The sequence below is a fragment of the Mesorhizobium onobrychidis genome, assembly GCF_024707545.1.
Lineage (GTDB): Bacteria > Pseudomonadota > Alphaproteobacteria > Rhizobiales > Rhizobiaceae > Mesorhizobium > Mesorhizobium onobrychidis.
Map to the genome: position 1 here is coordinate 1,947,436 of NZ_CP062229.1, position 53,828 is coordinate 2,001,263.

Genomic DNA, 53,828 nt, shown 5'->3' on the forward strand with positions numbered 1-53,828 from the left:
GCGCCATGTCGCACACGCTCCGCCCCATCGGTCCTTCGACGCCCATCTGTGTGTGAAAGACGTCAAGTTCGGGACCGGCCGGGACAAGTCCCTGCGACGGACGGAAGCCATAGACATTGTTGTAGGCGGCCGGGTTGCGCAGCGAACCACCAAAGTCGCTGCCGTCGGCGACAGGCACCATGTCGAGCGCCAGTGCGACCGCCGCGCCGCCGCTCGAACCGCCGGCGGTCAAGGCCGCGTCGAAAGCATTGAGCGTCGGGCCGAACACCGTGTTGTAGGTGTTGGAGCCAAGGCCGAATTCGGGAACGTTGGTTTTGCCGATGATGATGGCGCCAGCCTTGCGGATGCGCTCGACGAAGAAATCATCCTCTTGCGGCACGAAATCGGCGAAGATCGGCGAGCCGAAGCTGGTCCTGAGGCCCTTGGTCTGCGCGAGATCCTTGATGGCGATCGGCAGGCCGAACAGGGGGCCGGCATGCCCTGCATGCGCCAGATGCGCGTCGGCCTTGTCGGCCTCGTGCAGGATGTCGGCACGGTCGCGCAGTGAGACGATGGCGTTGACCAGCGGGTTCACCGCTTCGATCCGGTCGAGGAATGCCGTCACCACCTCGCGCACGGACAGCTGCCGGCGCCTGATCGCGTCGGCAAGATCCACGGCGGACAGGCGGCAGATATCGCCGGCGGGCGGCACGGCGTGTTTCGTGGCCGGACGCATGGCTCTCACCTAGCCGGCGGATTTTTGTAGCGCCGCGTCGACTTCCTTCGCCAGCGGGATCGCCGGCTGGGCGCCGGGCTTCAGGCAAGCGAGCGAACCAGCGGCTGCAGCAAGGGCGAGCGCCTGATCGAGCGGCAGGCCGGATGACAGCCCGGCGGCGAAATAGCCGCAAAACGTGTCGCCGGCGCCGACCGTGTCGACAGGGGTGATCTTCAGCGCCGGAACCATCAGAAGATCGGCTGGCGTGGCAGCCAGAACGCCGTCACCGCCGAGCGTGACGACAATTGTGCGGCCGGTCTTCCCGGCGTAATCGCGCATCCGCGCTGGGCGATCGCGGCCGCTCAGCGACAGCGCCTCGCCATAGAGGTCGAATTCGGTTTCGTTGGCGACGACATAATCGGCCTTACCGAGGAAGGCGGCCGCCTCGCCGCGGAATGGTGCCGTGTTGAGCACGGTGACCGCGCCTGCCGCCCGTGCCGCGTCCAGTGCTGCATCGACAGTCTGCAGCGGGATCTCCTGCTGCAAGAGCACGACATCGCCCTTTTTCATGAAAGCCTTGGAGAGGTCGCCTGTCACGACCGAATCATTGGCGCCCGGCACCACGGCAATGACGTTCTCGCCGTTGTCGGCGACCATGATCAATGCCGTGCCGGTCGAGGCGAAGGTTTCGCCGACACCGGACAGGTCGATCTTGCCGTCCCGCAGCAGCGCCAGCGCGTCAGTGGCGAAATTGTCCTTGCCGACCGCGCCGACCATGCGCACCTTGGCGCCGGCGCGCGCGGCGGCCAGCGCTTGGTTGGCGCCCTTGCCGCCAGGAGCGGTGGCGAAACCGGAGCCACGCACGGTCTCGCCCGGTGCGGGCAAGCGGTCGACATTGGCGATAAGATCGAGGTTGATCGAGCCGATAACGATTATCAAGTGGTGCCTCCCTGCTAACGCATCGTGCTTTCCGAAAATCGGAATCGATTTTCGGAAAGCACGATGCGTAGAATTAAAGTGTTAGAGCGTACTTTGTGCGTCCGAATGGACGCACGTCGCTCTAATTGCGCGGGAAGCTACTCCGTAAGGCCGCCGCTTGCCAGACCGCGCGAGATGAACCCGCGCGCTGCTGGCCCGAATCTATGGGTGTGTCATCAAGATCCTACCTGGCCCGCTTCCCAGCCGAGGATGGCGCGTTTGCGGGTCAGGCCCCAGTGGTAGCCGGTGAGCGCGCCGGACTTGCCGAGAGCCCGGTGACACGGCACCACGAAGGACATCGGATTGGCGCCGACCGCGGCGCCCACCGCCCGGCTGGCGCTCGGTGCGCCGATGCGGGCGGCGATCGAGGAATAGGTGCAGGCCTTGCCCATCGGGATGCGCAGCAGGGCTTCCCAGACGCGAACCTGGAAGTCGGTGCCGATCATGACGACGCGCAGCGGTTGATCGGCGCGCCACAGCGCCGGATCGAAGATGCGCGCCGCATACGGCGCCGTCGCGGCCATGTCCTCGACATAGGTTGCGTTCGGCCAGCGGCCGGACATGTCGGCGAAGGCCGCACGCTCGCCGCCGGCATCGCTGAAGGCGAGGCCGGCAAGCCCGCGGTCGGTGACCATGATCAGGGCGATGCCGAAGGGCGAAATATGATAGCCGTAGCGGATCGTCAGCCCGGCACCGCGCGTCTTGTAGTCACCCGGCGACATCGCCTCGTGGGTGACGAAAAGGTCGTGCAACCGGCCGGGGCCTGACATGCCGACTTCGAAAGAAGCCTCGAGCAGCGGCATGCCGGAATCGAGCAGTTTGCGCGCGTGATCGAGCGTGACCGCCTGGAGGAAGGCCTTGGGCGACAGACCAGCCCAGCGGGTGAAGAGCTTCTGCAGGCCGGTCGGCGTCTCGCCGACTTCCTCGGCCAGTATTTCGAGCGACGGCTGGTCACGGTAGTCAAGGCTGATCTTCTCGATCGCGCGCCGAACAACTTCGTAGTCACCGCCTTCGGGTGTGATGTCTTTCTTCAGAATAGCTGTCTGTGCGTTCATCGGACTATCTCCTTGAGCGTGAATATCGTCCTTCGCGGCTCCGATCACCACCCGAAACTTGCCTTCTCGTCATGTGCACCCAGATGGATCTGGCTTCGAGGAAGGAGCCGACGGTGGCTGGCGAGAAGGTGCATCTCACCAAGGAGAAGGAGACGCTGCTGATTACCATTTATGGCAAGGCACTGGAGAGCCGGTTGCCTCACTCGCTGCTGAAAGATCATTTTGCGGACGAGGCTGTTCGCTCACATCTAGCGCATCTTGGCGGTCGCCAGGGCGCGCGAAAAGGCTGACGCAAAGCTCTCGCGGTCGTCGGGATTGAGGAAGCCGCCGATCGGCACATTCTGGCCTTGTGCTTCTACCGCCATCCTGGTGATGCCGATCTCGGCGTGGCGAGCGACCGAAAAACGCGCCCAGAACGGATTGAAGCGATGCGCTTCCGATTTGCCTGAGGGCGCGGTCTTGCGGATGTCGAGGCTGGTGCGCGAGACCGACACTTCCTCGCGGGCGCGGGCGGCACGATAATTGGCGCGAAAGGCGATGTAGACGGCAATCAGGTCGAGACCGAGGAAGCCGAACACCGGCCAGGCGCCGCGCGACAGGAAAAACGCTCCGGTCACCAACGAGCTGAACAGCAGAACGCCCATCAGGATGGCAAAGCCGATTTTGCCCAGCGACCGATGCGGTATCAGCAACGCCTGGAAGAATGGCTCGTCGGCCTGAAATGAGGCGTTTGTGTCGCTCATGCCTGGATATTATAGGAAGGGGATGACGAGCCCCAAGCCCAAAAATTCCTCTACACCCAGAAATGACCTGCCCCCCGGCCGACGCGAGGGCTCGAACACCAAACCGCGTGCCCAGCCGGTGCGGTCCCATTCGCTCTACAGCCCGGCCGAGGTGCACGAGATTTTCCGGCGCTTTTCCGTTCAGCGGCCCGAGCCGAAGGGCGAACTCGAACATGTCAACGCCTTCACGCTGCTGGTGGCAGTGGTGCTTTCGGCACAGGCGACCGATGTCGGCGTCAACAAGGCAACGCGGGCGCTGTTCAAGGTCGCCGATACCCCGCAAAAGATGCTGGCTCTCGGCGAGGCCAAGGTCGGCGACTATATCCGCACCGTCGGGCTCTGGCGCAACAAGGCCAAGAACGTCATCGCGCTAGCGGAAGCGCTGATCCGCGACCATGGCGGCGAGGTGCCCGACGACCGCGACCAACTGGTCAAGCTGCCGGGCGTTGGGCGCAAGACCGCCAATGTCGTGCTCAACATGGCCTTCGGCCAGCACACGATGGCGGTCGACACGCATATCTTCCGCATCGGCAACCGGCTGGGATTGGCGCCCGGCAAGACGCCGGAACAGGTCGAGCAGGGGCTGTTGAGGATCATTCCGGACGAATATATGCGCCACGCGCATCATTGGCTGATCCTGCATGGCCGCTACGTCTGCAAGGCGCGCAAACCGGATTGTCCGGTCTGTGTCATCGCCGACATCTGCAAGGCCGAGGAGAAGACGAATGATGTTCCGGCGCCGCTGGTCGAAATTGCGCCGCTCGAACCCGTAGGCGAAATTCAGTAGCCGTAGCCGCGCGCCATCGCCGCGGCGAAGACCGGGATCAGCAGGAAGATGAAGGCTTCGGCGCGGACATAAGTTCGAACGGATGCAAGTTGCGCCGCCGGCACTTGAAAACCGGGGCTGGCCGAGGCCTGCCTGTTCCAGGAAACAAAGCGGACCGTCGGAATGATCGACAGCAGGCCGACGATGACGAATGCCGCCATCTTTGCCCAGAACACCCAGTTGTAGACGTAGAATTCCCAACCCTTCAGGCCGTAGATGACGCGGCCGATGCCGACGATGATGATCAGCATGGCGAGGATGCCGTAATGGCGATCGATGCCGACAAGCCGCCGGAGCGTCGCGGCGGGCAGATCGCCGCGGATCAGGACAAATTCGGCGCCGATGATGCCCGCCAATGAAAACACCAGCAGATGATGAAAGATGGCAAGCAGAAGATCGGTGGTATCCATGCCCTTTTCCCTCCGTCGGACGGCACAGCGGACGCTGAATCAGCTGCTGGTGAAAAGTAGCACCGCTGGGCAGGATTCACATTGGGCTGGAAGATGATCTGCACAGGCTTTGGCTCTTGTCTGGTGCAGGCGATTTGGATCTCTGTCGCATATCGCTATCTCCCAAAACCGCCGAGCACCCCCGGGTCAAATCCAAGGGCAGGCTACTAAGCACAGGCAAACTAACGCAACCGAGGCACGACACATGATCAATCCACAGGCGCTCGTCGCTCCCCTCATCGAAACGCCGCGCACCGTGCTGCGGCCACACCAACTCGATGATTTCGATGCCTATGTCGCCATGTGGGCCGATCCGGCCGTCACACGCTTCATCGGCGGCAAGCCGCGCACACGGGAGGAAAGCTGGATGCGCTTCCTGCGCCATGCCGGCCTGTGGTCGCTGCTGGGTTACGGCTTCTGGGCGATCGAGGACAAGGCATCCGGCCGCTTCATCGGCGAGGCAGGCTTTCACGATCTGAAGCGCGACATGGTGCCTTCGATCGAAGGCGTTCCGGAAGCCGGCTGGGCGCTCATCCCGGCAGTCCACGGAATGGGCTTCGCCAGCGAAGTCGTCGGACGGGTTCTCGCCTGGGGCGACGAGGCATTCGGGCGCGCAAGGACTGTCTGCATCATCGATCCGGAAAACACCGCCTCGCTAAACGTCGCGGCAAAATGCGGCTACAGGGAAGTGTTGCGGACCACCTATCACGACGATGCGACGATCCTGCTGGAACGGCAGCCTTGAGGGTGCTGCCTGTCACCCCTGTGGTTCTGGTCAGGCCGAACCGGGGCTTTCTATGCCTTTCGCTTCAGCACCGGGCCCTCCGCTTCGGCACCGGCTTTGCGGGCCGCCTGTTCGAGCATCGAGGCGTCTTCGCCGAAAGCGCGGGTGGCGCGCGCGGCTGCATCGATCAGCGGATTTTTCATGCGCTGAAGAAAAGCCGCGTCGACGCGCGTGCTCGGGCCGGACAGCGTCAACGCACCGAGCAAGGTGGGGCCCGGCCCGAACACCGGTGCCGAGACGCCCGCCGTCTCGGGGTCGCGGTCGCCGACCGACAAACAATGATAGGTCTTGCGGATCGTTTCGTAAGGCTCGCCGTGCTGACCGGAAAACGCCGCAAGCACGCGGCCGCCCGAGCCGGCCAGCAAGGGCAGCACGTCGCCTTCCCTTATGGTGTAGCGGATGGGATGCTTGGACTCGACACGGTAGAGGCAGGTCCGCACGTCGCCCGAGCGGACATAGAAAGCGACGCTTTCCCAGCTTCGCTCGGCCAGATCGCGCATGATCGGCAGCAGGATGTCGATCGCCACTACCGAACGCTGGTATAGGGCACCCAGCCGGAAGGTGGCAGGGCCGACACGGTAGCGGCCGTCGTCGAGACGCTCCAGCAGCTGCCCGCGCAATAATGAGTTCGCAAGCCTCAGGATCGTGCTCTTGTAGAGGCCGGTCCGCGCCGCGATTTCGGCCAGGCTGAGCGACCGGTCGGCGGTAGCGAAAGCATCGAGGATGGCGATCGCACGGTCGAGCGCGGCAACACCGTTGGTCGACGCAGGCTTGGATTGTGTTACGGTCATCTGCTTGACCACGTCGTTCCGTTCCCAGTTGGACAGAAGGGCCGATCGGAACAACTATGCCGCGTGCAGACAGTTCTGTCCAGTAGAATGCCGTTCCTGTTGACAGAACAAGACAAAGGCTGCATGAATTTTTGTCGAGCGGGTCTGAATTCAGGCTACGTTGCTGGCAGGCACCAGAGGAGGTGTCGTGATTGGAGGAATCCCATGCTGAACAGACGCAGATTTTTAATGAGCACCGCCGCTGCCGGCGCCGCCGGTTTCGCAGCGTTGCATCTCTCGCCCGCTTTTGCGCAGGATGCGCCGCAGATCCAGATCTTCGTGCCGGCAGCGCCCGGCGGCGGCTGGGATCAGACGGCGCGCACGATGGACCAGGTGCTGCGCAGTGAGAAGCTGATCTCCGGTTCGCAGATCACCAATGTCGGCGGCGCCGGCGGCACAGTCGGCCTGCCGCAATTCATCAGCCAGTGGAACGGCAAGGGCAATTCGCTGATGGTTGCCGGCATGGTCATGGTTGGCGCCATTATCGCCAACAAATCGGCCAACAATCTCACCGAAGTCACGCCGATCGCCCGCCTCACCGGCGAATTCGAGGCGCTTGTGGTGCCGGCGGCCTCGCCGTTCAAGACCGCAGCGGATTTCGTCGCCGCCCTCAAGGCCGATCCGACCAAGGTTCCGGTGGCTGGCGGTTCTGCCGGCGGCTCGGACCACATATTGTTCGGCCTTATCGCGAAGACGGCCGGTGTTCCGGCAGCCAACCTCTCCTACGTGCCGTTCGCCGGCGGCGGCGAGGCACTGTCGGCGCTTCTCGGCAACCAGGTCGCGGCCGGCATCTCCGGCTATGGCGAGTTCTCCGAACAGGTCAAGGCAGGCGCGCTTCGGCTGCTTGCCATTTCTGCGGACAAGCGCCAGGAAGGCATCGACGCACCGACGCTGAAGGAAGCCGGCATCGATGTCGAATTGTTCAACTGGCGCGGCGTCTTCGCACCGCCGGGCGTTTCCGACGCCGACAAGGCGGCGATGATCACGCTGGTCGAGACCATGGCCAAAAGCGATGCCTGGGCCACCGAATGCAAAAACCGCAACTGGACGCAAATCCTGCTCACCGGCGACGACTATGCCAAATTTCTCGCCGAAGACACGACCCGGATCGCAGCCATCCTCAAGGACCTCGGCCTTGCCTGATGTCCTCGGAGAGGGGCGGTCTGCACTGCCCCTTTCCGGTGTTCGCCAGCCGCATGGACATTCGATCCAGCGCGAGTGAAACTGCTGTGAGGTCGGCTGTGGGAGGCCGGCCTATCCAGGGAGGACGATCATGAGCACCAGCGACCAGCAGGCGGCGCGGCCGCGCCTTGCCGTGCCCGAATTGCTGATCGGCATCGGGCTTCTCGCCTGCGCCGGCGCAGTAGCCTGGCAGACGCTGTCGATTCCGGTGTCGCCGCTCTACTCCAAGGTCGGCCCGACCGTCTTCCCCTACATCACCATGGTCGGCATGACGATCCTTTCCCTCCTGCTGATCGTCGCCGCCCTGCGGGGCGGCTGGCAGCCGGAAGAAGAAAAGGAAACGCCGACCGACTGGAAGGCGATGGGCATCGTCGCCGTCGGACTGGTCGCGAACCTTGTTCTGATCCAGCCGCTTGGCTTCACCGCAGCCTCGGTGATCATGTTCGTTCTCATCTGCCACGGGTTCGGCAGCAGACATCCGCTGCGTGACGTGCTGCTCGGCCTGATCCTGGCGCTTGCCGCCTATTTCGGCTTCGCCAGGGCGCTCGGCGTCAATATCGGCGCCGGCTTCATCGAGAACCAGCTGAACACGGGTCTCGATTCGATTATCCGTATGTTGAGAGGCTGAAGCCATGGAAACGCTCAGCCATCTCGCGCACGGATTTTCGGTCGCTTTTACGCCGGTCAATCTCATGTGGTGCCTGCTCGGCACGACACTGGGGACAGCGATCGGCGTGCTGCCCGGCCTCGGACCGGCGCTGACCATCGCGCTGCTTTTGCCGATCACCTATCAGGTGGCGCCGGAAGCATCCTTCATCCTGTTTGCCGGTATCTATTACGGCGCCATGTATGGCGGTTCGACGACATCGATCCTGCTCAACACGCCGGGCGAAAGTGCAACCATCGTCACTGCGCTGGAAGGCAACAGGATGGCCCGTTCCGGCCGTGGCGGCGCGGCACTTGCCACCTCGGCGATCGGCTCCTTCGTCGCCGGCACACTCGGCACGCTAGGCGTCGCTTTCCTGGCCCCGGTCGTGGTCAAATTCGCGCTGTCTTTCGGCCCGGCCGAATATTTTTCGCTGATGGTGCTGGCCTTCATCACGGTTTCGGCGGTGCTCGGCTCGTCGTCGGTGCGTGGCCTGACCAGCCTGTTCATCGGCTTCGTCATCGGCATGATCGGCGTCGACCTGCAGACCGGACAGCCGCGCTTCACCTTCGGCATGAGCCAATTGCTCGACGGCGTCGACGTGATCGTCGTCGCCGTCGGCCTCTTTGCGGTCGGCGAGACGTTCTACATGGCCTCGCGCCGCTATGCCGGCAAGGACGAGATCGTGCCGCTGAAGGGCTCACTCTACATGACGGCGGCCGAATGGGCACGCTCGTGGAAGGCTTGGCTGCGCGGCGCCCTGCTCGGCTTCCCGATCGGCGCCCTGCCGGCCGGCGGCGCCGAGATCCCGACCTTCCTGTCCTATGCGATCGAGAAGAAGCTCTCCAAACACAAGGAGGAGTTCGGCACGGTCGGCGCCATTGAAGGCGTTGCCGGACCGGAAGCCGCCAACAACGCATCGGCTGCCGGCGTGCTGGTGCCGATGCTGACGCTCGGGCTGCCGACCTCGGCGACGGCCGCGATCATGCTGTCGGCCTTCCAGAGCTATGGCATCAATCCCGGGCCGATGCTGTTCATGACGCAGGCCAATCTGGTCTGGGGGCTGATCGCCAGCCTGTTCATCGCCAATATCATCCTCGTCATTCTCAACCTGCCGCTAATCGGGTTGTGGGTGCGGCTGCTGAAAATCCCGGCGCCGCAGCTCTATGCCGGCATCCTGGTGTTCGCTACGGTCGGCACCTACGGTATTTCGCAGTCACCGACCGACCTCGTCATCCTCTATCTGCTCGGCGGGGCCGGATTCCTGATGCGGCGCTTCGATTTCCCGACGGCGCCGGTCATCATCGGTATGATCCTCTGGCCGCTCGCCGAAACGCAGTTCCGCCGCGCGATGACCATCTCGAACGGCGACTGGTCGGTGTTCTACAAGCATCCGCTGTCGCTGACGCTGCTGACGCTGGCGTTCATCGGGCTGATTGGGCCACATATCTACGCTTACATCGAACGCAGGCGCCTGCGCGGACCGGAGCATGTGCCGGGCGATGCCTGATCTGTCTGTAACATGATGACCGATCTGCTGAGCGGTATCCGCGTCCTCGACCTGACCAATGTTCTGGCTGGCCCCTACTGCGCCTATCAGCTGGCGCTGCTCGGGGCCGATGTGATCAAGGTCGAGGCGCCGCAAGGCGGCGACCTGGCGCGCCAGCTCGGCGGTTCGCCGGAACTCAACAGCACTGGCATGGGCGCTTCGTTCCTGGCGCAGAACGCCGGCAAACGATCGGTGGTGCTCGATCTCAAGAAAGAGGCCGATCGCGAACGCTTCCTCGATCTGGTCGCCTCCGCCGACGCGCTGGTCGAGAATTTTCGCCCCGGCGTAATGGACCGGCTGGGGCTCGGCTATGCGAGGCTCAAAGAGGTCCGCCCCAGCCTTGTCTATTGCGCGATTTCGGGCTTCGGCCAGACCGGGCCGATGCGCGACAATCCTGCCTACGACCAGATCATCCAAGGACTTTCAGGCATCATGAGCATCACCGGCACGCCGGAAACCGCGCCGCTGCGTGTCGGCTATCCGGTCGCCGACACGCTGGGCGGGCTGGTCGGGGCGTTCGCCATCGCCGCGGCACTCGTGAAGCAGAAGACGACAGGCGAGGGCGCCTTCCTCGACGTGTCGATGCTCGAATGCACGCTTTCCGCGCTGGGCTGGCCGGTCTCCAACTATCTGACGGCTGACGTCGAGCCGCAGCCCATGGGCAATGAGAACATGACGGCTGCACCTTCCGGTACGTTTCGCACCGGCGACGGTCTGCTCAACATCGCCGCCAACAAGCAGGAGCAGTTCGTGTCGCTCTGCCGGCTGATCGGGCTGCCCGATCTGGCGTCGGACCCGCGCTTTGCCGAGCGTGAGACGCGCAAGCGCAATCGCATCGCCTTGAAGGCGCTGATCGAGGACGCTTTGGAGAGCGGCTCGGCCGCAGCCTGGGAGGAGACGCTCAATCGCGCAGGCGTGCCGGCAGGCAGGGTGCTGACGATCCCGCAGGTGCTGGCGGAGCAGCAAGTGATCGAGCGCGACATGACCACCCGTTTCGATGGCATGCCGAAGATGGACCGGCCGCTGACCGTCGTGCGCGGCGGGTTCATGGTCGATGGTGCGGCACCCTTGCCGACCAAGCCGCCGCCGGCGCTGGGCGAGCATATGGACGAGGTGTTTGCCGGTCTGCCGCCGCGCGTCAAGAAAAGAGCGCAGGCATGAGCGACGCGAGAACATGAGCAACGTTGGGAAAAAAACCGGCCGCGAGCGCGGCGAGGAATGGTGGCAGACCGATATCATCGAAATGCGCCCCGGCATGATCCGGTTGCGCGGCTATGAGATTCAGGACCTGATCGGCCGCGTCAGCTTTCCGGCGATGATCTGGTTGATGCTGCGCGGCGAACTGCCTGGTGAGGAGCAGGCGGCGCTGCTCGGCATCGCGCTCGGGGCGGCCGTCGACCATGGGCCGCAGGCACCGTCGATCGCCATTGCCCGAATGGCGGCTACCTGCGGCGTCGGCATCAACAGCGCCATGGCCTCAGCCATCAATGTGCTTGGCGACGTGCATGGCGGCGCCGGCGAGCAGGCGCTTGCCTTCTACGGCGACATCGCCGCGGCACTGGACGGAGGAGAGACGCTTGCCGATGCCGTCTCGGTGCGGCTCGATCGTTTCTTCGCCGAGGAAAAATCCTATGTGCCGGGGCTCGGGCACCGCTTCCATCCGGTCGATCCGCGGGCGCCGCGCCTCATCGAGCTGACTCGCGATTTTGCCGCGCGCGGCATCGTCGGCGGACGTTTCGCCGACATCGCCGAGGCTGTTGAGGCCGAGGTCGCGCGGCGCAAGGGCAAGAAGATCCCGCTCAACATCGACGGCGCCACCGCCGTCATCTATGGCGAGCTCGGCTTTCCGCCGCCGCTGACACGCGGCCTTTTCGTGCTCTCGCGCTCGGTCGGCATATTGGCGCATGCGTGGGAACAGTCGCAACAGAGCGACCGCAACAAGGGACCACTGCCGCGCGAGTGGTTGTGGGCCTATACCGGCACGCCGGTGCGGCCTTTCCCTCAGAGAGAGGACGACTCCAAATGAGGCCCTGGTTCAAGTTCGCCAGCGGGCGCTGGTTGGGGAACTTTCAAGTTCTTCAGCAGCGTTGAAAGATCGGGCTCGTCGATAAGCGCTGCAGCGTCTTCCGGCGTCAGCCATGCCCGCTGCCGCCTTTTGGCTTCCTGCCAGTTGGCCAGTTCCTCGGTCACCGCCAGCAGATAGACGGTGACGTCGACGCGGACGAAGCGGTTCGTCAGCCGCTTCCAGTAGGAATAGGTGCCGGCCGGCTGCTTCAGAGTTTTGCCGAGGACGCCGGCTTCCTCCTGCGCTTCGATAGTGGCTGCCTTGCGCCCACTCTTGCCCTTCATCGGCCAGCCCTTGGGCACGATAAAGCGCCTTGTCGATGTCGAGGTGACCAGCATCATCTCGACGTCGCCACGCTCGCTCAGCCGAAAAGGAATAGCCGCGACCTGACGGATTCGCTCGCCCTTCCTTGCCTTGCGTACGACCTTCTTCTTGGTGACTGCCATTCCCGATGATCCAATCAGGGCAGTGCCCAAGCATAAAGGCACGTTGCGAAATCAAAACCGTTTTGATGCTGCTTCAAGCACAGCGGCGTTCAAGTATATAAGTCGGCTAAATAAATGAAAAGTACCGGCTCATCAGCGGCAGGTGCTGATAAAGCGGCTGCCCGACCGCCGCAACTGGCACGTAGGCTTCATCTGCTGCACATCAGGCCGTTGCGGCGCGACCTCGCGATCCTGGGCACGGAACTGCTGTTGCTGCTGTTGATATTGCTGCCGCCGCAGCCTGTTCTCGAGCATCTGCAATTCGTTTTGCCGGACCAGAGCGTTGCGGTTGGCGGGACTGACGATCTGCGCGGAGACAGCCGCACCCGACAGCATTGCTGTTGCCAGCATTGCCGACATCAAGATCGTCGATAGGCGAAACGGCGACATCCATTCATTCCCGCGCGAAACTGAGCCTCCAATCATATAGGGCGTTTGTCTGGTGATGCCATGGTTAAAGCCTCGCCGAAGCGGAATTGGCGGGTTGAGCTGCCGAACTCAATGCCCATCGACCCCATGCGCGCCGGGCAAGGGGATAAATCTCGAGATCGACGACAACAAATTGGAGGGCATCCTGCAGTTCAGCACTTGTTAGGTCGTCGGTCGCCTGGTGCCTGTGGCATTCAACGCGAAAATCACGCCGCTGCTCAAGGCCGCCACCATTTTGAAAATCAATGCGGTTGCGGTCGACAAAGGCCAGCCGATCAGCTTCCCAATCTCATTGACCGGCTTCAGCGGCTCGCCGCGGAGCTCTCGGCCGATTGAACGTCGCCCCGCCCGTCGCTTCAGTCCACTTCGCGCAGACGATATCCGACGCCGGTTTCGGTGGTGATGTAACGCGGTTGGTCGGGCGTTTTCTCGATCTTTTGCCTGAGCTGCCGCACATAGACCCTGAGATACTGCACGTCGGTCGAATCGCCCCAGACCTGCTTCAAAAGAAACTGGTGGGTGAGAACCTTGCCCGCGTACTGCACGAGGATGCGCAGGATGTCGTACTCCTTCGGCGAGAGCTTTATCTCCCTGCCCTCGATCGTGACGATGCGCTTTACCAGATCGACCGTGAGATCGCCGGTGTGGAAAACCGGCTTCTCGCCTTGCTGCTGGAACTTGTGGCGGAGCGCCACGCGGATGCGCGCGACAAGCTCGTTCATGCCGAACGGCTTGGTGACATAGTCGTCGGCGCCGAGTTCTAGCGCCGAGACGATGCCGGTCTCGTCGGTGCGGCTGGAAAGGATGACCACGGGAACGTCCAGGCCGTCGTCCCGCCATTTGCGCAGCAATTCGTGGCCGCCCATGCCGGGCAGGCCGAGATCGAGCAGGATCAGGTCCGGCTTCTCCGTCTCCATCAGTTCGATCGCCGTCTTGGCGTTTGGCGCCTCACTGATCGCATAGCCCTGGCTGCCAAGGCCGACGCGAAGCAGCTTGCGGATCGGCGGTTCGTCATCGACGACCAATATCCTGACGTCCAGGATCGTCATGGCAAGTCATCCATGTCGGGATAGTCCACACGTTGGCCCGTCGGCACCGGCATCCTGATGGTGAAAACCGCACCCGAGCGGTCGGTCCTGTTGGCCGCCGAAATCGTCCCGCCCATCGCCTCGATGAAGCCGCGGCAGATCGAGAGCCCGAGCCCGGTGCCGGCACGGACCTGGTCGCCCTTGCGCACCCGGTGGAACGTGTCGAAAATGCGCTCCAGATCCGCTGGCGGAATGCCCGGTCCCTCATCCATGATCTGCAGGATGACGGAACCATTGTCGGCCCAGCCCTGCAGGCGGATCGTCGAACCTGGCGGCGCATATTTAGCGGCGTTGTCGAGGAGGTTGAACAGCGCTTGCTCGAACAGGACGGGGTCGAGCCTCAACATCGGCAGATCCGCGGGAATGTCCATTTCGGTCTTGTGTTCGCCGATGATTTTCCTGGCCCGATGCAAGGCGGTGCCGACAATGTCGCCGACATAGTGGAATGCGTAGTTCGGCTCCATCGCACCGGATTCGATCTTTGTCATGTCGAGCAGATTGGCGATGAAGCGGTTCAGTCGCTCCGATTCGTCAAGCACGGTCGACAGCAGCTCCGCCCGATCCGCTTCGGGAAGCGCCGGCGCAAATTCCCGCAAGGTGCCGGCGGCGCCCATGATGGCGGCAAGCGGTGTTTTCAGGTCATGGGAAATCGAGGTCAGCAGCGCCGAGCGCAGGCGGTCCGCCTCGGCCTCGAGCTTGGCCCGGTCGACGTCGGCAACAAGCTGGATGCGCTCGATGGCGACTGCCGCTTGATCGGCGAGCGCGTCGAGAAGGCGCTTCTGTTCTGGAGTCAGCAACGGGCCTTGCTTGTCGTTGTCGAGGCCGACGACGCCGACGGCGGTGCGCCCCGTCCGCAACGGCAGATAGAGGCGTCTTGCTCCGGGAAGCGTGTCGGCGCCGCGGCCCGCGGGGCGATCGTGCTCCCAGGCCCAACGGGCGGCCGCGATGTCGGCCTCAGCCAGCGTGTCGTCGGGAGGATAGCCGGCCTTGACGGTGATCGAGCCGTTTTCCGGCAGCAGCAGCACCACGCGCAGCTTCAGCATCGAGGCAATCTGGAAGGCAGTTGCCCAGAGCACGTCGTCAAGCGTGCCAGCGCCGGCGAGCTTCTTCGAGAAGAGATAGATATCTTCCGTGGCGCGTGCCCGCGAGCGGGCAGCGACCGCCTGTCGCTGCACGCGCACTGTCAGATTGCTGGCAATGACCGCAACAACCAGGAAGACAGCCAGCGCAACGATGCTCTCCGGATCCTGGATCGTCAGCGTGTAACGTGGTTCCAGGAAGAAATAGTTGAAGGCAATGGCGCTGATGAGGCAGGCATACAAAGCTGGCCAGAGACCGCCGGTCACCGCCGAAGTCAGAACCCCGATGAGAAAGATGATCGCCAGGTTGCGGACGTCGAGAAACTGGTGGAGAAGGACGGCGAAGGCGAGCGAGCCAACAACATAGGCCGTGGCCTTGAGATAGGGCCAGATCTCGAATTGCCACTGCTCGTCCGCAGCCTTGACGGTCCTCGACGTCGCCTCGGCGTTGCGTTCGTTTCCCGAAATGACATGGACGCTGATGTCGCCGGCATTGCGGATGAGATCATAAGTGAGCGAGCCTTCGATCAATTCCCGCCAGCGCGATCGGGTCGGCCTGCCGATCACGATATGGGTGAAGTTGTTCGCGGTCGCATGGCGAACGATGTCCTGCGCGACGTTCTGACCTGGAATGGTCGTTACCTCCGCGCCGAGCTGCTCGGCAAGGCGCAGCAGAGTCGCTAGCCGATCCTTGTCCTCCTCTGACATCCCGGCTGAACGAGGGGTATCGACATGAAGCGCCGTCCAGGGGGCGCGGAGCCGGTCGGCCAATCTCCGCGCATAGCGGACACGGGCCGCCCCGCCCGGACGCGCGTCGACGCAGACGAGAACCCTTTCCCCCGCCGCCCAGGGCCCGGGTATGGCGTGGGCCTGCATGTGGATCAGCAACTGCTCGTCGACGCGCTGGGCGGTGCGGCGGAGCGCCAGTTCCCTGAGCGCCGTCAGATTGCCCGGCGAGAAATAGTTCTCGATCGCGCGCTGGGCGGTGCTGGGGATATAGACCTTGCCTTCCTCGAGCCGCTTGATCAGGTCGTCGGGCGTGAGATCGATGATCTCGATGTCGTCGGCCTGGTCGATGATGGAGTCTGGAACCGTCTCGCGCACCCTGACGCGCGTGATCTGCGCCACGACATCGTTCAGGCTCTCGACATGCTGGATGTTGAGCGTCGTGTAGACGTCGATACCGTGCGTCAGGATTTCCTGAACGTCGAGATAGCGCTTGGGATGGCGGCTGCCCGGCGCGTTGGTATGGGCAAGCTCGTCGACGAGGACCAGCGCCGGACGCCGGGCAAGGATGGCATCGAGGTCCATTTCCTCGAGGATGCGCCCCTTGTAGTCGACCTGGTGACGGGGAATCACCTCATAGCCATCGACCAGCACCTGGGTTTCCTTGCGGCCGTGCGTTTCGACGACGCCGATCACCACGTCCACCCCGTCGGCCAGTCTTGCACGGCCCGACATCAGCATTTCATAGGTCTTGCCGACACCGGGTGCTGCGCCCAGGAATATCCGCAGACGACCGCGCGCCTCCCGCTCCGCATGATCAAGCAGCGCGTCGGGTGAGGGTCTGGTTTCGTTGCGGCTGTCGTCCGGCATCAGAATCGATCATGAATGGCGCCGGGGATGGTGTCGATCCCCGCCCCACCATTCATTGCTTGGTGGCCTCGTCCAGCGCCAGATTGAGCGCCAGCACATTGACTACCGGCTCTCCCATGAAGCCGAGTTCGCGATCCTCGACATGGCTGTCGACAAGGGCTTTAACCCTGGCTTCGTCAACGCCCCTGGCCTTGGCCACCCTGGTAACCTGGAAATAGGCGGCCTCGGGGCTGATATGCGGATCGAGGCCGCTGCCTGAAGTCGTGACCAGATCCATCGGCACCGGCTGGTCCGGATTTTCCGCCTTCAGTCTGTCGGCATCGCCCTTGATGCGGTCGATCAGCTTGGGGTTGGTCGGCCCGAGATTCGAACCGCTCGAAGCTGCGGCGTTGTAGCCGTCGCCGGCAGCCGACGGCCGGCCATGGAAATAGCGCTCGCTGGCAAAAGCCTGGCCGATCAGTTCGGAGCCGACGATCTTGCCGTCCTTCTCGATCAGGCTGCCATTGGCCTGGTTGGGGAACAGGGCCTGGGCGATGCCGGTCATGCCGATCGGATAGATCAGGCCGGTAAGGATGGTGAAGAAAACGATCATGGTGATCGCGGGTCTGATTTGCTTGAGCATGGACTTAATTCCTTATGCGAGGCCAATCGCGGTGATGGCCATATCGATCGCCTTGATGCCGACGAAGGGGACAATGATGCCGCCGAGGCCGTAGACAAGAAGGTTGCGGCTGAGCAGCGCGCCCGCGCCGATCGCGCGATATCTGACGCCTCTCAGCGACAGCGGGATCAGCGCGATGATGATCAGTGCGTTGAAGATGATGGCCGAGAGAATGGCGCTCTGCGGCGTTGCCAGATGCATGATGTTGAGCGCCTGCAGCGGACCTGATGTCTGCCCCGGCGCGATGTAGAAGACGGCGAATATTGCCGGGATGATGGCAAAATACTTGGCCACGTCGTTGGCGATGGAGAAGGTCGTCAGCGAGCCGCGCGTCATCAGCAGCGCCTTGCCGATTTCCACGATCTCGATCAGCTTGGTCGGATCGCTGTCGAGGTCGACCATATTGCCGGCTTCGCGTGCGGCGACCGTGCCGGTGTTCATCGCAACGCCGACATCGGCCTGCGCAAGGGCGGGCGCATCATTGGTGCCGTCGCCGCACATGGCGACGAGCTTGCCCTTGGCCTGTTCGTCGCGGATGAGCTTCAGCTTGTCCTCGGGCGTCGCCTGGGCAAGAAAATCATCGACGCCGGCCTCCGCCGCGATCGCCGCCGCCGTCATCGGATTGTCGCCGGTGATCATCACCGTGCGGATCCCCATCTTGCGCAGTTCGGCGAAGCGTTCCCTGATGCCGCCTTTGACGATGTCCTTGAGATGGACGACGCCGAGCAGGCGTCCGTCGCGCTCGACCGCCAGCGGCGTGCCGCCGGATTTGGCGATGTCGTCGGCGATCGCCTGCAGGTCGCGGACGATGTCGCTGCTGGGGCGCGTACCATGCGTGGCGACGGTCGACTGATTGACGTGGGCGAGCACCGAATCGACCGCGCCCTTGCGAACCGACGAGCCGTCGATGTCGACGCCGCTCATGCGGGTTTGCGCGGTGAAGGGCACGAAAGCGGCATGCAGTGTTGCCATGTCGCGGGCACGGATGGCGTATTTCTCCTTCGCCAGCACGACGATCGAGCGGCCTTCCGGCGTTTCATCGGCAAGCGAGGCCAACTGTGCAGCGTCGGCCAGCTCCTGCTCGGTGACGCCCTTGACCGGGCGGAATGCCGTCGCCTGGCGATTGCCGAGCGTGATCGTGCCGGTCTTGTCGAGCAGCAGCGTGTCGACGTCGCCAGCCGCCTCTACGGCGCGGCCCGACATCGCCAGCACGTTGAACCGTACCAGGCGATCCATGCCGGCGATGCCGATGGCCGAAAGCAGCGCCCCGATCGTCGTCGGGATCAAGGTGACGAACAGGGCGACCAGGACGGTCACCGAGATGTAGCCGCCCGAATAGGAGGCGAAACTCGGGATCGTCGCCGTCGCCAGCACGAAGATCAGCGTCATGCCGACGAGCAGGATGTTGAGCGCGATCTCGTTGGGCGTCTTCTGGCGCTCGGCGCCTTCGACCAGCGAGATCATGCGGTCGAGGAACGTATGGCCGGAGGCCGCGGTGATGCGCACGCGGATCCAGTCGGACAATACCTGCGTGCCGCCGGTCACCGCCGAACGGTCGCCGCCGGATTCACGGATCACCGGAGCAGATTCGCCGGTGATCGCCGCCTCGTTGACCGAAGCGACGCCTTCGATCACCTCGCCGTCCGATGGAATGATGTCGCCAGCCTCGACGAGCACCACGTCGCCGACCTTCAGGCTGGTGCCGGGTACCCGCTTGAACTTGGTGCGGTCGTCGCCGCTCAACAGCTTGGCCTCGGCCTCGGTGCGCGCCTTGCGCAGCGAATCGGCCTGCGCCTTGCCTCGGCCTTCGGCGACCGCTTCGGCGAAGTTGGCGAAAAGCACGGTGAACCACAGCCAGATGATGATCTGCAGCGAGAAGCCGAGATCGCCGCCACCAGTGACAAGATCCTTGACGAACAGGACTGACGTGAGCGCCGAGACGACAGCGACGACGAACATCACCGGATTGCGCATCAAGGTGCGCGGGTTCAGTTTCCTGAAGGCCCCGTCGATGGCGGGCAGCAGGATGCGGGCATCCATGATAACAGCGGATTTGGACTGGCTCATTTAGTGGCTCCAGTATCGATGTTGTTGGATGGCACCGATCGATCGTATGCCGAAAGAAGATGCGGAAGCCCGGAGGCCAGCAGCCAGATCACGATCATGACGGCCGCAATGCCGAAGAACGTGGACATGGTCGGGAAAGGAGGCGGGGTTGCTCCCTTTTGATCGGCTCGATGTCGAATCTTGCGGCGTATGGTTTCGAACCAGGACATGACATTGATCCAAGGTGGGGCGGTTTCAGAACGTCTGCCCGTGGATGCCAGCCAGGTGCTCGACGATCGGTCCGACCGCCAGCGCCGGGAAGAAGGTGAGGCCACCGACGATCAGAATGACGCCGACCAGAAGCCCGACGAACAGCGGCCCGTCGGTCGGGAAGGTGCCGGCGGAGGCGGGCAACGTCTTCTTGGCGACAAGCGAACCGGCGATCGCCAGAGCCGGGATGATGACCAGGAAGCGGCCCATCAACATGCCGATGCCGAGCGTGATGTTGTACCAGGGCGTGTTGCCGGTCAGGCCGCCAAAGGCCGAGCCGTTGTTGGCGGCAGCCGAGGTGTAGGCATAGAGAACCTCGGAGAAGCCGTGCGGGCCGGCATTGGCTATGGAAGCGACGCCTGTCGGCAGCACCACCGCGATGGCGGTGAAGATCAGCATCGCCAGCGGCAGGCAGAGAATGGCGAGCATCGCCATCTTGATCTCCTTGGCTTCGATCTTCTTGCCGAGATATTCGGGCGTGCGTCCGACCATCAGTCCGGCGACGAAGACGGCGATCACGATGTACATCAGGATGCCGTAGAGACCGGCGCCGACACCGCCGACAATGACCTCGCCGAGCTGCATGTTGATGATCGGGATCATGCCGCCAAGCGCAGTGAAGCTGTCATGCATGGCGTTGACGGCGCCGCAGGACGCGGCCGTGGTGATGACCGCAAACAGCGCCGACAAAGCGATGCCGAAGCGCGTTTCCTTGCCTTCCATGTTGCCGCCGTCGATGCCCAGCGCATGAACCAGCGGATTGCCTGATGCTTCCGCCCAGTAGCAGACGGCGACGCCGGCGATGAAGAGGACGCCCATCGCGGTCAAGATCGCCCAACCCTGGCGCTGGTTGCCGTTCGTACGGCCGAAGACGTTGGTCAGCGCCGCACCGATAGCGAAGATCGAAACCATCTGGATCAGGTTCGAGATCGCATCGGGATTTTCGAAAGGGTGCGCGGCATTGGCGTTGAAGAAGCCGCCGCCATTGGTGCCGAGCATCTTGATGGCGATCTGCGAGGCTGCTGGCCCGACCGCGATCGTCTGCCGCGCGCCCTCCAATGTTGTGGCGTCGATATAGGCGCTGAGCGTCTGCGGTATGCCGAGATAGACATAGACCAGCGTCAGCACGATGCAGAGCGGCAGCAGCAGGTAAAGGGTGCACCGGGTCATATCGACCCAGAAATTGCCGATCGATTTGCCGGAGGCCTTGGTGAAGCCGCGGATCAGCGCGATTGCGATGGCGATACCGGTCGCCGCGGACAGGAAGTTCTGCACGGTGAGGCCGGCCACCTGCACGAGATAGGACATTGTGCTTTCGCCGCCGTAGTTCTGCCAGTTGGTGTTGGTCATGAAGCTGGCGGCGGTGTTGAAGGCGAGACCGGGTTCGACGGCGCTCATACCGGCCGGATTGTAAGGCAGGCTGCCTTGCAGCCGCTGTAGGAAGTAAAGCACCAGGAAACCGGCCAGGTTGAAGAACAGCAGGGCCGCCGCATAGGTGGTCCAGTGCTGCTCCTCACGCTCGCTGGTTCCCGAGATGCGATAAAGACTCCGCTCGACAGGGCCCAAAATTGGCGAGAGGAATGTGCGGTCGCCGCTGAAAACGCGATACATGTAGCCGCCGAGCGGCTTCACGAGCAAAACGACGATCCCGCAATAGACGAGGATCTGTATCCATCCGTTGAAAGTCATTGAAATAGCTTTCCGTGCCTTCGCCAGTTGCCGTTAGAAACGTTCTGGGCGAACGAGGGCGTATGTCAGGTAGGCGAGAAGGAACAAGGTCACAGCGCCACCAAGGATGTAATCGACAAGCATGTTGTGATCCTTCCGCCTAAAGACTGTCGCAGGCTTTGATGAAGGCGAAGAACAGGGCGAAAAATAAAAACCCTATTCCGAGAACGATGATGTCCATCGGACTTGCTCCTTATTTTCGTTTTGCACTGCCTTGCCTGCAGCCGGCAGGTTTGAAGTCATGTGAAGACACTCGGTCGCGACGGTAATGGCGACCAAGATAAGTCCTTCCCAACGGAATATGGATCAAAACCCCATAAAGGTTCGAGCCGGGGCAAAGAGGAAAGAAATAAAAATCCTATAGGGATTTTGCGGTCACGATCTCAGCGCACGGCGTTTAAGACAATCGGCGCGAAGCTGCCGAAAATCAAGGTTCGCGCGTGTAGATCACGGCGTAGTCGTCCGCATACGCCCGCTTCCAGCCCAGTTCGCCGAAGAATGGAATGCGGCTGTCGTCCGGCGTCAGCAAGGCCCAGTCTATCGCATGCTTCTCGAGCTGCGCTTCGAGGACAGGCTTTCCGCCGCTGCGTCCTGTCTCGGCATCTGTCTTCATAAAGCCGTTGAGAAAGAGCTGATCTGTCCGGCCGTCGATGAATGTCTTGATTCCATGGAAAATCAAGCTGCCGCCGAAGTTGTAGGAATTCAGGACATTGCCTGACAGATGATGGCTTTCGACGAATGCGAGCGCATCCTTGGCCGAAGTCTTCTGGCTCGGCGCGACCGGATAGGCGCTCGTCAGCATTGCGGTTGCCGCCAGCAGCAAAACGCCTGCCACGCCGCAGATCCGGTAAAATCGCTCTGCGAAAAACCGTTCCAGCCCGTCGCGCCTGTCGGACATCCATTTCGCCAGGGAAAGTGCGGGATATTGCTCCGCAATCTCGGCCGCAAGCACGATCGGGACCAGCAGAAAGAACAGGTACATGAAGCGCAGATGGGTGAGATAGATATGCAAGGCAAAGACGATGAACAGCGCCTTCGCCCAGCCGATGCGAAGTTTCGACACAAGCAGCGCGAAAACGAACAGTAGGATCCCCACTTCCTGGAACCGTTGATCCGAGGCGTCGAACGGTTTCCATTCGATAATCAAGGGAACCGCTTCATTGCCATAGGCTACGGTGAAAGTGGCAAGGATGGCCTTGATGCCATAGGGATTGATCAAGCTGACCACCGGGCAGAGCAGTCCGAAGGCAACCCATTTGCCAAGGAGTACGGGGTTGGACAGGCGGGTTCGCACTAGAACATCGAGGCCGGCGAAAGCCGCGATGACGAAGCCGATGGTAAAGGTCGCGTGGAGATTGGCCCATAGGACCAGCAAGGCAAGCAGCCACAGAGGCGGTCCCTGCTCATCGCGCGTTGCGCGAAAAAGCATTGCGGTCCAGATCACGATGATGGGCAAGGTGAAGATGTGCGGACGCGCGGTGTAGATCGGGGAGATCAAGGCCGCCGCGAACAAGGCCAGTCCCACTGCCGCCGTCGGTCTCAACCAGGTGCTGAGATACCATGACAGCAGCGCGCCCGTCAGGGCGATGGTTGAGATGATCAGTACCGCCACGCCGTTCCAGCCACTTGCCGTGTAGGCGAGCGCAAGGAGAACCTGTCCAAGCCATTCCTTGGCGATCCACGGGTGTCCGGCGAAGGTATGAGAATAGCTGTCGACAACCGGGAACGTACGATTTGCCAGCAGATCGAGCCCCACCTTGACCTGCCACCAACAGTCGGGGTCCTGCAGGATGGCTTGGGCGTGGGCGGAAAGCGCGAATGCCACGAGAGGTGCGACGAGCAGGCAGAACATCGCCCTGGCCCGCTGCGCGTCGTTGACCGACGACGCGGTCGCAACGGTCGCTACGGTCGCCTGAATCCCGTTCATATCATAGCTCCAGGCCGCTCTGCGGCAGATCGATTGGCGGTTTCAGCTTGTCGCTCATCCGAGGGCAGGGCGTCCGCTCAAACGGCAGGCTTGACCGCATGCACGAAATATTGGGCTCCCATAGGCATCCAGGTCAGGAAGCGCTCCAAGGGTCGCAATCTTGCGAGCATGCGTGGGAAAAAGATCCGGTAAACGACGTCGGATTTGGAGAAGCCGGCCGCAGCCATTCGCTTGCGCACGTCGCGGCTGTTGATCAGGATTGCGTTCTCGTCGAAAGCACAGTTTCGCACCACGTGCGTCGTCAGCGGATTCCAGGGATTGTGCTCGAACAAAAAGAAGCTGCCACCACCGGTCAGCACTCTCTCGATCTCCTTGATCAGGCCGACATGGAGATTTTCGGGGATGTGATGGAACACGCAGGCGGCAAAGGCGAGGTCGAAACTTGCGTCGTCGTAAGGGATCGTTTCGCCGTCGAAGTGCCTGAAATCGGCCTGGCCGGGAAAGCGCTGGCGGGCGATGTCGAGCGACTGCGACGAGGGGTCGAGCAAGGTGATTTCGCTGTCGGGAAATGCGGCGCGCATAGGTCCAAGCGAATTGCCGACACCCGCGCCGAAGTCGAGTATCCGCCGCGGCTTCACGCCTGAGCGGGCGAGCCTTGCCGCGACATCGTCGATCTTGTACTGCGCGAAGAAATCCGGGGTTTCGCCGCTCAGCCGGATACTTGCGGCATGCTGCTGCTGATACTCCAGCGCGAACTGGTCAAACTCGGCCTGAAGCACGCGCGGCTCCCTTCGTCAGTTCATGGGCCATTTCCTGAAGGCGATGGACGGGCAGCTTCCCGGCGGCAGGATCATGGGCAGCGATCTCGTTTATGAGGTAGAGCGGCCGCCGCTTGGTCTCCATATACATGCGCCCGAGATATTCCCCGAAAATCCCCAGGACCAGAAGCTGGACGCTGCCGAGGATCAGGACGATTGCCGCCAGGCTGGTCCAGCCGGGCAACACGCTGCCGGCAAACCATGAGAAGAGCGTGTAGCCGAGCGCAGCAAGCCCGAGAAAGCCGAAGATCAAGCCGAGATGCGAGGCGAACCGCAGGGGTACGATGGAGAAGCTCGTCATCGCATCCATTGCCAGAAGCACCATCTTCTTCAACGGGTAATGCGTTGTGCCTGCGAAGCGCTGGTGCCGCTCATAGGCAAAAGCCACCTGTTTCAGGCCGATCCAGCTCACCATGCCGCGAATGAAGCGGTAACGCTCGGGCATCGCATTGAGATGATCAAGCGCGCGGCGGCTCATCAGGCGAAAATCCCCGGAATCGAGTGCCATGTCGACGTCGACCATCTTGCGCAGCAGACGGTAGAACAATGCGGCGGTTGCGCGCTTGAACCAGCCTTCGCCCTGGCGCTTCAGCCTCTGGCCATAGACGACGTCGAATCCCTCATCCATCTTTGCCATCATGGCTTTGAGCAATTCCGGCGGGTCCTGGAGGTCGGCATCGAGAATGAGAATGCGCTGGCCGCGGCAAAACTCCAGGCCGGCGCTGAGCGCAATCTGGTGGCCGTAATTTCGGGCGAGGTCTATGCCGACGACGTGGCTGTCCTGTTTGGCGAGTTCGAAAATGGCCTCGCGGGTGCCGTCGGTGGCTCCGTCGATGACCAGCACGATCTCGTAGGAATGCCCCGCTTGTTCACGGCAAACGGCTGTGACGCGCCGGTAAAGTTCGGCGACCCCGCCGATTTCATTGTAGCACGGCACGACAACCGACAGTGCGACGGCGCGTCGCGCAGCGATTTTCTCTGTTTGCGCCAAAAGCCCAGCTCCCATGGTTAGAACGGGAATAGGCCGAATTTGTTAGAAAATTGATAAACCGCTCAGGATTGCCGGCCCGCGACGCCAGATAAGCGAAGCGTACGGATGGCCGGGCGCGTGCGACGGTGATGCGGGGGATACGGCGAGGGCAGACACTCCGCCAAACCGGCGGCTCAGCCTTCTGCCTTGAAGTTCTTCGCTTCCTTCTCGACCTTGGCGCGGTCCTTGCCGTGCTTGCGCATCAGATCCTTCGCCTGGTTGGGCGAAACGTCGGTGGTCTCGGCCAGGCGCAGGGCCTCCTTGTCGTCCGGTTCGCGTTTCTTCCGATCCGCCATTGTGGTCCGCTTGTCAGACATCACGACGCCTTTATGCTCTCGGCGATTTCGTGCAGCACCTTGCGATCGGTGCCGTGGCGCTTGATCAAGGTGCGTGCCTGTTCGGGAGTAATGCCGGCTTCCTCGGCGAGATGCCTCACCTCATAGTCTTCGTCGCCGGCAACTTGTGAGCGATCGCGGTTGTCGGTCTTGGTCTTGTCGTCGGGCATGGCAGTTCTCCTCGTTTCGACCTAGAGCATAACGACGGAGATTTCGTGAAGTTCCTTAATGCATGTCGCCCAAAGTGCGCAGCGGCTTGGGACAACGACATGCATAAAACAAGAACTTAAAGAGCGTCGCATCGATCTCTTCAGACGTGAGGCGCTTCAATGGCGGCCTTCGCGAACAAACACATGGGCTTCCTTGGCGGCGGCCGTGAATGCCCGCCGCGCACTGCCAACCGCCCGCCGCTGCTCCATCGCGTCCATCATGGCTTTCAAGGCCGCGCGATATTTCGGCCCGCGCTTTTCGTCTGGCCATTTGTCGACCAGAAGCGAGGCCGCCTGGACCGTCCTCGTCACAGAGAGGGGGCGGCCGATCCGTTCGCTCTCGATCGTCACCGGAACGTCGAATTGTTCATCACGCATTACCGCCACTCCTTGACTCCAAGGACATGAACGGCGCAGCGGGACTATTCGTTCCGATGACGAATGGCGTGATCCATCCCGATCACAATTCATGGTTACTGAGTGGCTTACGTCGCCGCTCTAGTTCCGACAGTGCGCAAGCTAATTGGGCGCAGGGCGACATATATTTAGCGGGACCGATGGTCGAACACGACCCCCATGGTCCTACCAATTGCGGTCATCACGACAAGCTCGACCAGATGGTCGTCGCTGTCCTCAAAAGCCGGGGCGGCCCGGCGGATGGCGTCTATTGCGGCTCTGGTCGATATGGTGTCGCCGGCGCGAAATTTTGAAAGTGCAGATGAAACAAGTTCCTGGGCCGTCAAGTCAACGACAGGCACGCTCGAAACGATGTTCATTGGCCTCCTCCGCCGTGAACCCCCTCCCACAAGAATGATACGCCGAATGGCGGTTTCCGCCAGCGAAATAGTGGTCCGACCAGAGGCCAATCGGACCGGGGACAGTTGCCTTTTTGCAGGGCTCAGCGCGACGCTGCCGACTTCGATTTCTCTTGGCTCCTCGCAGCTGGCTTGACCCTTATACGCATCGCTCCGCCCTCGGGATGATCGATCTCAAAGGCATTGGTCTTCCGCACGAGATCGCTCAGCTTGCGAAAGCCGAAGGTTCTCGGATCGAAGTCCGATGCCAGATTGGCGAGCTGATTGCCTACAATGCCGAGCGGCACCCAGCCGTCCTCGGTTCCCATCTGTGAAATGACCTTGGTGATGATCGGCGTCGCCGCGCTGGGCGGCTGCAAAGATTTCGTCGGTGCCGCATCCTGAGCGTTGGCTGGTGCGGTCGCAAGCAGGTTCTCGGTGTACACGAACCGGCGGCATGCCTGCCGGAAACTCTCCGGTGTCTTCTGCTCGCCAAACCCATACACGTCGATCCCGTGTTCCCTGATGCGAGCGGCAAGGCGGGTGAAATCGCTGTCGGACGACACCAGGCAGAAGCCTTCGAACCGCCCGCTGTGGAGAAGGTCCATCGCGTCGATGACGAGCGTGATGTCGGATGCGTTCTTGCCGGTGGTGTAGGCGAATTGCTGCTGCGGGATGATCGCATGCTTCGACAGCACATCGGCCCATGCCTTCGAACGGGTGCTGGAGAAGTCGCCATAGATGCGACGAACGCTTGCCTCGCCGATCTTTGCGATTTCCTCGAACAACCCGTCGGCAATCTTGGCCGAGGCATTGTCTGCGTCGATCAGCACTGCAAGCCGTGGAGAGCGTGGTTCGGTAGGCAAGGTGAGCCCCTATTTTTTGGCTTCGCACCAAATGACATATGGTGCAGCGGTAACGTTTTTGTCGAGATTCGACGAACGTCACTACTTCTTGCGATACAAGATCATACCTGCGTGATGCAGCACGCCGTCAATGAACGTTCCGTCAGCGGTAAAGCCGGTGTCGTCCCAGTAGTCGATGTGATTTCCTCGGATCTCATAGCGCCCCTGATATGTGCTCGCACGGTTTCCGCGCGTTTCGTCATAGCGACCGTTTGGAAGCAAGTTGTGGCGGTGCGGATGTTGAGGCGGTGATAGCTATTCGAGCCCAAACGAAAACCCCGGCCGCTAGGCCGGGGTTTTCCTTGCGTCCCCAAAGGATCAGAACTTGTAGCTGACGCCGACCCTCACCGCGTGGGTGGTTAGGTCAACCGGCATATCGACATCCGGGAATCCCGGAGCCAAGTTGCCTGAGGCTTCTCCGAAGTCTGTATACCGATACGCCAGTCGCGCGGTCCAATGTTCGTTGAAGGCCCACTCGCCGCCGGCACCGATTGTCCAGCCGTTGAGCGTATCCGAATAGTCCCCGCTGACAGGAAGCGGGAAGGGGCCGCCACCGAAGTCGAAATCGCCAATCGCCCAGCCGCCGGTAACGTAGAGAAGCGCCTTGTCGTATGCGTAGCCGAGCCTTGCGCGGATCGAGCCCTGCCAGTTCAATTCGCTGGTTCCAACAGATGTCGCTCCGGTTGGGTTTTCGAAGCTGCCATCCACGCTACCGCCTTCGAAATCGCCCTCGACGCCGTAGACAAAAGAACCGGATTGCCAATTGTACCCGACATGGACGCCACCAATGAAGCCATCGGGATCGGAATCGTCACTTGGCGCACCGTTGGAGTAGCTGTGATCTGCCTGCCCCCAGAGATAGCCGCCCTGAACACCGATATAAAAACCGCTCCAGTCGTAGGCAACAGCCGTAGCCGGCGCGGGCTCGTAAACAACTGCGTCGGCCGCGAAGGCCGGAATCGCAAGCAGTGCCAAGGCCGCACCGCTGACAAGGAACGTAGTGGCAAACACGATTTTCTTCATTGACCGATGCCTGTGTTGAAAGGAAGTGACCAGAACGGGACTACCACGAAAGCTTGTGGTTGAACTGTAACTGCGGCGCAACACATGGAAGCAAAATGCACCGTTCGGTTGTGGCGGTGATCCTGGTTCCTTTTTTGCGCGCGTGACTCTTGCCGACGTCTGCGCCGCCGAGGAGTCGCTGTACGTGAATTGCAGTAGCGCGCGTGCGAAGCGCGGCGGGAAGGGGGCAGGCGTTATCTGCACTCCAGGCGCGAGCAGTGCGGTGACAGGTGCGCCGGGAGACCGGCAAGGAGTAGGTGGTGGAAGTCCACTGCGATGAAGGATTAGCAACCCGCATCGGCCCCGAGCCGTGCGTTGTCGGTCGCGAGGCGGGAACGAAGCGTCGGCAGGGGAACGAGCGTCACCTACTTCTCCCGATACAAGATCATACCGGCGTGATGCAGCACGCCGTCAATGAACGTTCCGTCAGCGGTAAAGCCGGTGTCGTCCCAATAGTCGATGTGATTTCCTCGGATCTCATAGCGCCCCTGGTACGCGCTCTCACGGTTTCCGCGCGCTTCGTCATAGCGACCGTTTGCAAGCAAGTCGTGGCGGATATGGCCATCGGCCGTGACCCACATCCCGACATAGGGATGGCTTCCCGAAGGTTGGATAACTGTATTTTGCTCGGCATTCATCTGGGCGAGACCTTTCTGCAGGGGTAAGACGGCCGCGCCGGCAACAAGCACGGCAGCGGCAAGTATCGAAATCTGTTTCATGGACAGCTCCTCAGGGTTGTTTGCCGGGAGCGGCGCGACGCTCCGTGAACAGCTCGGAGAGCGCTTGCGATGCTGCGATCGCGCGGGGAAATCCGGCCGCAACCGTCACCATGCAGATGACTTCCTTCAGCTCTTCCTCGGACACGCCGATATTCAGCGCATAACCGGCATGAATCGTCATGAAGGCAGTCCTGGCTGCGAATACCGCGACGGCGGCGAGTTGGCGTGTGCGGTTGTCGAGCCCCGGACGGGACCAGACGTCGCCGAGCGTATAGCCCTGGGTTGCTCCGGCCAGGAACGGAAACTCCTGTCTCATCCGTTCCAGCGCAGGCTGCGGAGCGCCATTGTTCAGGCTCCTGACGACGGCATCGCCGCGTTGCAGTCGCTCTTCCATCGTCTGCGATTTGGCCGTTTGAGGGAACCGCGCCGAGCAGCAACGCGACGGCAATCGCGACGTACGATCTGTGAAAACGAAAATCCATTGTTGCCTCCCTACTTGCTGGCTGTCGGCCGGATGACGATCTCGTTCACGTCGACATCGTCGGGCTGTTCGAGGGCAAAGCGAACGGCACGGCCAATCGCGTCGGGCTGCAGCGCAATGGCGCGATAGGTCTTCATCGCTTCCACCGCGACCGGATCGGTGATCGTGTCGGCGAGCTCGCTCTCGACCACGCCGGGATGGATGCACGTGACGCGGATGTTGTCGTGCTCTTGCCTCAAGCCATCGGAGATCGCGCGCACCGCGTATTTGGTTGCGCAATAGACAGCGGCTGTCGGCGACACCGACAGCGCGCCGATGGAGGCGATGTTGACGACATGGCCGGAGCCTCGGGCCGTCATCTCCGGCAGCACCGCGGCGATGCCGTAGAGCACGCCTTTGATGTTGACGTCGACCATCCAGTCCCATTCCTCGACCTTCATCGACGCCATCAGCGACAACGGCATGACGCCTGCATTATTGACGATCGCGTCGACGCGTCCCCAGGCCCGGCGCGCCGCTTCGGCAAAGGCGGCGACATCGGCGCGGTCGGTCACGTCCAGGCGGCGTGTCATTGCCTCCCCGCCGTTTGCCCTGATCTCTTCTGCCAGTGTGTCCAGCCGATCGGTGCGGCGCGCACCGAGCATGACCTTTGCTCCGGCAGCACCGAGCTCCCGGCCGATGGCGGCGCCAATGCCGCTCGAAGCCCCGGTGATGAGCACAACTTTGTTGAGGGACATGTTTCGTCTCCGTCTGGTTGATGTTGCGAACCGCCATGCAGGCGGTTGCCACCAAGATGGATCTGTTCCACTGTTGCGATAAGATGCTCATTTGTTCGCAGCATGGAAAGAACAGCTAACCAATGCAGCCGGATCTCAATGCACTTGCGGTGTTCGCCCTCGTCGCCGAAGAGCGGAGCTTTCGCGCGGCTGCGGACCGCATGGGCGTCACCCGCTCGGCGGTGAGCCAGACGATGAAGCGCCTGGAAGAGACGCTCGGTATCGCTCTTGTCCAGCGCACGACGCGAAGCGTCAGCCTGACCGAGGCTGGCGAACGCCTCTACGCCGAGATAGCGCCCGCCATTGCCGACATGCGCGCCGCGATGGAGACCACCGGGGACCTGCGCGGGCGTCCGCGCGGGCAGTTGCGGCTCGCCGTCTCGTCGATCGCCGAGCGATTTCTTTCAGGGCCATTCCTGGCGACCTTTGCCGAAGCCCATCCGGAGGTTCAGATCGACATCACGGTGACGGACGAGGAATTCGATATCGTCGCCGAGGGATACGATGCCGGCGTCAGGCTCGGCGAGGTGATCGAGCAGGACATGATCGCGCTGCCTGTCGGCGGTGACGAGCGGCAGCTGGCTGTCTGCGCGCCGGCCTATCGCGGTCGGTTCGGGGCCCCTTCGCATCCGAGGGAACTCGCCGGCCATCGCTGCATTGGCTGGCGCCGCGCACCTAAGGTCGCGCCCTATCGTTGGGAATTCGCCGAGAACGGCAAGGAGTTCAGCGTCGCCGTTGCTCCGGAGATCACGACCAACGACATGGCGTTGATGATAAAGCTGGCCATCGCCGGCGCCGGCATCACCTTCGGCATGGAGGAGAGCTTTCGCCCGTGGATCGATCGGGGCGAACTGGTGCCAGTTCTCGAGGACTATTGCCCGCGCTTTGCCGGCTTCTACCTCTATTATCCGAGCCGTCGCAACGTCGCGCCGAAGCTGCGCGCCCTTGTCGATCACCTACGGCGTCATGGCTAGCGTCTTTCGCCAGTATGGCGACCATGTCGATGTTGCAATTACATTAGCGTGAGTGCATGTTTTCGTCAGCCGGCGCAAGCCGGTCAGGCCCGGTGGCTGGCCGGTCACCCCCATAGGCTGCCGGGCCGCCAGCAACGGCTTGGGATGCTGCATGGAAATCCGGCCCTTGAGCCGATCGTCGCCACGGGATCAATGATCGTCGCTGTCAGCGTGCTTATCGTTGCCTTCGTGGTTTTCTCCGCCGAAACGGCGCGCTCAGTCTCAGGAATACCTGCGGTTCCACGCTAGACGGCATCGGGATGTGCTGAGCCACCAAAAGGCTCGCGCCGCTGAGAGCTTGGTCATCATTGTGCCGGCAATGCCTTCGCGGCGTCGGTCAGGGTTGCCCGATCGTTGCCGTGCTTGCGGATCAGCTCGCGCACCTGCTCCGGCCTGATGTTGTTCTGCAGAGCGAAAAAGTTCACCTCGTAATCATCGTCCGCCGATATCTTGCTACGGTCACGGAAGTCGCGTTTGGTTTTGTCGTCTGCCATATCGCACGTCCTTTTTGAATTTCGTTATGTTAACTCTGGCTAATATACGCCGGTGACCTAGACTAGGTTCCATGCGTAGGCGGGCAGGGGCCGGCACCGGCCGGCTAGAGTTCATCCCCCCAATGGAGCCCAAGCTGGTGGCCAAGCCGCCTGAAGGCGACGACTGGATTCACGAAATTAAGCTGGATGGCTACCGCGCCCAGATCATTATCAACAGCCCCGAGGATATCCGCGTCTATACCGAAACCGGTAAGGACTGGACGCGTAAATATCTGGGCATCGTGGAAGCCGCGACGGAGCTTGAGGTCAAGAACGCCATCATCGACGGCGAGGCGGTCGTCACCGATAAGGCCGGTATGCCCGACTTCAACGCGCTCCAGAACGCCGTCCACAACAATCCCTATGGCATGTACCTCTGCGCATTCGACATTCTGCACCTGAACGGCCATGATCTGCGCGACATCGGCTGCAAGGCGCGCCGCGAGATTCTCTGCAGTTTCATCAAGCCGCACAGCCGGATCCAGTTCAGCGAGGCCATGCCTGGTGACGCGCAGTCGCTCTTCTATCTCGTCGAGCAGGTCGAGCTTGAGGGAATTGTCTCGAAGCGCGCCGACAGCAAATATCGCAGCGGCCCGACCTCGAACTGGCTGAAGACCAAGAGCTTCACGGTCGATGAATTCGAACTGCTGGGCGTCGAGCGCGAGCCCGGCGAGGCAGCCTTCGCCCTTTTGGCACAGCCCGGCACCGGGAAATATGTCGGTTCCGCCCTCATCAGCCTGGGCCGCGACATGAAGGAGCGGCTGTTGAAGCGGGTTCGGGAGCACGCCGGGCCGCCGCCAGAGGCCATGAAGAAACGGCCAGGGACACAATGGGTCAGGCCCGGGGTGAAGCTGCGCATCAAGCATCTTCGCGGCGACCACAGCCACATACGCAACGCATCGCTGCTGGGTTTCGGTGACGAGGGCTAGTGGTGAAAGTCTGACATTTGGTACCCCACGCGTGGAGCAGCTTAGGCTGAAAGAGGACGTTGCACGACAAATAAACCGCCTATCAGGCAACCACGGACCAGATGGAAGGTTAGCCCCGCAATCGCGCTCAGGGCGTCCTCAATACGCCCGAGTGAATCCGCCATCGTGTAGAATGTTCAAACCTGTCATGTGATCAGTAAGGGGCGACAACAACCCCTCGACGACGACGGCTACTTCAGACGGCGTCCCATACTTTTTGAGTGGAATATTGTCGGTCTCGACCGCAATCCTTTCTTCAAACGTCACGCCTGCGTCCTGCGCTCGCCTGCCAATTGCATCCCGATACCAGGGCGACAGCGTGCCACCGAGTGAAAGAGTGTTCACATGAATACCCCTTTCGCCCAGAGCAAAGGCAAGCGTCTTCGCTTCTCCAAGCCAAGCGGTGCGGATGACGTTGGCGGTAGCGTAGTGGCTAAGAACCTGAGCCGAAGAAATGCCGGAAATGATTACGACCTTGCAGCGACGGCCTGCTTCAGGGGCCGGTTCCATCCGAGAGATAGCCGACTTCAACAGGGACAACGGCCCAACGAAGCTTGTCTGAAACAGCGTTCGCCAGACCTCTGGCTCGGGCATAGGGTCAGCGGATGAATGCGGTTGGGGCGGCATAAGAACGACCCCATCGAGCTTGAGGCCCGACGTGGCGAGGTGTCGATCAAACTCGCCCAACGCGACATCGGATGCCATATCAACCGGTATAGCTTCATGCGAACCGTCGGTTGGTGCAGGCAGGGTCGAAGCCAGCGACTCAAGCCGCACCTGATTGCGGGCCGCTACAATCAGACGAGCGCCACCGGCCGCAAGCCGTTCGCAAATTGCTTGCCCGATCCCACCCGTTGCCCCAGTCACAAGTATGGTCGACATCACACCACCCCGCCAGTTTCGAGCACTGTACCCTGGTATCTCTGGAAAGCCATTGGCACCCCCGGCTATGGGGCAGTTTCTTGAATTACGGTGACAGTGCGCCTTTTTTCCCCGCCTGCCGCGTTTTCCCGATTTAACGGCTTTTCCGGTTTGCTCGGCAATCCGGCCCAGAAGTGCTTCAATGCCCACTGGCCGCCCCGATGCCGACATCGGCGCGGCAATGCAAATCGAGCCATGCGTTCAACACGCGGCGACAGCCGAGCAAACATGGCAAAAAGTGCACTGTCACCGCAATTCCTTGGCGACGCATCCCGGTCCAATATGGATCATCATCGCTTGCTCAAACTGGTCTAAGGAGGAGTTCTCTTGCCAAATGGACCACGCGGTTCCGCTCAGACGTGGGCCAGCCCTGAGGATGACGCGTCTCGATGGCGAGCGCTCCCTCGGACGTGGCAGTTAGCTTGGTGTGGCCGTCGCGAAATCCAAGTGTCCGACTCTTATAACCAAGGTCTTCCAGCAATGAAGCAATCGTTGCCCCGCAATACCCTGAAGTTGCGAAGAGGATGACGTGGGGGGCGAGGAATGCAACCTCCTCTTTCAATGCCTGTAGGTGAGGCTCCGCAATAGGTGGCCAACGATGCGCTGGCGGCGGCCTTGAACCGCCGACCTCATCCATTTTGCAAATGTTCGTCCAAGCGATGCGGCGGCGAGACGGATCGATGAGATCGACCATTTGCCAGAAGGCCGACTTATTTCTCTTTTCGACCATCCACTTGGTAGACGCGGCCCCGCTCGCAGTCTGGTTGGTGTTTGAACCTACGAGCGTGCCTAGTGGTCCCGCGCTCTTTCCGACGTAAAGCAATGCCAAATTGCTTGTCGGATCATATTCAGGGCCGACGCCGGTCGCAAACACTCCGGGCGATGCCCAGCCTTGCTTAACGGCCACACGGTTGCATTCAGTAAGCTGTTTCCAAGTTGCGTCACTGATAGGCAACTTCCTTGACATGAGAAATCCCCCAGCGTTCCGCTATTAAGAGCGCTCCGCCTGAGAGGCAGTCAAGTAGCCGGAAGATTTGCTGCGGCCAGACGTTCTGTTTCAAAACTGGCGAGACGGCATTCGGGTACCCCATTGTGAAATTGGCTGGCGGAGAGAGCGGGATTCGAACCCGCGTTACGGTCTCCCGTAAACACACTTTCCAGGCGTGCGCCTTCAACCACTCGGCCACCTCTCCGTCTTGGCATTTCGCGTCGGCCGGTTTCGCCGCGCGGGTTGGGGAGATGCGTCTCCCTTGGGGATTGCGGTCCGGAACTCCGCACCGTGGGGGCCATCAACCAGCGGACACCCTTTTCCCCGCACCTGAACCGTCAAAGCAACAGGTGCGGGGCTCATCTAGTCGATCCGGTGCCGAATGCCAAGACATAACGGCACTCTATTCGCTTTGCCGGATAGGGATGCTCTGTCCATGCCACCAGCGCTGCCCTGGTAGCCGATCGCCGCGATCGGCGGCCGCGTCTTTGCCGACTGGCGCCTCAGTGGCGCAAACTGGCGGCGTAGGTTCAACTTCGCGTGTCGCGATTGCGGATAAAGCGCGCAGACCCTATTTATCAGGCCGATACAGACATCTGATAAGCTTCCGGGGAGGTAAGGTCTGGATGTTCCGCTCCGTCTTCCGTCTCGCGGCGCTGGTTGCGCTTTCGGTTTCCGTCATCATGGCGGTGGTCGACGCGACGCGGTCGGTGGCGGCCTCCGCGCTGGTCATGACCCCGCTCAACACGAGCTGGCTCGCCGTCTCGCCGGATACGCGAAGCGCCTTCGAAGGCTTCGTCCGCGACAAGCTTGGCCCGCTGCTGTGGGACGGCGCCATCGCCTGGGTGCTCAACCAGCCAGGTTTCGCCGTGTTTGCGGTGGTTGCCTTCATTCTCTACTTGATCGGCTACAGGCGGGAGCGGCCGACCGGGCGGTTCGCCTAGACTTGATGATTTGTTGTTGATGACCTTCTGGCGTCCCCAAAACAAAGAGAAAGCCCCAAACAAAGAGAAAGGGAGACCGCACATGTTTCTCAGCGACATGCTGAACAAGAAACTCAATCTGCCGAAGCCTGCCGAGGCGCTGCCGGGCCGGGCCAAGCCTATCCCAACGGCATCCAAGCACTTCGTCTCGAAGCGGCCGCTCAAGGGGCCGTATCCCGAGGGGCTGGAGACGGCGATGTTCGGGCTGGGCTGCTTCTGGGGCGCCGAACGCCTGTTCTGGCAGGCCGAGGGTGTCTGGGTCACGGCCGTCGGCTATGCCGGCGGCGTCACCCCCAACCCGACTTACCAGGAAACTTGCACCGGCCTTACCGGCCATGCCGAAGTCGTGCTCGTCGTCTTCGACCCGAAGATCGTCTCCTATGCACAGCTTCTGAAGCTGTTCTGGGAAAGCCACGACCCGACGCAAGGCATGCGCCAGGGCAACGATGTCGGCACCACCTACCGCTCGGCGATCTATACGTTCGGTGATGCGCAATACCAGGCGGCGATCGCCTCGCGCGACGCCTACGAGGCCTCGTTGCACGGCGCCGGCCGCGGCAAGATCACCACCGAGATCGCGCCGGCACCGGAATTCTATTTCGCCGAGGAAGACCACCAGCAATATCTGGCGAAGAATCCCTACGGTTATTGCAATCTGCAGGGCACCGGCGTCGCCTGCGCCATCTCGGCTGCCGTCTCCGCTTGAGGCCTTTGGCGAGACGATGATCGGTGGCGCCGGGATGCGGCGCCACAGCTTTTCCAAGAGGTCAAAATTCCGCGTGAATTTTGTTTCGGGCCGTGCCAGATTGGCCCGAAGCGGGAGGAAGACACTCCTGTCTGATGTCGCATGCCTGCCGGAGAACCGGGCAGGCAGGCGGTGCATAACGGAAAAAATAACCGACAGGGTGTGGATCACATGAAACGTATCGTTCTCGGCCTCCTGGCCGCAACTGCGATGGTTCTTCCGGCCTTCGCCGCGGACATTCAGCCAGCACTTCTCTACGATCTCGGCGGCAAGTTCGACAAGTCGTTCAACGAAGCGTCCTATAATGGCGCCGAAAAGTTCAAGGCCGAAACCGGCATCGCCTATGTGGAATTCGAGGTCTCAAACGCGACCCAGCGCGAGCAGGCACTGCGCCGTTTCGCCGAGGACGGCCGCAATCCGATCGCCATGGCGGGCTTCTCCTGGGCAGATGCGCTGGAGAAGATCGCCGTCGAGTTTCCCGAGACCAAGTTCGCCATCATCGACATGGTCGTCGACAAACCCAATGTCCGCTCCGTCGTCTACAAGGAGCAGGAAGGCTCCTACCTCGTCGGGGTGATGGCGGCGATGGCCTCGAAGACCAAAAAGGTCGGCTTCATCGGCGGCATGGACATTCCGCTGATCCGCCGATTCGGCTGCGGTTATGTCGGTGGAGCCAAGGCGGCCGGCGCGACCGATGTCATCCAGAACATGACCGGCGACACGCCGGCAGCCTGGAACGATCCGGCCAAAGGCGGCGAGATCGCCAAGACGCAGATCGACCAGGGCGCCGACGTGATCTACGCAGCGGCAGGCGGCACCGGTGTCGGCGTGTTGCAGGCAGCGGCCGACGGCGGCAAGCTCGGCATCGGCGTCGATTCCAACCAGAACGGCCTGCAGCCCGGCAAGGTGCTGACCTCGATGGTCAAGCGCGTCGACGTTGCCGTCTACAACACCTTCATGGACGCCAAGAACGACAAGTTCACCGGCGGCATCAACGATCTCGGCCTCAAGGAGGGCGGTGTCGACTACGCCATGGACGACAACAACAAGGCGCTTGTCGACGACGCGATGAAGGCGGCGGTCGAAAAGGCCAAGGCCGACATCATCGCCGGTACCATCAAGGTGCACGACTACATGTCGGACAATGCCTGCCCGTATTGATCGCGAGATTGCCGATCTGATCGAAGCCGCCGGGTGAAAACCCGGCGGCTTTGCTTTCTCCGTAGGCTCACCAATGCGGCGGCTTGGTCACCGGTACGTCGGATGCAGCCTGCTCCTCCAGCGCCAGGAATCGGTCGGTCAGCGCATCGAGCTTGCGCTGCATGCGCTCGATCACCTTCCACTGCTCGGCGATCTGGTCGGACAGTTCCTCGATGGTCTTCTCCTGCTCGGCGGCGCGGATTTCCAGCGTCGTCAGCCGGTCGGCGGGCATGGTCATCTGAAAAACCTCGGTTTCTTGCTGCGCGACTCTCAAGAGATGCGAATTTCGAGATTCGCCACATTAGAGCGACATGCGTCCAATCGGACGCCCCAACTACCCTCTAACACTTACGATCTTCGCATCGTGCTTTCCGAAAATCGAATCCGGTTTTCGGGCCGGTGCAATAGCGAATGTGAAGGTTGCGGCACGTTCGAAATTGACAAGCGCGCGGGGATTTGTCGAGAGTGAACGCTGCTCCGGCCAATTGGCACAGACGGGGTGTCATGCTAGGCGTTTTGACCAAGCGATAAAAAAATAAAAAGTGGGACAGGCTGCATGGCGCAAGCCGCAATCGAGCTGATCGGCATTGACAAGAGTTTTGGCGCCGTGCGCGCCAATCGCGACATCAACCTGGAGATCGTGCGCGGCACCATCCACGGCATCGTCGGCGAGAACGGCGCCGGCAAGTCGACGCTGATGTCGATCCTCTACGGTTTCTACCAGGCCGACAGCGGCGAGATCCGCGTCGGTGGCCAGCCGGCGTCGATCAAGTCGCCAAACGACGCCATCGCGCTCGGCATCGGCATGGTGCATCAGCATTTCATGCTGGTCGACAATTTCACGGTGCTGGAAAACGTCATTCTCGGCGCTGAAAGCGATGCGCTGCTGAAGAAGAGCATCGCCAAGGCGCGGTCGGAGCTGGAACGGCTCGAGCGCGAATACGGGCTGGAGGTCGATCCCGATGCGATCATCGAGGAATTGCCGGTCGGGCTGCAGCAGCGTGTCGAAATCCTCAAGGCGCTGTATCGCGGCGCCGAGATCCTGATCCTCGATGAGCCGACAGGCGTGCTCACCCCGGCTGAGGCCAACCATCTGTTCCGCATCCTCAAGCAGCTGAAGGAGCAGGGCAAAACGATCGTGCTGATCACCCACAAGCTGCGCGAGATCATGGCGATCACCGACACGGTTTCGGTCATGCGCCAGGGCACGATGGTGGCGACTAGGGAGACCAGGAAGACCACCGTCGAGGAGCTGGCCGAGCTGATGGTCGGGCGGCGCGTGCTGCTCAGGGTCGAGAAGGGCGAGGCGGAAGCCGGCGGCGTCAAGCTCGCGGTCAAGAACCTGACGGTGAAGGATTCCCGCGGCGTCACCATGGTCGACGACATCTCCTTCGATGTGCGCGCCGGCGAGATCGTCGGCATCGCCGGCGTCGCCGGCAACGGGCAATCCGAAACGCTCGAGGCGATTTCCGGCATCAGGCGCGCCGTCTCGGGCTCCGTCATGCTCGACGGCAAGCCGATCGATCTAACCGGGGCCGCCGATCCCGGCGAACTGCGCGACCGCGGTCTCGCCCATGTGCCGGAAGACCGTCATCATGTCGGGCTGGTGCTGGCCTTCGAGGAGAACGAGAATTCGATCCTCGGCTATCACGACGATCCCCGCTACCTGAAAGGGCCGTTCCTCAACATCGACGCCATCCGCGACGAGGCCAGGGACAAGATCACCAAATACGACATCCGCCCGGCGGACTGCCGGCTCAAGACCGCGAATTTCTCCGGCGGCAACCAGCAGAAGATCGTGCTGGCGCGGGAAATGGAACAGGATCCGGGCGTGCTGATCGTCGGCCAGCCGACGCGCGGCGTCGACGTCGGCGCCATCGAATTCATCCACAAGCGGCTCATTGCCATGCGCGACCAGGGCAAGGCGGTGCTGGTGGTATCGGTCGAGCTCGACGAGATCCGCTCGCTCTCCGACCGCATCCTGGTGATGTTTGCCGGCCGCATCGTCGGCGAGCGCGGCCCGGAGGCGACCGAAGGCGAGCTTGGACTGCTGATGGCCGGCGTCGAGCACCGGGAGGCGGCTGAATGAGTACGCCTTATGCCAAGCTGCCGGCCTGGGCGGATTACGGGCTGATCCCGGTGATCAATCTCGCCGTTGCCTTCGTCGTCGCCGGCTTCGTCGTGCTACTGGTTGGCGAAAATCCGTTCCGCGCTGCCGCCGTTCTGGTCGAGGGCGCCTTCGGCCGTGGGCAAGGCATTGCGTTCACGCTTTTCTACGCCACCACCTTCATCTTCAGCGGGCTGTCGGTGGCGGTTGCGGCGCATTGCGGTCTGTTCAACATCGGTGGCGAGGGCCAGGGCTATATCGCCGGTCTCGGCATCGGCATCGTCTGCCTGGCCTTCGACAGCGTGCTGCCATGGTGGCTCACCTTCCCGCTGGCGATCATCGCCGCCGCGGCGATGGGGGCGCTGTGGGCGCTGATCCCGGCCTATCTGCAGGCCAAGCGCGGTTCGCACATCGTCATCACCACCATCATGTTCAATTTCATCGCTGCCAGCGTCATGGTCTACGCACTGGTCGGATTCTTGAAGCCGCCCGGCTCCATGGCGCCGCAGACGCGTACCTTCCTAGAAGGCGCGCAACTGCCGAAGCTCAACTGGGTCATCGAGTTGTTCGGCGCCAAGATCCGTTCGGCGCCATTCAACATCAGCTTCCTGCTGGCGCTGGCCATGGCCTTTCTGGTCTGGGTGCTGATCTGGCGCACCAGGCTCGGCTACGAGATGCGCACCTACGGCCACAGCTCGAAAGCGGCGCGCTATGCCGGCATTTCGGAAACCCGCATCATCATCGTGGCCATGATGATTTCGGGCGCGCTGGCCGGCATGATGGCGCTCAACCCGACGATGGGCGATCAGCACAATGTCGCGCTCGAATTCGTTTCGGGCGCCGGTTTCGTCGGCATCGCCGTGGCGCTGATGGGGCGCCTCCACCCGGTCGGCATCGTGCTCGCCGCAATATTGTTCGGCATGCTCTACCAGGGCGGCGCCGAGCTCGCCTTCGAGATGCCGGCGATCAGCCGCGACATGATCGTCATCATCCAGGGCCTGGTCATCCTGTTCGCCGGCGCGCTCGAGCACATGTTCCGGCCCTATGTCCAGGCGCTGTTCGCCTCGCTCAGCCCGAGATCTGTCGGCATGGAAGCGATCAAGGGGAAAGGTGCCTGAGATGGATTTGTTCAACGCCGTCATCCAGGTTCTGGACTCGACCATCCGCCTGTCGGTGCCGTTGCTGCTCGCCTGCCTCGCCGGCCTCTATTCGGAGCGGGCCGGCATTTTCGACATCGGGCTCGAGGGCAAGATGCTGGTCGGCGCCTTCGCTGGCGCCGCCGCAGCCTCCGTCTTCCATTCCGCCTATCTCGGCCTCGGCATGGCCATTCTCATCTCGGTCGCTTTCGCGCTGGTCCACGGCTTCGCCTCGATCACCCATCGCGGCAATCAGATCGTCTCCGGCGTGGCGATCAACTTCATCGCCGCCGGATCGACGATCATGCTCGGCCAGGCTTGGTTCCAGCAAGGTGGACGTACGCCGGCTCTGGCCTCGGACGAGCGGTTCGGGGCGATCATCTGGCCCGGTGCGGACGCGCTCAGGAGCGTGCCGATCCTCGGCCCGATATATTCGGAACTCATCTCCGGCCATTCTGTGCTGGTCTATGTCGCGTTTCTCGCCGTGCCGTTCACCCGGTGGGTGCTGTTCCGTACCCGCTTCGGCTTGCGTATGCGCGCGGTCGGCGAGAACCCGGCCGCGGTCGACACCGCCGGCATCTCGGTCGCCTGGCTGCGCTACCGGGCGCTGATCTGCACCGGCGTGCTTACTGGTATTGCCGGTGCCTATCTGTCGATGGTGCAGAATGGCGGCTTCGTGAAGGACATGACCGCCGGCAAGGGCTATATCGCCCTGGCCGCGCTGATCTTCGCCAAGTGGAAGCCGGTCAACGCCATGTTCGCCTGCCTGTTGTTCGGCTTCCTCGACGCGCTGTCGATCCGCCTGCAGGGCACGCCGCTGCCGCTGATCGGCAAGGTGCCGGTGCAGCTCATGCAGGCGCTGCCCTATATCCTCACCGTCATCCTGCTCGCCGGCTTCATCGGCAAGGCGATCCCGCCGCGCGCCGGCGGCGTGCCCTATGTCAAGGAACGCTAAGCATGATTTCGAACCGCAGGTCCGCGTCAGCGAAAAGTGGAACCCGGTTTCGTACAAGATCATGCGAGGGAAAAATATGAGCATGATCCCGAAAAGTGGAAGCCGGTTTTCGGACAGGATCATGCGAGGGAAAAACAATGTCGCATGATCTGTTCGAAGCGGCCAAGGCCGCCATGGCCAAGGCCTATGCGCCCTATTCGAAGTTTCCTGTCGGGGCGGCACTGCGCACCGAGGACGGCCGCGTCTTTGCCGGGGCCAACATCGAGGTCGCTTCCTATCCGGAAGGCTGGTGCGCCGAAACCACCGCGCTCGGCCACTACATCATGGGCGGCGGCGGCAGGATCACGGAGATCGCGGTGATCGCCGAGCGGATGGCGAAATGCTCGCCCTGTGGCGGCTGCCGGCAGCGGCTGGCCGAATTCTGCCGGCCGGAAACCAAACTCTATCTCTGCGACAATGCCGGCGTGGTCGAGACCGTGACCATGGGCGAGATGCTGCCCTACGGCTTTCAGGGCGACATGTTGAAATGAAGAGCTGGTTGAAATGAAGAGCTGGTTGAAATGAAGAGCTGGTTGAAATGAAGGAAGCGCTTGATCGTCTCGTCGAAAGGCTGGACGGGCTGGCGCCCGCCACCGCGCTTGTGCTGGGTTCGGGTCTTGGCGGGCTTGTCGACCAGGTCGAGGACGCTGTCCGCATTTCCTATGCCGAATTGCCGGGCTTTCCCAGAAGCGGCGTCACAGGCCATGCCGGCGAGGTGGTGGCGGGACGTTTTGCCGGCACGCCAGTGCTGATGCTGTCCGGCCGCGCTCACTACTACGAGCACGGCAACGCGGCTGCGATGCGGCCGGCGCTGGAGGTGCTCGCCGGCCTCGGCATCTCGAAACTGATCCTCACCAATGCTGCCGGCTCGGTTGATCCGGACATGGGGCCGGGCTCGGTGATGCTGATCACCGACCACATCAATTTCTCGGGCTCCAATCCGCTGATCGGCGAGCCGAGCGATCGCCGCTTCGTCGGCTTGACCGAGGCTTATGATGCCGGCCTTCGCTCGGCGATCGAGACGGCGGCGAAGGCGACGGCTACCGCGCTGCACAAGGGCGTCTATATGTGGTTTTCCGGGCCGTGCTTCGAGACGCCCGCCGAGATCCGCATGGCGCGCGTCATGGGTGCTAACGCCGTCGGCATGTCGACCGTGCCGGAGGTCATTCTCGCCCGTTTCCTCGGCCTGCGCGTCGCCGCCTGCTCGGTCATCACCAACCTTGCCGCAGGGATGACCGGGGCGGAGCTTTCGCACCAGGAGACCAAGGACATGGCGCCGGTCGGCGGCGCGCGGCTGGCGACGATCCTCCAGCGTGTGTTCCAGGACGGATTGCCGGAGCGCAAGGTCCCGGCCTGATGCTTCCCCAGGAAATCATTCGCAGCAAGCGCGACGGCCACAAGCTGTCGACGCAGGAGATCGCCAGCTTCATCGAAGGCGTGACCGCCGGCACTGTCTTGGACGGGCAGGTCGGGGCGTTCGCCATGGCGGTGTTCTTCAACGGCATGAGCCGCGACGAGGCGGTGGCGCTGACGCTGGCCATGCGCGATTCCGGCGACGTGCTCGATTGGTCGGACCTGCCGGGCCCGGTCACCGACAAGCATTCGACAGGCGGCGTCGGCGACAATGTCTCGCTGTTGGTGGCGCCGATCGTCGCCGCCTGCGGCGCTTATGTGCCGATGATTTCCGGCCGCGGCCTCGGCCATACCGGCGGCACGCTGGACAAGATGGATGCCATCCCCGGCTATATCAGCCAGCCGGATGTGGCGGGCTTCCGCAAGGCAGTGCTTGAAGCCGGCTGCGCCATCATCGGCCAAACCGCCGATCTCGCGCCCGCCGACCGCAGGCTCTATGCGATCCGCGACGTGACGGGAACCGTCGAATCGGTGCCGCTGATCACCGCCTCGATCCTCTCGAAGAAGCTGGCCGCCGGCCTGCAGTCGCTGGTGCTCGACGTAAAGGTCGGCAACGGCGCCTTCATGGAAAAGTCGCGCGACGCAACGACACTGGCGAACAGCCTGGTCGAAGTCGCCAATGGCGCCGGCCTGAAGACCTCGGCGCTGGTCACCGGCATGAACGAGCCGCTGGCGTCGGCAGCCGGCAACGCGGTCGAGGTGCGCAATGCCGTCGATTTCCTCACCGGCCGCTTCCGCGACCGGCGACTGGAGGATGTGACGCTGGCACTGGCCGCAGACATGCTGCAGTCGGCTGGGCTGGTGTCGTCCAACCAGGACGGCATGCGGCGCGCCGCCGAGACGCTAGCCGGCGGCGGTGCCGCCGCCGTCTTCGCGCGCATGGTGGCGGCGCTCGGCGGTCCGGCCGACTTCGTCGAGAACCCGGAAAAATACCTGCCGAAGGCGGCGACGGAGTTTGCGGTCAAGGCCGCCGAAGACGGCTTCGTCACCGGCATCGCCACCCGCGACATCGGACTTGCCGTCGTCGGGCTTGGCGGCGGGCGCATACGGCCGGACGACAGGATCGACCATGCGGTCGGCATCACCCGGCTGTTGCCGGTCGGCGCGGAGGTGCGCGCCGGCGAGGCGCTGGCGCTGGTCCATGCACGCAATGCCGGAGATGCCGAAGCGGCCGCGGCCGCCGTGCTTTCGGCCTATGCGATCGGCGCTTCGAAGCCGCCTGCGGATAAAACCGTGATCCGGCGGATCCTGCCGCGCGGTTGATCACTGGACGAGCAGCAGCGCGCCGTTTTCGACCTGGTACTTTTCAAGCCGCTGGAGAAAACTCAGGCCGATCAAATTGGTGCGCAGCGCCTTGTCGTCGAGCACCACCGCCTGAACGCCGTCGACCGTGATCTTGCCGATCTGCAGCCGATCGACGGTCACCAGGGCAGCCTTGATGGCGCCGTTGGCGGTGTTGACCTGGTGTTTGAAGTCCGACGCGTTCAGCGAAATTCCGATCCTGCGTGCCGTCGAACTGTTGATGGCGACCAGCGTTGCGCCGGTGTCGATCATGCCGTCGACCGTTCGACCGTTGAGCTTGAACGCCGACGTGAAATGCCCGCGCGCGTCGGCGGTGACCACGACCTTGCGGCCGAGCGGCTGCGGCGTCGCCGGTCTGTCGGGAACCGCAGCCAGGTTCAGGTCCGTTTGCGTTTCGACCTCCGGCCTGGCCCCGACCGCCGATTTCAGCAGGCCATCGAACATCTGCGGATTCGACTGATAGAGCATCGGGAACGACGCCGATGTTACGGCGAGCACGCCGAGGATGAGAAGATTGCGCAGCATGGACCGGCCTTCGTGAAGGCCCATGCTTATCGCGACATGGTGTTTGCGGCTTTAACAGATGCGGAAAGCGGCCGTTTGCGTAAACGATCGGTAAACGAGCCGCACGGTCATTTGGTCCCGTACAGACGATCGCCGGCGTCGCCGAGACCGGGCATGATGTAGCCCTTCTCGTTAAGCTGGCGGTCGATGGAAGCGGTGAAGACCGGGACATCGGGATGCGCCTTGGTGAAGCGCTCGAGGCCCTCTGGCGCCGCCAGCAGACAGAGGAAGCGGATGTTGGTGGCGCCGCGCCCTTTCAGCTTATCGATCGCCGCGATCGCCGAATTGGCGGTCGCCAGCATCGGGTCGACGACGATCACCAGCCGATCGGCGAGATCGCTCGGCGCCTTGAAGAAATACTCGACGGCTTCCAGCGTCTCATGATCGCGGTAGAGACCGATATGGGCGACGCGCGCCGCCGGCACCAGGTCGAGCAAGCCTTCGAGCAAGCCGTTGCCGGCGCGCAGCACCGAGGCGAAGACCAGCTTCTTGCCCTCCAGTGTCGGCGCTTCCATCGTCTCGATCGGCGTTTCGATCGTCGTCGTCGTCAGTTCGAGGTTGCGGGTGACCTCGTAGCCGAGCAGCAGCGAGATCTCGCGCAGCAGCCGCCGGAAGCCGGCCGTCGAGGTTTCCTTCTTGCGCATGATGGTCAGCTTGTGCTGGACAAGCGGGTGGTCGACGACGGTGACGCCCTGCATGGTGTTCTCCTAGCTGCGCAGGTGAATAGTGAATGGTGAATGGTGAATGGTGAATAGTGAATAGTGAATAGGTTTGCGAGTCCTTGGTTCAGCGGAAAAACTCGCGGTTGACGGACCGAAGCGCCGGGTGAACCATTCACCATTCACCTGCCCTTGACGTCGAGCCGGCCCAGCAGCATTGCCTTGGTCTTCCTGTCGACGAAGGCGGCCTCGACGGCGGTTCTGGTGACGGCGGCGAGCGCCTTGTCGTTCATCGAAAAATGCTCGGCGGCAATGTCGTATTCGCGCTTCAGCGACGTCCAGAAATAGGGCGGATCATCGGAATTTAGCGTCACCTTGCAGCCAGCCGCCTGCAGTGCCGGAAAAGGGTGATCGGCGAAACTGTCGAAGACCTTCAGCGCGATATTGGAGCTGGGACAGCATTCGAGCACGACGCCTTCGTCGGCGATGCGACGGACAAGGTCGGGGTTTTCGATGGCGCGCACGCCATGGCCGATGCGGGCGGGGCGGATGTGATCGAGTGCGGCCTCGACGCTCTCCCAGCCCATCAGTTCGCCGGCATGGACGGTGATGCCGAGGCCGGCCTCGCGCGCGATTTCGAAGGCCCTGACATAATCCTCCAGATCGCCCATCCGCTCGTCGCCGGCGACGCCGAAGCCGGTGACCAGCGGATGCCCGCAGCGGGCGGCGAAGCGCGCCGCCTGCTCGATCGATTCGACGCCGGCGTTGCGCACGCCGGTGACAATCATGCGGCCCTCGATGCCGGTCTTGGCCTTGGCGCGCGCCATGCCTTCGCCAAGCGCGTCCGTATAGGCCTTGGCCGACAGGCCGGCGTTGCCGGCGTGGTCCGGCGAGGTGAAGATCTCGGAATAGATGGCGCCGTCGCGGGCGAGGCTGGTCAGGTAATGATCGGCCAGCCGCGCATAGTCCTCTTCCGTGCGGAACAGGTCGGAGGAGAAGTCATAGGCGGCGAGGAAGGAGGTGAAATCGTGCCAGACGAAAGAGCCGTCCTGAATGTAGGGCGAGGTGTCCTTGCCGTATTTCTGCGCCTGGCGGATGACGAGCTCGGGCGCCGCTGCCCCTTCGATATGGCAGTGCAGTTCCGCTTTCAAAGGCATGCAGTCATCCCGTCAGGTCAGTCCAGGTCGCGCACCCATAAGCATGATTCCACGACCGGGAAGCGCGGCCGAACACCGCGCCTTAAACAATAGCGTCGGCACCATCGATCGGCTATGGTCCCGCCGGTTTTATGGCGGATCAAAAATAATGTCGGTAGAGAGAACCACGGCAGTTGGCGGCATGGAAACCTCCTATGGTTTCAAGCGTGTACGGGCAGGCGAGAAGCAGTCCCTGGTCAATGACGTTTTCCACAAGGTCGCGAACCGCTACGATCTGATGAACGACCTGATGTCGGCCGGGCTGCACCGGCTGTGGAAGGACGCCATGGTCACATGGCTCAATCCACCGAAACGACCGGGCTGGAGCGTTCTTGACGTTGCCGGCGGCACCGGCGACATCGCCTTCCGCATCGTCGAGGCGAGCGGCAGGAACGCACATGCCACGGTTCTCGACATCAACGGCTCGATGCTCGCGGTCGGCCGCGACCGGGCCGAAAAAAAGGGCCTGACGGCAAATACCGATTTCGTCGAAGCCAATGCCGAGGAGCTGCCTTTCACTGAGGCCACATTCGATGCCTACACGATCGCTTTTGGCATTCGCAACGTGCCGCGCATCGATGTGGCGCTTGCGGAAGCCTATCGCGTGCTGAAGCCCGGCGGGCGCTTCCTTTGCCTCGAATTTTCCGAGGTCGACATGCCCCTGCTCGACAAGGTCTATGAGGCGTGGTCGTTCAATGCCATCCCCAGGATCGGCAAGGCGGTGACCGGCGACGGCGAGCCCTATTCCTACTTGGTCGAGTCGATCCGCAAATTTCCCAATCAGCAGAATTTCGCGGCGATGATTTCCCGCGCCGGTTTCGAGCGCGCTTCTTTTCGCAATTATTCCGGCGGCATAGCTGCGCTTCATTCGGGCTGGAAGCTTTGAGGCTGGCGCAGTCATGAGCAGTGTCGGCGCTGGTTTCAGGCTGGTGCGGGCCGGCTGGGTGCTGGTCCGCGAAGGCGTCGTCGCGGCGCTGCCGGGCGACGAGCTCTTCGGTCTGCCGAAACTCGGCTGGCGGATGGCGCGGCTGTTCACCCGCCGCCGCGCGCTTGCCTATGAGCGTGGCGACCGGCTGGCCAAGGCCGTCGTCCGGCTCGGCCCGTCCTATGTCAAGCTCGGCCAGTTCCTGGCGACCCGGCCCGATGTCGTCGGCAACGACATAGCGCTCGATCTCGCCATGCTGCAGGACAAGATGCAGACCTTTCCGCAGGCCGAGGCTATTGCGGCGATAGAAGCTTCGCTCGGGCGCAAGGTCGGCGAACTCTACGCCAGTTTCGGCGAGGCCGTTGCCGCGGCTTCGATCGCTCAGGTCCATTTCGCGGAAACCCTGGCGAACGGCGTCGGTTCGCGGGTGGCGGTGAAGGTCATCCGGCCGGGCGTGCGGCGCCGCTTCTTTCGCGATCTCGAAAGCTATTTCCTCGCCGCTCGTCTCCAGGAAAAATACATCCCGTCGTCGCGCCGGCTGCGGCCGGTCGAAGTGACCGAGACGCTGGCGCAGACCACCAAGATCGAAATGGATCTGAGGCTCGAGGCGGCAGCGCTTTCGGAGCTCGGCGAGAACACCAAGGACGATCCCGGCTTTCGCGTGCCGTCCGTCGATTGGGAACGCACCGGCCGCGACGTGCTGACCATGGAATGGGTCGACGGCATCAAGATGAACGACATTGCCGGCCTCGCTGCCGCCGGCCACGATCTGAAGGCGATCGCCGCCAATCTGGTCCAGTCGTTCCTGCGCCATACGCTGCGCGACGGTTTCTTCCACGCCGACATGCATCCGGGAAACCTGTTCGTCGAGCCCAATGGCACGATCGTCGCTGTCGATCTCGGCATAGCCGGCCGGCTCGGCAAGAAGGAGCGCCGTTTTCTCGCCGAGATCCTCTACGGCTTCATCACCCGTGACTATCTGCGCGTCGCCGAAGTGCATTTCGAGGCCGGCTACGTGCCGCGCCGGCATAATGTCGCTGCGTTCGCCCAGGCGATCCGGGCGATCGGCGAACCGATCCACGGCCAGCCGGCCGAGACCATCTCGATGGCCAAGCTCTTGGCGCTTCTGTTCGAGGTGACCGACCTCTTCGATATGGCGACGCGGTCCGAACTGGTGCTGCTGCAGAAGACCATGGTGGTGGTCGAGGGCGTCGCCCGCACCCTCGACCCGGCCTTCAATATGTGGAAGACGTCCGAACCGGTGGTCGGAGGCTGGATATCAGGCAATCTCGGCCCGCGTGCTCTGCTGGCCGACGCACGTGACGGCACCAACGCGCTGCTGGCGCTGGCCCGCCAGGCGCCGGACCTCGCCGCCCGCACCGAGCGGCTGTCGCGCGAGATCGATCTGATGGCCGAACACGGGCTGCGTTTCGATGACAGGACGGCGCACGCCATCGGCAAGGCCGAGGCGCGCTATAGCAGATCCGGCCGGCTGGCGCTGTGGGTGATCGCGCTGGCGCTGGTCTATATCGCCTGGAAGCTGCTCTGACTGCAAGCAATGACAGCAGTGCTGTCATTGCAGTCATGCTCCGGTGTCGCTATATTAGGTCGCGGGAGCGCGATCATGGCCCGGATTACTGTCCGCAATGTGGATGAGAGTGTCATGCGGCGACTGCGTGAGCGCGGCGCCGCGCGTGGCGTTTCCATGGAGCAGGAGGCGCGGGACGTGCTCGCCGCATCCGTTGGGCTTCCGACCACCAAAGGTTTCGACTCGTCGGGCATTGCAGCCGAGGACGAAGCCAAGTTCAGACCGACGACACGGGGGCAAGGGTAGTTATGGGCACCCTGACCATTCGCAATCTCGACGACGATCTGAAGCAAAAGCTGCGCGAGCGGGCTGCCAGACATGGCCTGTCAATGGAGCAGGAGGCAAGAAATCTGTTGCTGAAGGATGTGGCAGCCACCAAAGAACGTGACGGGGATTTCGTCACGGCGGAGGAAATCCTCGAATTCGGCCGACGACTGCAACAAGCGGACTTCGATCAGAAGAAATTCACTGATGACCTCTGGTCCTTCATCGAGGAGGAATGACCGTGGTGGTCGACACCTCAGCGATCGTGGCGATCCTGAAGCAGGAGCCCGATGCTCCGGCGATCGCCCAGCGCCTCGCAGGAAATCAGCAGATATTGATGAGCGCCGCGACTCTGATGGAATGCGGCACAGTAATTGTCCGACGCTATGGCGCGGCCGGCACGGCCGAGTTGACAGGCCTTCTTGCTAGACTCAAAGTCACGATCGTCGCTCTCTCCGCTGAACATGCGCAAGCCGGAATTGAAGCCTATGCATTCTATGGCCGAGGTACTGGCCATCGCGCCAATCTCAACATGGGCGACTGTTTCGCCTACGCTCTGGCCAAGACCCGAAACCTGCCACTGCTTTTCAAGGGCGACGATTTCATCCATACCGACATCGAACCGGCGCTGAGGCCGGCATGACACTGGACAGGAACTGGCCTCGGGCATGACCCTTTCCGGCAAGCGCATCCTGCTGATCATCGGCGGTGGTATCGCCGCCTACAAGGCGCTGGATCTGATCCGCCGGCTGCGCGAGCGCGGTGCCACCGTGCGTGTGGTGATGACCGCCGCGGCGCAGGAGTTCGTGACCACGCTGTCGGCCGGGGCGCTCTCCGCCGACCACGTCTTCACCGATCTGTTCGACCGCAATGACGAGCACGATGTCGGCCATATCCGCCTGTCGCGCGAGGCCGACCTTGTCGTCGTGGCGCCGGCCACCGCCGATCTGATGGCGAAGCTTGCCAACGGCCACGCCAACGATCTTGCCTCCACCGTGCTCATCGCCACCGACAAGCCGGTCTTGATGGCGCCCGCCATGAACCCGAAAATGTGGTCGCATCCGGCGACCCGGCGCAACCGGGCGACATTGCAGAAGGACGGCGTCGCATTCGTCGGCCCGGCAAAGGGCGAGATGGCCGAGAGCAACGAGGCGGGCGAGGGCCGCATGGCCGAGCCGCTGGAGATCGTCGCTGCGATCGAGGCGCTGCTCGATATCAGGCCGAAGCCGCTGGCAGGCAGAAAGATCATCGTCACCTCAGGGCCGACGCATGAGCCGATCGACCCGGTGCGCTACATCGCCAACCGTTCGTCCGGCAAGCAGGGCCATGCCATCGCCGCGGCGCTGGCACGGCTGGGTGCCGATGTCCACCTCGTCTCCGGTCCGGTCGGCATTGCCGATCCGGCTGAGGTCACCACGCTGCATGTCGAAACCGCGAACGAGATGAAGGACGCTGTCGAACAGCTGCTGCCGGCGGACGCGGCGGTGTTCGTCGCGGCGGTTGCCGACTGGCGCAGCGAGACCTCGGCCGGCGAGAAGATCAAGAAGGTGGCGGGCGAGGGGCCGCCGGCGCTGCAGATGATCGAAAACCCTGATATTCTTGCCGGTGTCGGTCATCACAAGAAGCGGCCCAGCCTGCTCGTCGGCTTCGCCGCCGAAACGCAGGATCTGGTCAGGAACGCCGAGGCCAAGCTTGCGAAGAAGGGCGCCGATTTCATCGTCGCCAACGACGTGTCCCACGAAGGCGGGGTGATGGGCGGCGATCGCAACCGGGTGCGGATCGTCTCGAAGGCCGGTGTCGAGGAATGGCCCGAGATGAGCAAGGACGAGGTGGCGACGCGGCTTGCAGCACTGATCGCCGAGCGGCTTAAGACGATTACTGTCTAGCCCGTCGCTTCCTGTGGCCGGGCTGCCGGCCCCGAGATCCTGAGCGCTGCAAGGCATCCCAGAATCCCGAGTGGCACGAAGGCGAGGAACAGCCAGGTGGCGACATTTGCCGCCGCCTCTCGGTTCAGGCCCTCGGAGAAACCGCTGGCGTTGGCTACGATGCCGGTCAACGCGGCACCGACCGCATAGCCGATGCGCTGCATCGTCGGTACGGCGGCGGAAGCGATCGTTTGTTCGCCGTCCCTGGCCGATGCCACGATCACGCGTGTAACGAAGGGCCAGGCAATGCCGAAGCCGCCGCCTTGCAGCAAGGCGCAAAACAGGATCAGCGGAATCGAACCCGCCGGCACGGCATAGGCGAAACCGGCGACGCCGGCCGCGATCATCAGCGCGCCGCCGGTGATGATCAGCCTCTCGCGTTCCGGCGGCGCATTGGCGACGAGGATCGACAGGATCGACCAGGCGATCGATTCGGCGGCGATGATATAGCCGGTGGTCAGGATCGGAATGCCGTGCAGGCTGGTCAGAAGCAGCGGACCGTAGACGGCGAAGGAACAGGTCGCCACCGAAAAGGCAGCGACCATGGTCATGCCTGCGCCGACCGGCGAGCGCCAGGAGAACAGCCGCGACGGAAACAGCCGCGAGCCCGGCTTCAGCGCGTCGATGCGGATGAACAGTGCAAGCCCGATCAGGCCGAGCGTAAGCAGCAGGGACGAGCGCAGCAGGGCAATGTCGACACCGGCCGTGGCGATCAGCACGACGCTGACGGCCAGGCAGCCGAGCGCGGCAAAGGGGAACGGCGGCGCCGTTCCAGTGATCGCCTGCGGCCTGGTTGCCTCAGGCGTGTCGAGCACGATGAAGCTCGCCAGCGCCATGACCGCGCCGCCGACCGTGAAGATACCGAAAGCCCAGCGCCAGGAGAGCAACTCGGTCATCAACGCACCGAGCACCGGCCCGCTGAAGGCGGCGACGCCCCAAATCGCCGACATGACACCGAAAAGCTGCGGCCAGATGGCGCGTGGAAACAGCCGCTCGACCGAGACGAAGGCCAGCGAAACTAACGCGCCGCCGCCAAAACCCTCGATCAGGCGCCCGGTCAGGAACAGCGGCATGGAGGGCGCGATGGCGCAGACCAGGGCGCCGGTGGCATAGAGCAGGGCGGCGACCACCATATTGGTGCGCAGCGCGACATAGCTCACCAGCCGTCCGGCGGCGGCGCCTGCGATGATGGCGCCGAGCTCGTAGATCGCCAGCGACCAGCCGACAAGCTGAACGCCGGCGAGTTCGCCGACCATGGCCGGCATCACCGTTGCCACCATGGTTTCGTTGGTGGCGTGCAGCAGGATGCCGAGGCTGATGAAGCAGAAGCGCGCCAGATCGCCGCTCGCCCACAGCGCGCGCCAATCGACCCTGTTTGTGCTGGTTTCGGTCACCCCGCCCTCCTAAACTTTCTTATACGCCGATTCAAAAATGGTGGAGCGCTCTTCGTCTCCAACGGGCACGCGGCGCTTCGGGGACGGGTTGTAGAACCTCAACCGCAGTTGAGCTCAAGCGGTTTTTTGCGGGTGCGCTGAGATGCTGATGAACGCGGGAAGTCAGGGTGATCGAAGATTGGCGATCATGGTCTCAGCGAAGAACGTCCTTAGCACGGGAGTTCCCAAAAATCAGGCGGCGCGGAACAGTCCAATCCTGTCCCGCGCCGCATGCAGAGTTACGCTATGGCGCTTATTTGAAGGAGTGGATCAGCTCCAGTGAGGTGACGGCGACTGCCAGGTTGACGCCGGTCTGCGCCTGTACGTTGAGAGGCTGCAGCGAGAAGGCGCTGTTCAGTCCGCCGACCAGAAGGTTGGCGCCGCCGCCGGTCACCAGGCTGGCCTCGGCATTGACGCCATAATAGCTGCCGGCAAGATCGCCGGAACCACGATCGCGGGTGGCCGCCAGAACCGCCCATATCAATTCGCCCTGGTACGTCCTGCCGACGTCGACGCCGAGCTTGGAAATGACCCCGGTATAGGCTTCGGGGGGACCGCCATGATGGGGGCGAAAGGTGCAGGCCACGCCTTTGTTGGATGTGACGATGTAGCCGGTGCCGCCGTCGATGGTGCAGTCGAGCACGCCGAGCTCCAGCCTGCCCGCGCTGGCAGGGGCAGCGAGCACCGTGGCGG

General features: G+C 62.6%; 61 protein-coding genes, 1 tRNA gene and 1 pseudogene (2 of these 63 only partly in view). 25 read left to right on the forward strand and 38 right to left on the reverse strand.

What is annotated here, in order from left to right:
• The 3 genes from IHQ72_RS09575 to IHQ72_RS09585 form a co-directional block, all read right to left on the reverse strand.
• Positions 1 to 715: the start of an amidase gene (locus IHQ72_RS09575; protein WP_258122209.1), read on the reverse strand. Its footprint begins 734 nt before the window's first position; the window shows 715 of its 1,449 coding nt (coding positions 1-715); it begins with the start codon at positions 713 to 715; its stop codon lies off the left edge, out of view.
• Positions 716 to 724: 9 nt separating this feature from the next.
• Entirely contained in the window at positions 725 to 1,633 is a 909-nt protein-coding gene (locus IHQ72_RS09580; RefSeq protein WP_258122210.1) for a ribokinase, read from the reverse strand.
• 215 nt (positions 1,634 to 1,848) lie between these two features.
• Positions 1,849 to 2,727: a methylated-DNA--[protein]-cysteine S-methyltransferase gene (locus tag IHQ72_RS09585; RefSeq protein WP_258122211.1), complete on the reverse strand. Its 879-nt coding sequence runs from the start codon at positions 2,725 to 2,727 to the stop codon at positions 1,849 to 1,851.
• 113 nt (positions 2,728 to 2,840) lie between these two features.
• On the opposite strand from IHQ72_RS09585, the gene IHQ72_RS09590 reads away from it, so the two are divergent.
• Complete coding sequence (locus IHQ72_RS09590; RefSeq protein WP_258122212.1) at positions 2,841 to 3,017, forward strand: hypothetical protein; 177 nt, start codon at positions 2,841 to 2,843, stop codon at positions 3,015 to 3,017.
• Here the strand turns inward: IHQ72_RS09590 and IHQ72_RS09595 are convergent.
• A complete protein-coding gene (locus tag IHQ72_RS09595; protein WP_258122213.1) occupies positions 2,976 to 3,470 on the reverse strand; it encodes a DUF2244 domain-containing protein in 495 nt (164 codons plus the stop codon). The genes IHQ72_RS09590 and IHQ72_RS09595 overlap by 42 nt on opposite strands.
• Before the next feature lie 22 nt (positions 3,471 to 3,492).
• Here IHQ72_RS09595 and nth point away from each other — a divergent pair, with 22 nt between their 5' ends.
• A complete protein-coding gene (gene nth, locus IHQ72_RS09600; protein ID WP_258122214.1) occupies positions 3,493 to 4,296 on the forward strand; it encodes an endonuclease III in 804 nt (267 codons plus the stop codon).
• On the opposite strand, the gene IHQ72_RS09605 is transcribed toward nth, so the two are convergent.
• A complete protein-coding gene (locus IHQ72_RS09605; protein ID WP_258122215.1) occupies positions 4,290 to 4,745 on the reverse strand; it encodes a DUF2214 family protein in 456 nt (151 codons plus the stop codon). The two genes, nth and IHQ72_RS09605, sit on opposite strands and share 7 nt — an antisense overlap.
• A gap of 244 nt (positions 4,746 to 4,989) precedes the next feature.
• Between IHQ72_RS09605 and IHQ72_RS09610 the strand changes: the two genes are divergently transcribed.
• On the forward strand, positions 4,990 to 5,529 hold the full coding sequence (locus IHQ72_RS09610) for a GNAT family N-acetyltransferase (RefSeq protein WP_258122216.1): 540 nt from the start codon (positions 4,990 to 4,992) through the stop codon (positions 5,527 to 5,529).
• A 50-nt stretch (positions 5,530 to 5,579) separates the two neighbouring features.
• Here the strand turns inward: IHQ72_RS09610 and IHQ72_RS09615 are convergent, their stop codons facing one another.
• Positions 5,580 to 6,359: an IclR family transcriptional regulator gene (locus IHQ72_RS09615; protein ID WP_258122217.1), complete on the reverse strand. Its 780-nt coding sequence runs from the start codon at positions 6,357 to 6,359 to the stop codon at positions 5,580 to 5,582.
• Positions 6,360 to 6,563: 204 nt separating this feature from the next.
• Here IHQ72_RS09615 and IHQ72_RS09620 point away from each other — a divergent pair, with 204 nt between their 5' ends.
• The 5 genes from IHQ72_RS09620 (at position 6,564) to IHQ72_RS09640 (ending at position 11,801) form a co-directional block, all read left to right on the forward strand.
• Complete coding sequence (locus tag IHQ72_RS09620; protein ID WP_095496841.1) at positions 6,564 to 7,541, forward strand: Bug family tripartite tricarboxylate transporter substrate binding protein; 978 nt, start codon at positions 6,564 to 6,566, stop codon at positions 7,539 to 7,541.
• Between the two features lie 130 nt (positions 7,542 to 7,671).
• Positions 7,672 to 8,208: a tripartite tricarboxylate transporter TctB family protein gene (locus IHQ72_RS09625; protein WP_023797463.1), complete on the forward strand. Its 537-nt coding sequence runs from the start codon at positions 7,672 to 7,674 to the stop codon at positions 8,206 to 8,208.
• 4 nt (positions 8,209 to 8,212) lie between these two features.
• Positions 8,213 to 9,736 carry a tripartite tricarboxylate transporter permease gene (locus IHQ72_RS09630; protein WP_258122223.1) on the forward strand — a complete coding sequence of 508 codons (1,524 nt, stop codon included), beginning with the start codon at positions 8,213 to 8,215 and terminating at the stop codon, positions 9,734 to 9,736.
• A 15-nt stretch (positions 9,737 to 9,751) separates the two neighbouring features.
• Positions 9,752 to 10,936 (forward strand): CaiB/BaiF CoA transferase family protein, encoded by a 1,185-nt coding sequence (locus IHQ72_RS09635; RefSeq protein WP_258123788.1) that lies wholly within the window; start codon positions 9,752 to 9,754, stop codon positions 10,934 to 10,936.
• 13 nt (positions 10,937 to 10,949) lie between these two features.
• Positions 10,950 to 11,801 carry a citryl-CoA lyase gene (locus IHQ72_RS09640; RefSeq protein ID WP_258122224.1) on the forward strand — a complete coding sequence of 284 codons (852 nt, stop codon included), beginning with the start codon at positions 10,950 to 10,952 and terminating at the stop codon, positions 11,799 to 11,801.
• On the opposite strand, the gene IHQ72_RS09645 is transcribed toward IHQ72_RS09640, so the two are convergent.
• From IHQ72_RS09645 to IHQ72_RS09750, 22 genes and pseudogenes are all read right to left on the reverse strand, one after another.
• Positions 11,777 to 12,286 carry an NUDIX hydrolase gene (locus tag IHQ72_RS09645; RefSeq protein ID WP_258122226.1) on the reverse strand — a complete coding sequence of 170 codons (510 nt, stop codon included), beginning with the start codon at positions 12,284 to 12,286 and terminating at the stop codon, positions 11,777 to 11,779. The genes IHQ72_RS09640 and IHQ72_RS09645 overlap by 25 nt on opposite strands.
• A 132-nt stretch (positions 12,287 to 12,418) precedes the next feature.
• On the reverse strand, positions 12,419 to 12,715 hold the full coding sequence (locus IHQ72_RS09650; protein WP_258122227.1) for a hypothetical protein: 297 nt from the start codon (positions 12,713 to 12,715) through the stop codon (positions 12,419 to 12,421).
• A gap of 395 nt (positions 12,716 to 13,110) precedes the next feature.
• On the reverse strand, positions 13,111 to 13,803 hold the full coding sequence (locus tag IHQ72_RS09655; RefSeq protein WP_258122228.1) for a response regulator transcription factor: 693 nt from the start codon (positions 13,801 to 13,803) through the stop codon (positions 13,111 to 13,113).
• On the reverse strand, positions 13,800 to 16,517 hold the full coding sequence (locus tag IHQ72_RS09660; protein ID WP_258122229.1) for a DUF4118 domain-containing protein: 2,718 nt from the start codon (positions 16,515 to 16,517) through the stop codon (positions 13,800 to 13,802). The genes IHQ72_RS09655 and IHQ72_RS09660 overlap by 4 nt, the downstream gene beginning before the upstream one ends.
• 52 nt (positions 16,518 to 16,569) lie before the next feature.
• Positions 16,570 to 17,139: a potassium-transporting ATPase subunit KdpC gene (kdpC, locus tag IHQ72_RS09665; protein WP_258122230.1), complete on the reverse strand. Its 570-nt coding sequence runs from the start codon at positions 17,137 to 17,139 to the stop codon at positions 16,570 to 16,572.
• Positions 17,140 to 17,151: 12 nt separating this feature from the next.
• Positions 17,152 to 19,245, reverse strand: coding sequence for a potassium-transporting ATPase subunit KdpB (gene kdpB, locus IHQ72_RS09670; RefSeq protein WP_258122231.1), 2,094 nt, complete (start codon positions 19,243 to 19,245; stop codon positions 17,152 to 17,154).
• Complete coding sequence (locus IHQ72_RS09675; RefSeq protein WP_192356228.1) at positions 19,242 to 19,454, reverse strand: hypothetical protein; 213 nt, start codon at positions 19,452 to 19,454, stop codon at positions 19,242 to 19,244. The genes kdpB and IHQ72_RS09675 overlap by 4 nt, the downstream gene beginning before the upstream one ends.
• Before the next feature lie 25 nt (positions 19,455 to 19,479).
• Positions 19,480 to 21,183, reverse strand: coding sequence for a potassium-transporting ATPase subunit KdpA (gene kdpA, locus IHQ72_RS09680; protein WP_258122232.1), 1,704 nt, complete (start codon positions 21,181 to 21,183; stop codon positions 19,480 to 19,482).
• Positions 21,184 to 21,216: 33 nt separating this feature from the next.
• Positions 21,217 to 21,306 (reverse strand): K(+)-transporting ATPase subunit F, encoded by a 90-nt coding sequence (locus IHQ72_RS09685; RefSeq protein ID WP_036266998.1) that lies wholly within the window; start codon positions 21,304 to 21,306, stop codon positions 21,217 to 21,219.
• Between the two features lie 343 nt (positions 21,307 to 21,649).
• Positions 21,650 to 23,149, reverse strand: a complete 1,500-nt coding sequence (locus IHQ72_RS09690; protein ID WP_258122234.1) for a hypothetical protein — start codon at positions 23,147 to 23,149, stop codon at positions 21,650 to 21,652.
• A gap of 77 nt (positions 23,150 to 23,226) precedes the next feature.
• Positions 23,227 to 23,928 carry a class I SAM-dependent methyltransferase gene (locus IHQ72_RS09695; RefSeq protein ID WP_258122235.1) on the reverse strand — a complete coding sequence of 234 codons (702 nt, stop codon included), beginning with the start codon at positions 23,926 to 23,928 and terminating at the stop codon, positions 23,227 to 23,229.
• Entirely contained in the window at positions 23,909 to 24,958 is a 1,050-nt protein-coding gene (locus IHQ72_RS09700; RefSeq protein WP_246804504.1) for a glycosyltransferase family 2 protein, read from the reverse strand. Before IHQ72_RS09700 ends, IHQ72_RS09695 begins: the two co-directional genes overlap by 20 nt.
• A gap of 173 nt (positions 24,959 to 25,131) precedes the next feature.
• Positions 25,132 to 25,314 (reverse strand): hypothetical protein, encoded by a 183-nt coding sequence (locus IHQ72_RS09705; RefSeq protein WP_165848837.1) that lies wholly within the window; start codon positions 25,312 to 25,314, stop codon positions 25,132 to 25,134.
• Entirely contained in the window at positions 25,314 to 25,502 is a 189-nt protein-coding gene (locus IHQ72_RS09710) for a DUF3606 domain-containing protein (protein ID WP_202365981.1), read from the reverse strand. The genes IHQ72_RS09705 and IHQ72_RS09710 overlap by 1 nt, the downstream gene beginning before the upstream one ends.
• 156 nt (positions 25,503 to 25,658) lie before the next feature.
• Positions 25,659 to 25,919, reverse strand: a complete 261-nt coding sequence (locus IHQ72_RS09715) for a DUF982 domain-containing protein (RefSeq protein ID WP_164759750.1) — start codon at positions 25,917 to 25,919, stop codon at positions 25,659 to 25,661.
• A gap of 167 nt (positions 25,920 to 26,086) precedes the next feature.
• The gene (locus IHQ72_RS09720; protein WP_258122238.1) at positions 26,087 to 26,317 is read right to left on the reverse strand and encodes a hypothetical protein; all 231 of its coding nucleotides are present in this window, start codon (positions 26,315 to 26,317) and stop codon (positions 26,087 to 26,089) included.
• Between the two features lie 122 nt (positions 26,318 to 26,439).
• Positions 26,440 to 27,201 (reverse strand): NYN domain-containing protein, encoded by a 762-nt coding sequence (locus IHQ72_RS09725; RefSeq protein WP_258122239.1) that lies wholly within the window; start codon positions 27,199 to 27,201, stop codon positions 26,440 to 26,442.
• 81 nt (positions 27,202 to 27,282) lie between these two features.
• A pseudogene (locus IHQ72_RS09730) lies at positions 27,283 to 27,471 on the reverse strand (Atu4866 domain-containing protein); the annotation flags it as partial.
• An 87-nt stretch (positions 27,472 to 27,558) separates the two neighbouring features.
• Positions 27,559 to 28,263 (reverse strand): outer membrane protein, encoded by a 705-nt coding sequence (locus IHQ72_RS09735; RefSeq protein ID WP_258122241.1) that lies wholly within the window; start codon positions 28,261 to 28,263, stop codon positions 27,559 to 27,561.
• Between the two features lie 404 nt (positions 28,264 to 28,667).
• On the reverse strand, positions 28,668 to 28,940 hold the full coding sequence (locus IHQ72_RS09740) for an Atu4866 domain-containing protein (protein WP_258123789.1): 273 nt from the start codon (positions 28,938 to 28,940) through the stop codon (positions 28,668 to 28,670).
• Between the two features lie 91 nt (positions 28,941 to 29,031).
• Entirely contained in the window at positions 29,032 to 29,415 is a 384-nt protein-coding gene (locus IHQ72_RS09745) for a carboxymuconolactone decarboxylase family protein (protein ID WP_258122242.1), read from the reverse strand.
• A 98-nt stretch (positions 29,416 to 29,513) separates the two neighbouring features.
• Positions 29,514 to 30,239: an SDR family oxidoreductase gene (locus IHQ72_RS09750; RefSeq protein ID WP_258122244.1), complete on the reverse strand. Its 726-nt coding sequence runs from the start codon at positions 30,237 to 30,239 to the stop codon at positions 29,514 to 29,516.
• A 122-nt stretch (positions 30,240 to 30,361) separates the two neighbouring features.
• On the opposite strand from IHQ72_RS09750, the gene IHQ72_RS09755 reads away from it, so the two are divergent.
• Positions 30,362 to 31,252: a LysR family transcriptional regulator gene (locus tag IHQ72_RS09755; protein ID WP_258122245.1), complete on the forward strand. Its 891-nt coding sequence runs from the start codon at positions 30,362 to 30,364 to the stop codon at positions 31,250 to 31,252.
• Positions 31,253 to 31,596: 344 nt separating this feature from the next.
• On the opposite strand, the gene IHQ72_RS09760 is transcribed toward IHQ72_RS09755, so the two are convergent.
• Entirely contained in the window at positions 31,597 to 31,785 is a 189-nt protein-coding gene (locus tag IHQ72_RS09760; RefSeq protein WP_258122246.1) for a DUF3606 domain-containing protein, read from the reverse strand.
• Positions 31,786 to 31,922: 137 nt separating this feature from the next.
• Between IHQ72_RS09760 and IHQ72_RS09765 the strand changes: the two genes are divergently transcribed.
• Positions 31,923 to 32,753, forward strand: coding sequence for an ATP-dependent DNA ligase (locus IHQ72_RS09765; protein WP_258122247.1), 831 nt, complete (start codon positions 31,923 to 31,925; stop codon positions 32,751 to 32,753).
• 138 nt (positions 32,754 to 32,891) lie between these two features.
• Here IHQ72_RS09765 and IHQ72_RS09770 read toward each other — a convergent pair whose 3' ends face one another.
• From IHQ72_RS09770 to IHQ72_RS09780, 3 genes are all read right to left on the reverse strand, one after another.
• Complete coding sequence (locus IHQ72_RS09770) at positions 32,892 to 33,674, reverse strand: SDR family oxidoreductase (protein WP_258122248.1); 783 nt, start codon at positions 33,672 to 33,674, stop codon at positions 32,892 to 32,894.
• Positions 33,675 to 34,014: 340 nt separating this feature from the next.
• On the reverse strand, positions 34,015 to 34,680 hold the full coding sequence (locus tag IHQ72_RS09775) for a hypothetical protein (protein WP_258122249.1): 666 nt from the start codon (positions 34,678 to 34,680) through the stop codon (positions 34,015 to 34,017).
• Positions 34,681 to 34,816: 136 nt separating this feature from the next.
• Positions 34,817 to 34,906, reverse strand: a tRNA-Ser gene (locus tag IHQ72_RS09780).
• 421 nt (positions 34,907 to 35,327) lie between these two features.
• Here IHQ72_RS09780 and IHQ72_RS09785 point away from each other — a divergent pair.
• The 3 genes from IHQ72_RS09785 (at position 35,328) to IHQ72_RS09795 (ending at position 37,590) form a co-directional block, all read left to right on the forward strand.
• Positions 35,328 to 35,645, forward strand: coding sequence for a hypothetical protein (locus IHQ72_RS09785; protein WP_258122250.1), 318 nt, complete (start codon positions 35,328 to 35,330; stop codon positions 35,643 to 35,645).
• A gap of 82 nt (positions 35,646 to 35,727) precedes the next feature.
• Complete coding sequence (gene msrA / locus IHQ72_RS09790) at positions 35,728 to 36,390, forward strand: peptide-methionine (S)-S-oxide reductase MsrA (protein ID WP_258122251.1); 663 nt, start codon at positions 35,728 to 35,730, stop codon at positions 36,388 to 36,390.
• A gap of 210 nt (positions 36,391 to 36,600) precedes the next feature.
• The gene (locus IHQ72_RS09795; RefSeq protein ID WP_128169914.1) at positions 36,601 to 37,590 is read left to right on the forward strand and encodes a BMP family lipoprotein; all 990 of its coding nucleotides are present in this window, start codon (positions 36,601 to 36,603) and stop codon (positions 37,588 to 37,590) included.
• Positions 37,591 to 37,657: 67 nt separating this feature from the next.
• Here IHQ72_RS09795 and IHQ72_RS09800 read toward each other — a convergent pair whose 3' ends face one another.
• Entirely contained in the window at positions 37,658 to 37,867 is a 210-nt protein-coding gene (locus IHQ72_RS09800) for a SlyX family protein (RefSeq protein ID WP_258122252.1), read from the reverse strand.
• Between the two features lie 318 nt (positions 37,868 to 38,185).
• On the opposite strand from IHQ72_RS09800, the gene IHQ72_RS09805 reads away from it, so the two are divergent.
• The 6 genes from IHQ72_RS09805 to deoA all read left to right on the forward strand — a co-directional run bounded on the left by IHQ72_RS09805 (position 38,186) and on the right by deoA (position 44,542).
• Positions 38,186 to 39,718 carry an ABC transporter ATP-binding protein gene (locus IHQ72_RS09805; RefSeq protein WP_258122253.1) on the forward strand — a complete coding sequence of 511 codons (1,533 nt, stop codon included), beginning with the start codon at positions 38,186 to 38,188 and terminating at the stop codon, positions 39,716 to 39,718.
• Positions 39,715 to 40,854, forward strand: coding sequence for an ABC transporter permease (locus tag IHQ72_RS09810; RefSeq protein ID WP_258122254.1), 1,140 nt, complete (start codon positions 39,715 to 39,717; stop codon positions 40,852 to 40,854). The genes IHQ72_RS09805 and IHQ72_RS09810 overlap by 4 nt, the downstream gene beginning before the upstream one ends.
• Position 40,855: 1 nt before the next feature.
• Positions 40,856 to 41,827, forward strand: coding sequence for an ABC transporter permease (locus tag IHQ72_RS09815; RefSeq protein ID WP_258122255.1), 972 nt, complete (start codon positions 40,856 to 40,858; stop codon positions 41,825 to 41,827).
• Positions 41,828 to 41,964: 137 nt separating this feature from the next.
• Positions 41,965 to 42,357, forward strand: a complete 393-nt coding sequence (gene cdd / locus IHQ72_RS09820) for a cytidine deaminase (RefSeq protein ID WP_258122256.1) — start codon at positions 41,965 to 41,967, stop codon at positions 42,355 to 42,357.
• Between the two features lie 47 nt (positions 42,358 to 42,404).
• Complete coding sequence (locus tag IHQ72_RS09825) at positions 42,405 to 43,223, forward strand: purine-nucleoside phosphorylase (protein ID WP_258122257.1); 819 nt, start codon at positions 42,405 to 42,407, stop codon at positions 43,221 to 43,223.
• On the forward strand, positions 43,223 to 44,542 hold the full coding sequence (deoA, locus tag IHQ72_RS09830; RefSeq protein ID WP_258122258.1) for a thymidine phosphorylase: 1,320 nt from the start codon (positions 43,223 to 43,225) through the stop codon (positions 44,540 to 44,542). Before IHQ72_RS09825 ends, deoA begins: the two co-directional genes overlap by 1 nt.
• On the opposite strand, the gene IHQ72_RS09835 is transcribed toward deoA, so the two are convergent.
• From IHQ72_RS09835 to IHQ72_RS09845, 3 genes are all read right to left on the reverse strand, one after another.
• Complete coding sequence (locus IHQ72_RS09835) at positions 44,543 to 45,106, reverse strand: TIGR02281 family clan AA aspartic protease (protein WP_095492158.1); 564 nt, start codon at positions 45,104 to 45,106, stop codon at positions 44,543 to 44,545.
• A 107-nt stretch (positions 45,107 to 45,213) separates the two neighbouring features.
• Positions 45,214 to 45,843 (reverse strand): uracil phosphoribosyltransferase, encoded by a 630-nt coding sequence (gene upp, locus IHQ72_RS09840; RefSeq protein ID WP_123151264.1) that lies wholly within the window; start codon positions 45,841 to 45,843, stop codon positions 45,214 to 45,216.
• Positions 45,844 to 45,986: 143 nt separating this feature from the next.
• A complete protein-coding gene (locus IHQ72_RS09845; RefSeq protein ID WP_258122259.1) occupies positions 45,987 to 46,961 on the reverse strand; it encodes an adenosine deaminase in 975 nt (324 codons plus the stop codon).
• Between the two features lie 148 nt (positions 46,962 to 47,109).
• Between IHQ72_RS09845 and ubiE the strand changes: the two genes are divergently transcribed.
• The 6 genes from ubiE to coaBC all read left to right on the forward strand — a co-directional run bounded on the left by ubiE (position 47,110) and on the right by coaBC (position 51,663).
• Entirely contained in the window at positions 47,110 to 47,886 is a 777-nt protein-coding gene (gene ubiE / locus IHQ72_RS09850; RefSeq protein WP_258122260.1) for a bifunctional demethylmenaquinone methyltransferase/2-methoxy-6-polyprenyl-1,4-benzoquinol methylase UbiE, read from the forward strand.
• 13 nt (positions 47,887 to 47,899) lie between these two features.
• On the forward strand, positions 47,900 to 49,474 hold the full coding sequence (gene ubiB, locus IHQ72_RS09855; RefSeq protein WP_258122261.1) for a 2-polyprenylphenol 6-hydroxylase: 1,575 nt from the start codon (positions 47,900 to 47,902) through the stop codon (positions 49,472 to 49,474).
• Between the two features lie 75 nt (positions 49,475 to 49,549).
• Positions 49,550 to 49,759 (forward strand): FitA-like ribbon-helix-helix domain-containing protein, encoded by a 210-nt coding sequence (locus tag IHQ72_RS09860; RefSeq protein ID WP_023797509.1) that lies wholly within the window; start codon positions 49,550 to 49,552, stop codon positions 49,757 to 49,759.
• A 2-nt stretch (positions 49,760 to 49,761) separates the two neighbouring features.
• Entirely contained in the window at positions 49,762 to 50,016 is a 255-nt protein-coding gene (locus tag IHQ72_RS09865) for a FitA-like ribbon-helix-helix domain-containing protein (RefSeq protein ID WP_258122262.1), read from the forward strand.
• On the forward strand, positions 50,013 to 50,420 hold the full coding sequence (locus IHQ72_RS09870; RefSeq protein ID WP_309508811.1) for a type II toxin-antitoxin system VapC family toxin: 408 nt from the start codon (positions 50,013 to 50,015) through the stop codon (positions 50,418 to 50,420). The genes IHQ72_RS09865 and IHQ72_RS09870 overlap by 4 nt, the downstream gene beginning before the upstream one ends.
• A 25-nt stretch (positions 50,421 to 50,445) precedes the next feature.
• A complete protein-coding gene (gene coaBC, locus IHQ72_RS09875; RefSeq protein WP_258122264.1) occupies positions 50,446 to 51,663 on the forward strand; it encodes a bifunctional phosphopantothenoylcysteine decarboxylase/phosphopantothenate--cysteine ligase CoaBC in 1,218 nt (405 codons plus the stop codon).
• Here coaBC and IHQ72_RS09880 read toward each other — a convergent pair.
• Together IHQ72_RS09880 and IHQ72_RS09885 are read right to left on the reverse strand one after the other, a co-directional pair.
• The gene (locus IHQ72_RS09880) at positions 51,660 to 53,096 is read right to left on the reverse strand and encodes an MFS transporter (RefSeq protein ID WP_258122265.1); all 1,437 of its coding nucleotides are present in this window, start codon (positions 53,094 to 53,096) and stop codon (positions 51,660 to 51,662) included. The genes coaBC and IHQ72_RS09880 overlap by 4 nt on opposite strands.
• Positions 53,097 to 53,388: 292 nt before the next feature.
• Positions 53,389 to 53,828, reverse strand: the 3' portion of a protein-coding gene (locus IHQ72_RS09885; RefSeq protein WP_258122266.1) for a DUF992 domain-containing protein. Its footprint extends 34 nt past the window's final position; the window shows 440 of its 474 coding nt (coding positions 35-474); the start codon falls outside the window, past its right edge; its stop codon occupies positions 53,389 to 53,391.

Bases quoted from the DNA above. Each gene is read 5' to 3' on its own strand.
- msrA (WP_258122251.1), top strand. From the start codon at position 35,728: ATGTTTCTCAGCGACATGCTGAACAAGAAACTCAATCTGCCGAAGCCT.
- ubiB (WP_258122261.1), top strand. From the start codon at position 47,900: ATGAGCAGTGTCGGCGCTGGTTTCAGGCTGGTGCGGGCCGGCTGGGTG.
- kdpA (WP_258122232.1), bottom strand. From the start codon at position 21,183: ATGACTTTCAACGGATGGATACAGATCCTCGTCTATTGCGGGATCGTC.
- IHQ72_RS09645 (WP_258122226.1), bottom strand. From the start codon at position 12,286: ATGGCAGTCACCAAGAAGAAGGTCGTACGCAAGGCAAGGAAGGGCGAG.
- IHQ72_RS09740 (WP_258123789.1), bottom strand. From the start codon at position 28,940: ATGAATGCCGAGCAAAATACAGTTATCCAACCTTCGGGAAGCCATCCC.
- IHQ72_RS09750 (WP_258122244.1), bottom strand. From the start codon at position 30,239: ATGTCCCTCAACAAAGTTGTGCTCATCACCGGGGCTTCGAGCGGCATT.
- IHQ72_RS09815 (WP_258122255.1), top strand. From the start codon at position 40,856: ATGGATTTGTTCAACGCCGTCATCCAGGTTCTGGACTCGACCATCCGC.
- kdpB (WP_258122231.1), bottom strand. From the start codon at position 19,245: ATGAGCCAGTCCAAATCCGCTGTTATCATGGATGCCCGCATCCTGCTG.
- IHQ72_RS09810 (WP_258122254.1), top strand. From the start codon at position 39,715: ATGAGTACGCCTTATGCCAAGCTGCCGGCCTGGGCGGATTACGGGCTG.
- IHQ72_RS09715 (WP_164759750.1), bottom strand. From the start codon at position 25,919: ATGCGTGATGAACAATTCGACGTTCCGGTGACGATCGAGAGCGAACGG.
- IHQ72_RS09595 (WP_258122213.1), bottom strand. From the start codon at position 3,470: ATGAGCGACACAAACGCCTCATTTCAGGCCGACGAGCCATTCTTCCAG.
- IHQ72_RS09610 (WP_258122216.1), top strand. From the start codon at position 4,990: ATGATCAATCCACAGGCGCTCGTCGCTCCCCTCATCGAAACGCCGCGC.
- IHQ72_RS09625 (WP_023797463.1), top strand. From the start codon at position 7,672: ATGAGCACCAGCGACCAGCAGGCGGCGCGGCCGCGCCTTGCCGTGCCC.
- IHQ72_RS09755 (WP_258122245.1), top strand. From the start codon at position 30,362: ATGCAGCCGGATCTCAATGCACTTGCGGTGTTCGCCCTCGTCGCCGAA.
- ubiE (WP_258122260.1), top strand. From the start codon at position 47,110: ATGTCGGTAGAGAGAACCACGGCAGTTGGCGGCATGGAAACCTCCTAT.
- cdd (WP_258122256.1), top strand. From the start codon at position 41,965: ATGTCGCATGATCTGTTCGAAGCGGCCAAGGCCGCCATGGCCAAGGCC.
- kdpC (WP_258122230.1), bottom strand. From the start codon at position 17,139: ATGCTCAAGCAAATCAGACCCGCGATCACCATGATCGTTTTCTTCACC.
- IHQ72_RS09705 (WP_165848837.1), bottom strand. From the start codon at position 25,314: ATGTCTGACAAGCGGACCACAATGGCGGATCGGAAGAAACGCGAACCG.
- IHQ72_RS09710 (WP_202365981.1), bottom strand. From the start codon at position 25,502: ATGCCCGACGACAAGACCAAGACCGACAACCGCGATCGCTCACAAGTT.
- IHQ72_RS09675 (WP_192356228.1), bottom strand. From the start codon at position 19,454: ATGTCCTGGTTCGAAACCATACGCCGCAAGATTCGACATCGAGCCGAT.
- IHQ72_RS09655 (WP_258122228.1), bottom strand. From the start codon at position 13,803: ATGACGATCCTGGACGTCAGGATATTGGTCGTCGATGACGAACCGCCG.
- IHQ72_RS09805 (WP_258122253.1), top strand. From the start codon at position 38,186: ATGGCGCAAGCCGCAATCGAGCTGATCGGCATTGACAAGAGTTTTGGC.
- IHQ72_RS09865 (WP_258122262.1), top strand. From the start codon at position 49,762: ATGGGCACCCTGACCATTCGCAATCTCGACGACGATCTGAAGCAAAAG.
- IHQ72_RS09860 (WP_023797509.1), top strand. From the start codon at position 49,550: ATGGCCCGGATTACTGTCCGCAATGTGGATGAGAGTGTCATGCGGCGA.
- IHQ72_RS09785 (WP_258122250.1), top strand. From the start codon at position 35,328: ATGTTCCGCTCCGTCTTCCGTCTCGCGGCGCTGGTTGCGCTTTCGGTT.
- coaBC (WP_258122264.1), top strand. From the start codon at position 50,446: ATGACCCTTTCCGGCAAGCGCATCCTGCTGATCATCGGCGGTGGTATC.
- IHQ72_RS09620 (WP_095496841.1), top strand. From the start codon at position 6,564: ATGCTGAACAGACGCAGATTTTTAATGAGCACCGCCGCTGCCGGCGCC.
- IHQ72_RS09640 (WP_258122224.1), top strand. From the start codon at position 10,950: ATGAGCAACGTTGGGAAAAAAACCGGCCGCGAGCGCGGCGAGGAATGG.
- IHQ72_RS09585 (WP_258122211.1), bottom strand. From the start codon at position 2,727: ATGAACGCACAGACAGCTATTCTGAAGAAAGACATCACACCCGAAGGC.
- deoA (WP_258122258.1), top strand. From the start codon at position 43,223: ATGCTTCCCCAGGAAATCATTCGCAGCAAGCGCGACGGCCACAAGCTG.
- nth (WP_258122214.1), top strand. From the start codon at position 3,493: ATGACGAGCCCCAAGCCCAAAAATTCCTCTACACCCAGAAATGACCTG.
- IHQ72_RS09800 (WP_258122252.1), bottom strand. From the start codon at position 37,867: ATGACCATGCCCGCCGACCGGCTGACGACGCTGGAAATCCGCGCCGCC.
- IHQ72_RS09690 (WP_258122234.1), bottom strand. From the start codon at position 23,149: ATGAACGGGATTCAGGCGACCGTAGCGACCGTTGCGACCGCGTCGTCG.
- IHQ72_RS09650 (WP_258122227.1), bottom strand. From the start codon at position 12,715: ATGTCGCCGTTTCGCCTATCGACGATCTTGATGTCGGCAATGCTGGCA.
- upp (WP_123151264.1), bottom strand. From the start codon at position 45,843: ATGCAGGGCGTCACCGTCGTCGACCACCCGCTTGTCCAGCACAAGCTG.
- IHQ72_RS09795 (WP_128169914.1), top strand. From the start codon at position 36,601: ATGAAACGTATCGTTCTCGGCCTCCTGGCCGCAACTGCGATGGTTCTT.
- IHQ72_RS09745 (WP_258122242.1), bottom strand. From the start codon at position 29,415: ATGGAAGAGCGACTGCAACGCGGCGATGCCGTCGTCAGGAGCCTGAAC.
- IHQ72_RS09770 (WP_258122248.1), bottom strand. From the start codon at position 33,674: ATGTCGACCATACTTGTGACTGGGGCAACGGGTGGGATCGGGCAAGCA.
- IHQ72_RS09735 (WP_258122241.1), bottom strand. From the start codon at position 28,263: ATGAAGAAAATCGTGTTTGCCACTACGTTCCTTGTCAGCGGTGCGGCC.
- IHQ72_RS09835 (WP_095492158.1), bottom strand. From the start codon at position 45,106: ATGCTGCGCAATCTTCTCATCCTCGGCGTGCTCGCCGTAACATCGGCG.
- IHQ72_RS09660 (WP_258122229.1), bottom strand. From the start codon at position 16,517: ATGCCGGACGACAGCCGCAACGAAACCAGACCCTCACCCGACGCGCTG.
- IHQ72_RS09615 (WP_258122217.1), bottom strand. From the start codon at position 6,359: ATGACCGTAACACAATCCAAGCCTGCGTCGACCAACGGTGTTGCCGCG.
- IHQ72_RS09760 (WP_258122246.1), bottom strand. From the start codon at position 31,785: ATGGCAGACGACAAAACCAAACGCGACTTCCGTGACCGTAGCAAGATA.
- IHQ72_RS09870 (WP_309508811.1), top strand. From the start codon at position 50,013: ATGACCGTGGTGGTCGACACCTCAGCGATCGTGGCGATCCTGAAGCAG.
- IHQ72_RS09720 (WP_258122238.1), bottom strand. From the start codon at position 26,317: ATGAACATCGTTTCGAGCGTGCCTGTCGTTGACTTGACGGCCCAGGAA.
- IHQ72_RS09630 (WP_258122223.1), top strand. From the start codon at position 8,213: ATGGAAACGCTCAGCCATCTCGCGCACGGATTTTCGGTCGCTTTTACG.
- IHQ72_RS09685 (WP_036266998.1), bottom strand. From the start codon at position 21,306: ATGCTTGTCGATTACATCCTTGGTGGCGCTGTGACCTTGTTCCTTCTC.
- IHQ72_RS09825 (WP_258122257.1), top strand. From the start codon at position 42,405: ATGAAGGAAGCGCTTGATCGTCTCGTCGAAAGGCTGGACGGGCTGGCG.
- IHQ72_RS09845 (WP_258122259.1), bottom strand. From the start codon at position 46,961: ATGCCTTTGAAAGCGGAACTGCACTGCCATATCGAAGGGGCAGCGGCG.
- IHQ72_RS09635 (WP_258123788.1), top strand. From the start codon at position 9,752: ATGACCGATCTGCTGAGCGGTATCCGCGTCCTCGACCTGACCAATGTT.
- IHQ72_RS09775 (WP_258122249.1), bottom strand. From the start codon at position 34,680: ATGTCAAGGAAGTTGCCTATCAGTGACGCAACTTGGAAACAGCTTACT.
- IHQ72_RS09605 (WP_258122215.1), bottom strand. From the start codon at position 4,745: ATGGATACCACCGATCTTCTGCTTGCCATCTTTCATCATCTGCTGGTG.